Source organism: Lyngbya sp. PCC 8106, from assembly GCF_000169095.1.
Lineage (GTDB): Bacteria > Cyanobacteriota > Cyanobacteriia > Cyanobacteriales > Microcoleaceae > Capilliphycus.
The window spans coordinates 1-57,671 of sequence record NZ_AAVU01000037.1 but is presented as its reverse complement, the minus strand read 5'-3'; the positions used below and the strand labels follow the sequence as shown (position 1 = coordinate 57,671).

The window sequence follows — 57,671 nt, the reverse complement described above, 5'->3', positions numbered from 1 at the left end:
ATTCAGAAACAACAGCTCAACAATTCTTTGATGAAAAAGCCTATACTCAGCTCTTCCTTTCCACGCAATATCAAGCAATGCAGGCGGGAATTCCTTTTGATATTTTAAGTGAAAACGATGTTACTGATATTAATAATTTAGTCAATTATGACACCCTAATATTTCCTTCCTTCCGTAACGTTCCTAGCGATAAAGTTGCAGCAATAGAAGACACATTATTAGATGCTGTTTATCGATATGATATTGGCTTAATTACAGCCGGAGATTTCCTTACAAACGACCAAAATAATAATCCTCTCCCCGGAAATTCATACAGCCGGATGCGTCAACTCATAGACCTCCAAAGAGTCGGGGGTGATGGGCCTGTAAATGGCACTCTCCAAGCAACAGATATTACTCATCCAGTCATGGAAGGGTACACCGCAAATGAGACAATTCGCACTTATAACAACATATTTTTTAATAGCTATGGTGAGTATGATGACGGTCTTCCTGATAGTAATCAACCCGCAATATTAGCAGATATAGTCGCCAACGGTGTCGATAACAAAGCAGTCATTGCCACTCAAACAGGAGGCAGAAATGTTCACTTTGCCACCGAAGGATTTATGGGTGATAACAACCTCCTTTGGGAAGCACTGGAGTGGTCAGTTTTAGATGAACAACCAACTGCACGACTGAATCTGAGCCGGGATGAAGGGATATTTGTTTCCCGAAATGATATGGATCAGTCCCAGGAAACTTTTGATGTTATTGATACTAATCCTGGAATTTATGATGCACTTTTACCAATTTTAGAACAGTGGAAAAATGACTATAACTTTGTTGGTTCCTACTATATAAATGTTGGGAATAATCCTCCTGATCAACAAACAGATTGGAGTATTTCCAGCCCTTATTACCAGGAAATGCTGGCGATGGGTAACGAAATTGGTACTCACTCCTATACTCACCCAGAAGATACAAATCCCCTTACTCCTACTCAACTAGAATTTGAATTTAATCAATCTCAATTCGTGATTGAACAAAACTTAGGAATTGATGTAGTCGGTGCTGCTATTCCTGGTGCGCCCGAGGGATTTCAAGTCAGTCAAGAACTGAAGAAATATCTTGACTATGTAAGTGGAGGATATTCAGGAGTTGGTGCAGGTTATCCAGGCGCTTTTGGCTTACCATTTGAGGGAGAAGACTTTGTTTATTTAGCACCCAATATGAAGTTTGACTTCTCTTTAGTGCAGTTTGAAGGGAAAACAGCGACTCAAGCAGAAGCAATCTGGAAACAAGAATATAACGATATTGCTAATCACGCCGGGATGCCCATTTTTCACTGGCCTTGGCATGACTACGGCCCGACAAATTGGCAGACTAATCCGCCTAATGCTGCACCGGGTTACACTGAGGAAATGTTTACCAATTTAATCGCTAAAGCTTATAGCGAAGGTGCAGAATTTGTCACAGCAGCAGATTTAAGCGAGCGAATCAAAACATTTGAAAAAGCAAAAGTCTTTACAGAAAGTACAGGAAATACGATTACTGCCAAAGTAGAAGAAGCCACCAATACAAGTGTCGGTAGCTTTGGTTTAAATGTTGAAAAAGGTCAAAAGATTCAGAGCGTTAATAACTGGTATGCTTACGACCAAGACACCGTATTCTTACCAAAGAATGGTGGCGAATTTACCATTAACTTAGGGAATACTCCCCTAGATGTGACTCGGATTATTGACTTGCCAATGCGGGCGGAACTGATTTCTGTGACTGGCAATGGTCAGAATTTAAACTATACTTTTACAGGGGCGGGAACTGTCAAGCTTGATTTAAAGATTCCCCAAGGACAAGAAGTTGTGACAACGGGCGCTGATAGTACCACCCTCAATGGTGACATTTTGGAGATGGTATTTAACAACGATAGTCAGCACACAGCCAGTATTAGCTTTGCTGAAATTCCACAAGATCAACCCCCCACAGTTGCCAACCCCATTGCTAATATTACCGTAGATGAAGATGCGGCTAATCAAACTATCGATTTAACCAATGTCTTTGATGATATTGATAATGATAACAACCTGATTGTTAAAACAGTCAAAACTAACAGCAATACCGGATTAGTCACAACCAATATTAGCGGAAATACACTCACCTTAGACTATCTAGAAAATCAATTCGGTACGGCAGACATTACTGTAGAAGCCACATCCAATGGGCAAAAAGTAACAGACACATTTACTGTCAACGTTAACTCAGTTGATGATGCCCCCACTGTTGTCAATCCGATTTCTGATGTATCTGTAGCTGAAAATGCAGCGAACACGACTCTAGATTTAGGTAATGTCTTCGATGATATTGATAACGATAACGCCGATATTACAAAGACAGTATTTGCCAATAGTAATAACGGATTAGTTCAAACTAGCATTAACGGAAATATACTCACCTTAGACTATCTAGACAATCAATCCGGCACAGCAGAAATCACAGTTCGAGGTGTATCTAATGGTAAAATAGTAGATGAAACCTTTACTGTAACTGTAGACTCAGTAGACGCTCCCCCCACAGTTGCGAATCCCATTGCTAATATTACCGTAGATGAAGATGCGGCTAATCAAACTATCGATTTAACCAATGTCTTTGATGATATTGATAACGATAACAACCTGATTGTTAAAACAGTCAAAACTAACAGCAATACCGGATTAGTCACAACCAATATTAGCGGAAATACACTCACCTTAGACTATCTAGAAAATCAATTCGGTACGGCAGACATTACCGTAGAAGCCACATCCAACAACCAAAAAGTAACAGACACATTTACTGTCAACGTTAACTCAGTCGATGATGCCCCCACTATTGTCAATCCGATTTCTGATGTATCTGTAGCTGAAAATGCAGCGAACACAACTCTAGATTTAGGTAATGTCTTCGATGATATTGACAACGATAACGCCGAGATTACCAAGACCGTATTTGCTAATAGTAATAACGGATTAGTTCAAACTAGCATTAACGGAAATATACTCACCTTAGACTATCTAGACAATCAATCCGGCACAGCCGAAATTACCATTCGAGGGACATCTAATGGTCAGACTGTAGATGAAACCTTTAGTGTCACCGTAAACTCAGTAGCTCCTCCAGACCCAGTAAACAAGACCTTTGATTTCACAGGTAATAGTGGCTCAGATGGTGCAGATGGCAATATTCGCAGCTTTAATGCGGGTGATATTTCTGTCAAAACCAGTGCTTTCAGTCGCAGTGAACAAGGAAACTGGGAGCAAGCCTTTTTAGGTAGTTTCTCTGGTGGGCTGGGAGTCACCGATAGCTCAGAAGGTAACGGAAGCAATGATCTAAATCTAGTTGATAATGTGTATCAACAGAACTACGTCTTATTTGAATTCTCCGAGAAGGTTGTTGTTGATCGCGCATTCCTAGATTCTGTGGTGAACGACAGTGATATCACCTATTGGGTGGGTACAAAGAATAACCCGTTCAATAACCACAACATCTTAAATGATAACTTCTTAAACAGTCTTGACTTAAAACAAGACAATGATGTCGATAGTTCAAGTTCACGGTGGGCAGATATCAATACTGGTGAAGTAAGTGGTAATGTACTCGTCATTGCAGCTTCCACCTCCGATGTAACTCCTGAAGATCGATTCAATATCAAAAATCTAGAGGTGCAGCAGGTCGCAACTGAACCTCCAAATCCTGGCAACGTTATCAACGGTACTGGCGGCAATGATGATATCAAAGGAACTGTTAATAATGATGAAATTAATGGTCTTGGCGGTGATGACAAAATCGAAGGAAAAGAAGGCAATGACATCCTCAATGGTGGTGAAGGTAAAGACGAACTCAAAGGTGATGATGGTAATGACACCTTAAATGGTGATGCAGGTGATGACAAGTTAGATGGTCAAGATGGCAACGATACCCTCAATGGTGGTGAAGGCCAAGACGAACTCAAAGGCGGTAAACAAGATGACCTCCTCAATGGTGATGCAGGTGATGACAAGTTAGATGGTCAAGATGGCAACGATACCCTCAATGGTGGTGAAGGCCAAGACGAACTCAAAGGAAATAAAGGCGATGACCTCCTCAATGGCGATGCAGGTAACGACTCCCTCTACGGTGGTGAAGACAATGATATCCTCATCGGTGTTGACCCAAATAGTACCCAAGCCGGGTTAGGGGAAATCGATGTTCTAGTTGGTGAAAAGAACAAAGACCGCTTTGTACTTGGAGATTCAAATCAAACTTATTACAATGACGATACTTACTATTGGTTTTCATCTCGTCTGAACCAAGGATTAAATGACTATGCCCTAATTGCTGACTTTAAACGGGGTGACGACATCATTCAACTACACGGTAAAGCCTCAGATTATCGTTTAGAAACCAAGTATAGTCTTAATCGTGAGACGGGCATCGCAATTTTCCTCAATACTCCAGGTAAAGATGAATTAATTGCAATTGTTCAAGGGGAGAAAACTCTTAATCTAACTGATGATCAAGCTTTCAGTTTCGTTTAACCAACCCTGTAGAAGACATTTTTTCAGGGAACTTTGTTTGATCAATTTCCAGCAAACCAACACAAACCCAGGATAAAATTCATGCTTGCATCTACTACTCACAATCTTTTTGACCGTTCTCTCCTTGATTTACCCACAACTCCCCTATTTGGTACCGATGGCATTCGCGGAAAAGTCGGAGAAGTTTTAACTGTACCTCTTGTCCAACAAATCGGATTTTGGACTGGGAAAATCTTACAAGCTGAGAATCCTAAACAGGGGCCTGTAATTATTGGCCAGGATTCTCGCAACTCCAGCAATCTGTTAGCAAAAGCATTGTCTGCGGGTCTAACAGCTAGCGGATTAGAGGTTTGGTATCTCGGTTTATGTCCGACCCCCACCGTTGCCTATCTGACCCACATTTCCGACGCCATTGGCGGGGTGATGATTTCGGCTAGCCACAACCCCCCAGAAGATAATGGCATTAAAATATTCGCAGCAGATGGGACTAAGCTAACCACAAACTTACAAAAACAGATTGAAGCCGGAATTCGAGGATTAGGAGAATCTATAGGACTTGAATCCTATAAACCCGTCTATTGCGGACAACAACACTATCGACCCGAATTATTAGATCAATATCTTCAGTCTTTACAAGACCCCTTACTCCCCACCGTCAATTTAGCAGGTCTGCGAATCGTTTTAGATTTGGCTTGGGGTGCCGCCGTTCATCTAGCCCCCCAAGCTTTCGGTACAATGGGTGCTGAAGTGATTTGTTTGCATAATCAACCCGATGGCGATCGCATTAATGTTAATTGTGGTTCCACTCATCTCGCCCCACTTCAAGCCGCAGTTCAGGAAAATCAAGCGGATATCGGTTTTGCTTTTGATGGAGATGCTGACCGGGTGATCGCAGTAGATGCTCAAGGGCGGATGATTGATGGTGATTATATTCTCTACTTCTGGGGTCAAATGCTGCAAAAACAGCAACAGTTACCCGGCGATACCATTGTTTCCACTGTGATGGCAAATCTGGGCTTTGAAATGGCCTGGAAACAGTTAGGCGGGAAGTTACTCAGGACTTCTGTGGGCGATCAACACGTTCATGCAGAAATGATCCAGACTGGAGCGATGCTTGGGGGCGAACAGTCTGGTCATATTCTCTGTCGTCATTACGGCATTTCTGGAGATGGGTTACTAACAGCGTTACATTTAGCCGCGTTAGTCAAGCGTTCGGATTGTTCGATGAGTGAACTACGAGAGCAAAGTTTTCACACCTATCCTCAATTCTTGAAAAATGTCCGAGTAGAAGATCGTGAACGTCGTTGTAATTGGCAACAATGTGAACCCCTACAACAAGCGATCGCAACGGCACAAACAGCCATGGGAGAACAAGGGCGAATTTTAGTTCGAGCTTCTGGGACTGAACCTCTAATTCGAGTCATGGTAGAAGCGATTGACGCTGACCTCGCAAATTATTGGTCTGAAAATTTAGTCACCGCAGTTCAGCAATCTCTATAAGTATAGCGCGTAGCGCTAGGGAACAGGGAACAGGGAACAGGGAACAGGGAACAGCAGACTATGAAAGGGTTTCAGAATTTAGAAATGTCAAACACCAATTTGCGTAGTGCTATATAAGCTCAATAGATTTTGATAGAGATAGATAATGCTCTCAAAATCGACTTGATGACTGTCATAATTGACCACTCAAACCCTGCTTTTTGCAAAAACTACTTGGACAAACTATAAACCAATGGATTCTAGAATTAATCATCGACATTCTTCTTTTGAGCATCAAGAAAAAGTTTCATTTTTTAAAAATGAAGTGATTTCAAACTCAGCTATAAATAATCAGATTCAAGACTCAAACACTTTTTTAAACAAGCCTTATCCGAACCTAGAGATTGGTTTAGTTCGTGATGAAATAAGTAGCAATAAATCTTGGCAGCAGTTGTTCGTTTTATTGCTCCTTGCTGTGAGTGTAACCGCCGGAATTTATTTGGTGCGGTATCGCCTGCGAGAACCTCTAGCAACATTAAGTGAATCAGAACAAACCAGCCAAATCGAAAAAACCAAATTTACCGGGAAAATTCAGCCCGCAAAAACATTTGCGATCGCCGCAAATTATCCAGCAGTTGTAGAAGATGTTCAAGTACAAATCGGTGATCAGGTGACAGCCGGACAATCGTTGTTAGTCTTAAAAAATATCGCAGCAGAACGGGAACTCAAACAAGCCCAAAAAGAACAAAAACTACGGTTACAAGAAAGAAAAATTGCCAGACAACAACAACAAGCTTTAAGACAACAGCAAAAAATAGCTCAACAGCAGCAGGAAACTGCTTTACAGCAAAAAGATATGGCTCTGCAAGAACAACAAATGGCTCAACAGCAGCAAGTCTTAGAGTTAGAACAGAAGATAAAATACTTTGATGAAAATATTGCCCCACTTCGCACAAATGCAGCCGAAGCAGAGGCAGAACTGAAAATGGCGCAAAACCAAATGCAGCAAGTCCCATTACCTCAAAGACAAGACTCTGTTGAACGCGCTCAAGCCCTTTATCAGAGAGCAACATCTCGTTATCAGCGTTACAAAGGATTGCGACAACAAGGGGCAATTTCTCAGGATCAACTAGAACAAATAGAAGCAGAAATGAAGATTGCAGAAGCCGATTTAGAGAGTGCTAAAGCAGTCATCGTTGCGGCGGGAAGGTTTGCAGAAGTACAGACCAAACAATCTCAATTGGAACGTCAGCTTATCGTCGATCAACAGCAGCAAGAACTCACCGAAATGAAGGCAAAATTAGAACTTGCTCAGTTACAGTATCAACAACTGACTGAACAACGTCAGATGATTCAACAACAGTTAGCTGAATTGCGAGAAATACAACTGCCCTATGAATCGATAGAAACTGAACAGTCAGGAGCAGAAGAAACAGAAATATTAGAATCAGAAATTAAAACAACAGAAGTTATTCAAGCTACTCGCTCTGGAGTAATTGTTGATTTGCCCGTTGCTATAGGTAATCAAATTTTTGCCGGGACAAAAGTTGTAGACCTGGCAGAAATGGAACATCTCAATGTAGAAGTCCCTGTAAGTTCACGCTTAATTAATGCTCTATATCCCGGTCAACAGGCAACTGTCGAAATCGGCGGAGGACGTAAAACCCAGGAATTTGCAGCCACTGTTGTCAGAATTAATCCTTTACCCTCAGAAGACCTCAACCATCAAGTGATATTACAGTTTAAAAATGAAAAGAATGACTTACTTGTGGGTCAGTTGGCAACAGTCTATTTTTCTCAAGAAGAAAATTAATCATTTTTATGTCAAATCAGAAGAGTAGTGCAAGTGTCTCGCTGACGAGATAGCAGTCGGAAATTAACCGTTTTTCACAACTCAATATATAATGAATGTGGTGTGAAAAATTCATCCTCCAGATGAGCCGAAGCCGACCCTCTGTACTCTTAACCACTGAAGGTACTTATCCCTTTCACAAAGGCGGAGTAAGTACCTGGTGTCATGTATTAACCCAACAACTCCCAGAAGTCGATTTTAAACTTTTTGCCATTGTTGCCAACCCTTATCTACCCTTACGCTATGAGTTAGCAACCAATATCAAACAACTGGTCAAAGTGCCTCTATGGGGAACAGATGACCCCGTAGAATATTCTTGGCAGTCTCCTTTTTCCAACGCCATTAAAAGCAAGTTTCAAACTACAAAAAAAGTAATCGTAACTCAGTTTTTACCCCGATTTGAGCAATTTATACAAGCTATATTATTTGAAGACCTAGACATAGAAACACTAGGAAAAATACTCTTAGCAATTCATCAATATTTTTTATATTATGACTACCATAAAACAATGGTTTCTGACTCCGTATGGTCAGCCTATCAAAATTTAGCTTGTAGTCATTGGCAAATTGAGTCTGAACGAGTTGAACCTACAATTACTGAATTAGCCGAAGCAATTCGTTTACTCTATCGTTTTCTGCTTGCTATTAATATTCCGGTTCCTCAGACAGATATCACTCATTCCTCCGCAGCCGCTTTTTGTGGTCTACCCTGTGTTATTGCCAAGATACAACGAGGTACACCTTACCTACTGACCGAACATGGTATCAATATTCGCGAACAATATCTCAATCTTAACCGCAGTATTTCTTCAGTGTTTGTGCGTCGGTTTCTCTATCGGGTTATGGCAGCAGTCGTTAAACTAAACTATCATTTTGCCGACCAAATTTCACCCGTTTGTGAATATAATGCTCGTTGGGAAAAATGGTGGGGAGTACCACCTGAAAAAATAAAAGTGATTTATAATGGAGCAGATCCAGAAAAATTTCATCCAACACCTCCAGTCCAAAAAGAGCGTCCCCAAGTGATGAATATGGGTTTGATTTTCCCCCTAAAAGGTCAGTTAGATTTAATTGAAGCTGCTGCTATTGTGAGTGAAAAAATTCCTGATGTCGAGTTTCGCTTTTATGGTAAAGCCTCAGACGAGGAATATTTTGCTGAATGTTTGGAAAAGGTCGAGAAATATGGTATTGAAAAAAATATCAATTTTGCGGGTTTTACCAGTGAACCTTGGCGTGCTTATAGTGAAGCTGATGTGGTTGCCATGGCCAGTATTTCTGAAGGTTTTCCCTATGCTGTGATTGAAGCAATGTTATCTGGTGCTACGATTGTTTCTACAGATGTCGGGGGAGTTAGTGAAGCTTTGGGAGATACGGGGTTAATGGTAAAAGCCAGTCGCCCTCAAGAATTAGCAGCAGCAATTCTTAAGTTATTAGAATTACCGGAAGCTGAACGTCGCACCTTTGGTCAACGGGCTTGCGATCGCGCCCTAAAATTATTTAGTCAACAGCGTTTTTTAGATTTACATTTAGAGAGTTATTATCAGCTAATCAATCAGCCTTTTCTAGAAGTTGGAGATCAATAACCGGAAATAGAGGTGAGTAAAAGCTGCTCAGAAAAAATGATGATCAAATCAATCTAGAAACATTTTCTCAAATTAAAACTTCAATACTTTAAATCATAAAATAATGAGTGATTCAGATGAAAAGCTACAAGAATTAATCAAAGCTGTCCAAGAAATTAGTCCTCAGTTAGCAAACTCTTGGCAAGCTACTGCTATTATTGAATCCCTCGGTTATACAGATAGAATTATCAAAGCAGAATTTGGTTTTGACAATGCTCGCGATATGGGTCAGTATATTTATGAATCTTTGAGCAAGTCACCCGTTCCCCCAAAACCGCCAAAAAAAGTTAAGTTTTGGAAAAATATATTTGATGAAATTAGGACTTTTATTGACGAATTTTCTCAAAGCTTTGTTTATGCTATTCCTTTGATTCTGATGTTAATTATGGAGTATCTAGACATCGGAGAAAAAAAAGATCTATTACCTCCACAATTAGCTTCACTTTTTACAATAGTCACGGTGGCTAGTCTCACCACAACGGGTGGATTTGTACAAATGATTAGTCGCCGAGGTCGATTTTATATTGCATTAGGTGAAATCCGTCAAGCTCAAAGAGTTTCTGCTTCTCTATTGTACTTAGGAAGTATTACAACTATTTTTCTAGGTTTTTTAGGATTGTGGTTTAACTTTTATCGAAGTTTATTTGCAGATCAGTACATCGTTATTGCTATATTTTACTATGTGATTCTCAGTATTTTATGGATGCTTTTAGCTGTTCTTTCAATTCAATTACGCTGGAACGGGCCATTAGTTTTAATTGGATTAAGTGTATTTTTTGTATTTTTAAGATTGCAGCTAGGGTTAGGTACATTAGTTGCACAAATATGGGCAATGTTTGTCAGCTTATTAGTTGTGATCGCATTAGTTTTATTTTGGTTTATTAAATACAGAAATGCTGATTCAGATTCTCCCGTTAAATTACCTCGTCTCAGTGCAGTTGTGTATCTAATGTCTCCTTATTTTGGTTATGGATTAGCCTATTTTAGTTTTATTTTTGCGGATCGGATTGTTGCAGGTTTAGCCATTAATCCGGCTTCTGGGCTACTCTTTGCTATAGATTCTAATTATCAAAAAGGAATGGATCTAGCCTTGCTTAATTTCTTACTTTTAGTACCATTAGTCGAATATTTAGGATATATATTTATTCGTTACTGGTATAGCAAAGCTAAAATTTTAACTGTTGATAATCTAGTCAAATTTTCCTCCAATTTATATTATCGTTACGGGTTAGCATTGATCAGCACTGTAATATTTTTTGGGTTGTCAGTTTTCCTAACTGTGGGTATCCTTAAGCCTGATGATTGGGAAAGACAAGAAACAATTCTAGCTCTGTTAGGTTGTTTGGGGTATTTGTTCTTTGTTATTGGTTTATTTAATGGGTTAATTTTATTTAGTTTAAATCAAGGAGTTGCTGTTTGTAGAATCTTAATTATTGCTTTGATTGTTAATCTCACAGTCGGCTACATTTTTGCGAATACGCTTTCCGTTTTTTGGGCTTCTTTGGGTTTGATTTTTGGTGGATTTTGCTTTATGATTTTATCGGCTCGAAAGGTTGTTCACTCGATTAAAAAACCCGATTATGCCTATTATATCGGTGGCTATTAATCATTGATTGGGAGAAAAATTGGATACAACTTCACAGAGAATTAGAATTAGAATTAAATAGCCCTGTCCGATAAACAGGTAAAATAACAGTAATCGTTGTTCCTTGATTGAGTTGACTCTCAACCTGAATTTGACCCTGGTGATTGTCAACAATAGCTTGGGCGATCGCGAGTCCGAGTCCAGTTCCTTGATAACGACGATGACTCCGAGACGGATCAACCCGATAAAACCGATCAAAAATTTGAGGTAAGGCTTCTGGGGGAATTCCCCTTCCGGTATCTTGAACCCAAACTTGAAGTCGTTCAAATTGAAAATGGGGTTTGTCTCCAGATTCGCTTCCTTTACTCAACCAAAGACGTTTTCCCGCTCGAACCCATTGCAGTTGAACAGTGACTTTACCGCCTTCAGAACTATGCTGTACTGCATTATCGACCAAATTCGTAAATAAACGCACCAATTGATCCCAATCCCCTGTTAAGGTAAAATAATCTTCTAAACTGATCTCAGGAGTCGCCGTTTCCTCGCTAGAAGTTTCGATTTCTGGAACTTGAGGATCAATAATCTCGAGATGGAGATGAATTCCTTTTGCAGTCGCGATCGCGGTTTGTTCTTCGACCACTTCCATTAACACCGCATCGAGAGGAAGCGACACAAATTGAGATTGAACAATTCCGCTATCAGTACGGGCAAGAAACAGCAAATCATCGACTAAACGCCCTAAACGACGGGTTAAACGTTCGATCAATTGGAGGTGTTGACGTTCACTCGGATTGAGATCCGGTTCAGCTAAAGCGACTTGAACGTTCGTTTGAATCGTCGCCACAGGACTCCGCAATTCGTGAGACGCATCTGCGGTAAACTGTTTTAAACGTTGATAGGATTCACGCACCGGAGCGATCGCTAAACCGGAGAGAAACCAACCAATAGCCCCCACTGAAATCACCGCTACACTCGCCCCCAAAGTCAGATCAATCATCAATTGACGAGTGGGTTTAGTGACTTCAAACCAGGGATGACTGATGCGGAGATAACCTAAAACCTGACGACCAACTTGAATGCGATCGCTAATTTGTCGGAGTAGAATAGATTGGGTTTGACCCAGTTTAGGAATGCGAACCGTTTCCCCGTTGCGGTTAAGATGAAAAGGAAAATTCAAAGGTTCAGAGAAAGTAGACCACAATAATTCCCCGGTTGGACTAAACCATTCGATCTCAATGCGATCGTCATCTGTGGCGTTAGTGTTGTGACGAAAACTGGCTTCTATATTGACCAAAAACTGACGGTTTGCTGAAGTCGTTTCCTCTCCGGGAAAAACAGACTCAATCACCAGAGTTCGTTCGACAACTTCTAGGACATGATTAAGCGTATCATCAATTCGTTCGATCAGCGTATTCCGAAAATAGAGAAAAAAGCCACAAACGAATAATATTAACAAAACAGCAGTGACACTGGTGTACCAAATTGCCAAACGGCGACGAGTTGCTTGAAACATTTATTTTAGATGAATCTTTGGCGATCAACCGGAATTCTTGAATAAGAGTTGAGGAGGAAATTATCGTCAGTTAACGGTGGAGGGAGATATTGAACTTATCTTTCCGGATTTTGCAGAAAAAGTCATGATCAGACATAATGTTAGTGTTCAAAAAGGATCTTATCCTAAAACTCTCACGTCCAATGACTCTTAACCCTGGCGATCTAGCTCCTGAGTTTATGTTACCGGATACTGAAGGAAATTCGGTGAGTTTGAGTGATTTTCGAGGACAACCTGTGGTGTTGTATTTTTATCCTCGCGATAATACTCCTGGCTGTACAAAAGAAGCCTGTGGTTTTCGGGATCTGTATGCAGAATACCGTTCTCGGGCATATTGCGGTGTTGGGCGTGAGTACAGATGATGCTAAATCTCATGCAAAATTTGTCACCAAACATCAACTTCCTTTTCCTTTATTGTGTGACGAAGGTGGAAAAGTAGCTAGTCTTTATGGTAGTTATGGGTTAAAAAAGTTTATGGGTCGAGAGTTTATGGGAGTTTACCGTCATACATTTGTGATTGATGCAGGTGGTCAGCTTGTGAAGATTTATCGCCAAGTCAAACCTGCTGATCATGCGCCTGAAGTTCTTAAACTGTTTACCCCCCAATAGAGGTCTAAAACATTGGTAGAATCTGTTAAACGGTTATGGCAGTTCGGACAGGCGGTGTTGGGAATTATCTTCCGCCATCCAGTCACGGGCGTGAGTGTTGTCCCGATTTTACCGGATGGTCAAATTATCTTCGTTCGACGTCGTGATAGCGGTAAATGGGCTTTACCAGGAGGCATGGTAGACTGGGGCGAAGATATCCCAACGGCGATACGACGAGAACTCCTTGAAGAAACTGGACTAGAATTAGTTGAAATGGGTCGTTTAGTTGGAGTTTACTCAGCCCCAGATCGCGATCCGAGAGTTCATTCTATTTGTATTTTAGTCGAAGCACAAGTTCAAGGCTCGTTTAATATTCAGGATGAAATTGAAATTAGCGAAGTCAAAGCTTTTAGTCGGGAGTCAATTCCCAAAGATAACCTCAGCCATGACTATGCTCGTCAAATTCAAGACTACTTAGAAGGTCGCACAACATTGGCTTAAACAGATGGTCTGAGTTTGTATTCAGTTTAGTGTAGATCTAAATTGACATCAATTTGAAAGTTGGCTAAAAATAAACCAACGAGTCATACAAACTTGGCAGAAATAAGAGTTAGGAGAGACACAAGAGTAAATATAATCATCTCCGGGGTACTTTGTCCCTCTAGCCTCTCTGACTTTTTCTGTTATAAACACTCTCATACCCGCTTAAACCTGTTGTTTATTCAGCTCATAAAATAAAATTGTAACGATGTTTGAACAGATTCATCACTCGCGCATCAAACTATCTCAGGGTCAAATTTTCTGGCGTGAAGCTGGTTACTCCGACCTGAACCTCGTATTTTTACATGGAGCGTGGCAGGATGGCAGTCAATGGTTGCCTGTTTTTGAGCATTTATGTGGCGAATATCGTTGTTTTGCGCCGGATTTATTGGGATGTGGAGAATCAGAGTTTCCCAATATTCACTATTCTATCGATTTAATGGTAGAAAGTCTAGCAGAATATCTCAACTTACTGAAGTTAGAAGATGTTTGTTTAGTGGGTCATTCTTTAGGGGGATGGATAGCCGCAAGTTTTGCGTTGAAATACCCCGAACGAGTCCGACGTCTTATATTAATTTCTCCGGAAGGTGTGAAGGCAAGCGATCAAGAAGGACGTTGGCGTTGGCGTCGTTGGTTAGCTCATCCGCCTGCACCTTTACATTTTATCTTAAAACTGATTTATCCGTTTGCTGTCATAATTGGACAGGGGAAAAAAGTCAAACAAACGCTACAACAAAGACAACAAATGCTGAATTATGTCAGTGCTTCCCGACTCCTGTTTAAACGGCGATGGGCGGAGTATCGTTCAGAATTATTGGATGAACGTCTATCTAACCTCAGAGCGCCTGTACTGATTTTACAAGCAACTCACGACCAAGCGATCGCATTATCGATGAGTGAATCCTATTCTGTTCTCGCACCGATGGCTGATTTAAAATTTGTTAAACCCGGTGGTGAGAATTTACCCGCAGAACTTCCCGATGTTATCGCTCAATATATTCGAGAATTTATTGCAGGATATCTAAAAGTTGTTTAATGATATCGAGTTTACTTCTGTCCCATTAACTGATGTCTGTCGCACAAACCACTCGATTTCTTCCTAAAGCTTTTGCTTGGTAAAGAGCGGTATCTGCTATTCTGAGTACCGCTTCTAATGTCTCTCCATGTTCAGGGAAACAAGCCACACCAAAAGATGCCGTAATCGAGCCTAAAGATTGATTCTCATAGTGTAACTGTAAATGCTCAATCATATACCGAATTTGTTCAGATCGGGCTTGAGTATCACTGAGGGAAGCTTCTGGTAAAATCAATGTTAATTCTTCTCCTCCATAACGACAAGCAATATCAGAACTCCTTATACTACCTTGGAGTAACCTCGCCACTGTTTTGAGAACTTCATCTCCAGCATCATGTCCGAATTGGTCATTAAACCGTTTAAAATGGTCAATATCAATCATCACAATTCCCACAGAATAATGATTTCGTCTCGCCCGATGAATTTCTTGTTCTAAAGATTCTTCTAAATACCGACGATTAAAAAGTCCTGTCAGTGCATCTCGCATACTTTGGGCTTTAAACTTTTCTTGAAGTTTGACATTGGCTAAAGCAATTGCTAAATGTTCTACAACAGTACGAGCAAGTTGTCGCTTGGCAGGTGTGAGTTGACCTGGGGTTAATGTAGCAATATAAAGTAATCCTAATGTATTTCCTTGAGCCATCATCGGCACACACAACGACTCTGCGGGTAGAAAATCCCCTTGAGAAATATGTTGACAAAATAAATTTGGAGATTTTGCTTCTATCCAATGAACACATCCCCGTCGCAACGCCCAACATTCATCAAGTCGAAAAAAGGTTGGAATGACAAAATCTTCGCCCCAAGTCGCAACAGCTTCGACATAATGTTCTGACTCTCCCAACATAAATACACCTCCTCCACAGTCAGGAAATAAAGGTTTCAGTAAATCAGCAAGCATCTGATGGGCTTCTTGTAATGAACTAGAGGCTTGTACAAAACTATTCATCTCCCCCAGTAATACCATCTCTTGATTACGTTGTTCTAAAGCATTCATCCCATCCCTTAATTGATCATTAATTTCACGTAACTGTTGCCGGATTTTTTTACTTTCAGTAATATCAATACAAGAGCCAATATACCCTGTAAATTCTTGACTTTGATTGACTTGAGGAATTCCTGTTTCGAGCAACCAGCGACATTCTCCATCTGCACGTCTTAAACGATATTCAAGAGAAAAACATTCTCGCAGTTGAAACTTCTGCTGATAGACTTTTAAAAATTCTTCTCGATCTTCTGGGTGAATATTTTCGATCCAACCATTGCCAACTTCTTGTTCTAAGGTTCGTCCGGTAAAAGATAACCAACTTTGATTAAAAAAGTAACGCTGCGTGTCATTTCCCGAAATCCAAATTAAGACAGGAGCATGATCCGCCATCAACCGAAATTGTTCTTCACTCTCGCGTAATGCTTCTTCTATCTGTTTACGTTTGGTAATATCAGTAATCATCGCAAAAGCACCCACATATTGACCCAATGAATCAAAAATCGGTGCAGTATTAAAAGAGGTCCAGAGAATCTCTCCTGTTTGACGGCGAAACTTAAAATCATGTTGTTCTGAGATGCCTAAACGCTGACGTTCAAGATTAGCGACTGCGATTTCCCAGTTCTCATCATCAACAAATTCAAACATCGATTTTCCTAGCATTTCTTCCACACCACAACCCAACATCGTCGCCATCTGTTGATTAACAAATGTGGTTTTATTGGCGATATCAATCATCCAAACGCCCTCAATTGTGGTTTCGATTAAGCGACGGTAGCGTTCTTCACTTTCTCGTAATGCTTGTTCGATCTGTTTTTGTTCGCTAATATCTCGACTACTGACTCGTCTTCCTAACCACTGTCCATCATGACTATAAACAGATTGACATTGATGAGCAATCCAACGTATTTTTCCGGTTCGGGTTATAATCCGAAAATCGACAAAATAAGGTTGATTTTGTTGAAAATGTTCTTGCAAATATTCTAAAATCATCCCTCGATCTTCAGGATGAACAATTGCGATTAACAGTTCTGGGTTGCGGATAAATTCTTCAGGTTGATATCCAGTAATTCGTTTGCAAGACGGAGAAACATATAGGAAGTTTTTGTCGGGATCAATCCAGGATTCCCAATTATAGGTGAAATTAGCGACAGTGCGAAAACGTTCTTCACTTTGACGAATTTGTACTTCTGCTTGCTTCCGTTGGGTGATATCTCGCGCCACAGCATAAATGCGATCTTGTTCTAAAACAGGTGTTGCTGTCCACAATAACCAGCGATAAGTTCCGTCTTGACAGCGATAACGATTTTCAAATTCTAAGGTGTTCACTCCCTGTTTTAAGCGTTCGAGTTCTGCAATTGTGCGTGCGCGATCTTCTGGGTGAACAAACTCAATAAAAGCTTGGGTAATAAATTCTTCTTCTGAATAACCGAGTGTTCGTTCCCAAGCTGGATTAACTCGCACAAAATAGCCGTTAAAATTGGCAATACACAGTAAATCACAGGAAATATTAAAAAAGCAGTCTCGCTCTTGTTGAGCTTGAATTCGTTCGGTAATATCAGTTTTGATACTCACATAATGAGTCAGTCGTTCTTCTGGATCTCGCACGGGAGAAGTGGTTACTTCTGTCCAAAATAATGTTCCGTCTTCTCGGTAATTGCGGACAATTACAGAACAACTTCGTTTTTCTCGCCAAGCAGTCTCTATTTCTTGCAAACCAGCTTGATGAATGTCATCACGATACAAAAAACGATGATTTTTTCCAATCACTTCTGCGGCGCGATAGCCGGTCATTTTTTCAAAGCCAGAATTCACATAAATAATCGGATTTTTCTGTTGTGTCGGATCGCTAATTACGATTCCACTATGGCTCGATGCAATGGCTCGTTCTAAAAGTCTGAGTCTGATTTCTTTCTGCTGTCGCTCCCAAATTTCTCGTTGTAAATGTAGATTGGTTTGTTCTAAGGCTAAGGTTCGCTCTCGGACTTTGATTTCTAAATTTTCTTTTGCCATTTTTAAAGCAAGTTCGGCTTTTTGTCGTTCTGCTAATTCGTTTTGGAGTTGTGTAACTAAGGAAGCTTGTTGAATCGCGATCGCGACTTGTATGGCGAGTTGTTGTAAAAATTCAATCTCCCAATTAGACCAATATCTGGGCTTTGAACAGTTTTGAGCAATTAATAATCCCCATAATTTATTCTCCGATGGAGGAAGCGGAGATTGGGTTTTTGTGTCGGTGAGTAAAATCGGGACGACTAAATTTGCTCGCACTTCTAGTTTAGCTAGGAACTCAGCATAACATGAGATTAAATTTGCGGTTTCTAGATCTTCAAAAACATGAATTTCATTGGCTTGATAAAATTTGTCTTTTGTATTGATAAAGCAAGGATCTTGTACTTCTTTTCCTTTGAGTGACCATCTGCGTATTGCGACAGACTCCACCACCACCTCTCCCTCCCCATTCGGTTGAAAGCGGTAGAGAATGACTCGTTCATTTTGTAAAAATTGTCGCACTTCATCCACGGTTGTTTGCAAGATTTCACCGAGATTGAGAGATTTACGAATCCGTAAAGATACGGAAGATAATAAACTATCTCGTTGAGATTGTAACTGAAGTTTTGCCATATATTCTTGCAGTTGTCGTTCAAGATTTAAGCCTAAACAGTCGAGTAATTTTTCTTTTTCATTACCTAGCTTATGCACCTCCTCTTGGAGAATTGAGATAGTTTTTTGGAGTTCTTCTGTTTTATGTTCTGAGTTCATCGTATCCTCTGTTTTTCAATGACTTTTCTGTGTATTCTCTTATTCAAAGATATAAACAAAATGATAAAAAACCTTGATATTTTTAATAATTCTTTATGTTCTATAATACAAACATATTTTGAGTATGTAAATACAGGATTAAAAATTATAACCATAATAATGAAATCTTAACGGTAAAAAAAGCTCAAAAAAGTCAGGATGTTGAAGGGTGAACGCTGAAGAATGCCGATGTTAAGTTTAGTGAACGCTTAGAGATGATTGATCAATTATCCCGACGGTGACTTGGGATCCGCTAGTATCATAAAATTTAGACTTGTTGTAAAATTAGACTGAATGGTAATCGCAATTGATTTTGGTACCAGTAATACCGTTGTATCCCGTTGGAATCGGGTCACACAACAGCCTGAAACCCTGAAACTTCCCGGATTGAGCTGGATATCGACTCAAAACCCCCCTCTGATTCCGAGTTTAGTCTATGTCACCGATGCGACTACGGATCAGGTTGTTTTAGGTCAGCAAGTGCGAGATCAGGGTTATGATATCAGCAGCGATCAGCGCTTTTTTCGCAATTTTAAACGCGGAATTGGCAGCGATATTCAGGGATTTCTCCCTCAACTTGATGGTCAAGTGGTCACCTTTGAACGGGTGGGTGAGTGGTTTCTCACTCAAGTGTTAGACGCGGTTCGAGAGATTCCTTTACCTGTAGACTCTCTGGTGTTTACAGTTCCGGTTGACAGTTTTGAAGCCTACCGTCATTGGTTGGGTCAAGTGTGTCAGTCTCTCGATGTCGAACAGGTGAGAATGTTAGATGAACCCACAGCCGCCGCTTTGGGATACGGACTCGCAGAACAAGATCTGTTATTAGTGATTGACTTTGGGGGGGGAACGCTTGATTTATCTTTGGTTCGACTCAACAAGACGGTACAAAAACAACCGCTAGGATTTATTCTCAAATGGGGTCAAAAATCCTTTGCTGAATCTTCTGGACAAAAGACAAAAACAGCGCGAGTTTTAGCAAAATCAGGTCAAAATTTGGGCGGTTCAGATATTGATAATTGGTTAATGGATTATTTTTCCCAAACTCAGGAATTGGTTAAAACTCCGCTCACTGCTCGTTTAGTTGAAAGATTAAAAATTCAGCTTTCTTTACAAACCCAAGCGAGTGAAGTGTATTTTAATGATGAAACTTTAGAGAGTTATGAACTGGAAATGACTCGCAATCAATTTGAGGATATTTTAACACAACATCAGTTTTTTGAAAATCTAGATCGATCCCTGAACCAAGTGTTACAGCAAGCTCGACGTCAAGGTGTGGAAAAGAATAATATTAGCGGTGTTTTATTGGTGGGGGGAACTACAAAAATTCCGGCTGTCCAAAGTTGGATAAAACAGTATTTTGAACCTGAAAAAATTCGTTGTGATCAGCCTTTTGAAGCGATTTCTCATGGGGCTTTACAATTAAGTTTGGGGACTCAAATTGAAGATTTTCTGTATCATAGTTATGGAATTCGCTATTGGAATCGTCGGGATAATTGTCACAATTGGCATCCGATTATTAAGTCAGGTCAACCTTATCCGATGAGTGAACCTGTAGAATTGGTTTTGGGCGCTTCTTTAGAAAATCAACCGAGTATTGAGTTAGTGATCGGAGAATTGGGAGTGGAAACGGGAGGAACGGAAGTCTTTTTTGATGGCGATCGCTTAGTCACACGCACTTTAGCCGCCGGACAAACAACCATACAACCGTTAAATGATACAGAAGAAGGACGCAGTATTGCACGATTAAATCCGCCCGGATATCCGGGAAGTGATCGCATTAAAGTATTATTTCAAGTGGATGAACAGCGGTTTTTAAGACTAACTGTTGAGGACTTACTTACCTCGGAAATTTTAGTCAATAATCAAGCAGTTGTGCAGCTTAGTTAGAGGTCACTTGTTTGGAAATATTCAGTTTTAAATAGGATTTACAGGTAGGCTTAACTGGTTTGTACAAGTCGAGAAATTTTCGAGAAAAATGGTTTGGGAACCTAAAAAGAGTGTCTTAATCTTCTAAGGTTCCCAGCAAGCGTAAAATCATCTCAACATCGTTCAATTCTCCGACAATCCGGCGGATTGGTTCCGGCCAGACTTTGATCAAGGTAGGAGTTGCTGAGATTTGATCGGCTTCAGCTTGTTCGGGATGTTTCAACACATCAATAACTTTTAGAGTATAAGGGTGATTAACAGATCGTTCTAAAAGTTGATGAAGTGTCGCCAGGGTTCGTTCAGTCGCTAAACTATGACCTGAAACAAATAAACGGAGAACATATCCGGCTGTTTGCGGTGAATTAATCTCTGGAGACTGATTAAACCGTAAACTTTGCGATCGCAATGTAGAAGTTACTTTTCGTCGGTTCCCATCAAGTTGAGTATCCATTTTTTGAAATTGTACAACCAAGTCGTGATTTTCCCAAAGTTGGGGAAACTGTTGATAATAAGTCGAAATAACAAGAGGGTTACACAATTCTTCAGGTTCTCGGGTCGGTTGCCAAACTAAATTATCAAGACCAAAAACAGCATTGAGCAAAGTTTGATAACGTAGCACCGGAGGATAGGCTTCAGCAGACTGTTTAACCGTTTGAGTATTGGGATCAAGCCACTGGTCAAGAGTCGCCGTATAGCAGGGAACTAAAAAATGGGGCGTTTCTGACAGTCCCAAAATTTCCTGTAAGGCTCCGCACAAATGTAGATGCCATCGACGCCGTTTACTGGGGTCGATACAGTAAATTAAATCTCCCCCTGGAGTAAAAAGTGCAATTCCTTTAAATAGCGGGGAGTTTGTAGATTCAGTCGGTTTAGCAAAGTTCAAGGCTACCGATTAAAGAACCAAAGAAATTGGATAACTTCACAAATCAATTATATAGAAGTGTGAACTGTGACCGCTAAGTTAGGCTCAATAAAATACCTCACAATTCACACTTTACCTTAAAGTTGAGATCAAAGGCTTAAAACTTCAGACTTTTCTTAGACTTGATCCCAACGATGACTAAACGCGGCCCCGTAGCATTTGACCCATCTCATTAGGGTAGGGTGACATATCTAGACAGGTTTCTTCTGTAATTCGACCTTCTTGATAGAGAGTGTAAAGAGATTTATTCATCGTGGTCATACCTTCATAGGTATCTTTAAGCATGATTTGGTTAATTTCTTCGTACTGATCTTTAACAATGTATTCTTTGATGACATCAGTATTGATTAAGATGTCATGAAAAGCCGCCCGTTTACCATCAGTGGTTTTACAAAGTAACTGAGCAATAATAGCCACCAACGATTCGGAAATTGAGACTTTAATCGATTTCTGTTCTTCCGCCGAGAACATATCTAAAATCCGAGTTAGAGTTTTAATTGCGCTGTTGGTGTGTAAAGTTCCGGCGACTAAGTGACCTGTTGTTGAAGCTTTGAGCGCAATTTGCATGGTTTCTTTATCCCGAATTTCACCGACTAGCATCATATCGGGATCTTGACGCAAAGCTCCTTTGAGGGCGTTAAAAAACTTCAGGGTATGACGTCCGACTTCCCGGTGTTTAATCAACGCTGTTTTGCTTTCGTGAACAAATTCTACCGGATCTTCAATGGTAATAATATGATAAGGGAAAGTTTTATTCATGTAGTCAATCATCGCCGCCAGGGTCGTAGACTTCCCTGAACCCGTCGGCCCCGTGATTAACATCAGTCCCTTGTGGTAGTGGCAGATTTTTTTAAAGACTTCTGGTAGATTGAGTTGCTCCATAGTCAAAATTGTAGCTGCAATCAATCGTAATACCATTGAGGGGCCTCTTAAGGTATCAAAAGCACTAATCCGCACCCGCACAAAGCCAAAGTCAAAAGCACCATCAAAGTCTAAATTTTGTTGAAAATATCCAATTTCATCATCGCTCATACATTCCCGTAACCAACTCATAAAAGTATTTAAGTCCGTCACCGGATAGCCAGGGGAGACAATATCACCCCGTTTACGGAAGCGAGGTTCTTCATTCACCCCTAAGTGAAGGTCAGAAATGCCTTCTTCATTGGCTCGTATAACAATTTCTCTGAGGGTTGGATGTCCTTCTGTTGGGCCAGGGCCTCGCCGAGAGCCAGCCGCTCCCGAAGCAACCGGTTGAGCCAATTGAGGGGCTTCAGCAGCAGGATTCTGGGCTTGAGGGGGGGCTTGAGGAGTGGCAACTTCACTCGAAACACCGGGAGAACGACCCACTTTTGGAGGTGCAGGTGGACGAGGGACTTTCGGTGGCGGTGGAACAGGAGGACGAGATGCTTGTGTCATAATTGCACTACCTTAATAATTGATGAGAGGACTGGGGTAGAGATTTAAGTTCAGTCTAGCCTTGAATTCTTGAAGATCGCAAAGAGACTCAAGAATTGACAAACGGTTCGTGCTGTCTCCCTCGTCAAAGGGCGGAATCATCGGTAACTTGTATTTTTTTTAAGATGTAAAAGCTCAGGGTGTAGCCATACTATTAATGGGTAAAGTTGTGAATTTGTCAAATGCGAAAATTGGAGGATTCAACTGAAAAGACAGTCTCAATCCATCAGTATTCCCCAAATCAAATGACAAAATCAACTTCTTGTCGAAAAAACCTCAAGATTGAGGAAAATCAGGTTAAACCTCTAAACTGTATATTATGAATCTCGACGATCTCGCCTTTAGTTCTGCACTTAAGCAAGCCCAACTGATCCGCAGCAAACAACTCTCACCGACAGAATTAGTTGAACTTTATCTCAATCGGATTGAGTTGTTTAATCAGCAGCTCGGCTGCTACTTTACAGTCATGGCAGAGACGGCGATCGCAGAGGCGCAAACCCAAACGGAACAACTCGCCACTCTTGATCCTTTAGAACTTCCCCCCTTTTTCGGGGTTCCTATTTCTATCAAAGATCTCAATGCCGTAGCCGGAGTTCGTTGTACTTACGGTTCTCGGGTGTTGATGAACCAAGAAGCGACTTCCGATGATGCCGTTGTCACCCGCATTCGTCAAGCTGGATTTATTATTATTGGCAAAACCGCAACCTCAGAAGTGGGTTCACTGCCCTATACTGAACCCGAAGGCTTTCGGCCGGCTCGTAATCCTTGGAATTTAGACCATACTCCGGGAGGCTCGAGTGGGGGTGCTGCGGCTTCTGTGGCGGCGGGACTTTGTGCGATCGCTCACGGTTCCGATGGAGGAGGATCTTTACGTGGCCCCGCTTTTTGTTGTGGGTTAGTCGGACTCAAACCGTCTCGGGGTCGTATTTCTCATGCCCCCGTCGGTGACTATCAAAGTGGCATTTCCACGAACGGGCCAATTGCTCGGACAGTAGCAGATGCCGCCGCCTTACTGGATGTCATGTCGGGTTATGTGACTGGAGATCCCTACTGGTTGCCCGATCCAGAGATTTCATTTCTACACGCAACTCAACACCCGATCGGATCACTAAAAATTGCCTTTTCAACCAAAATTCCTCCGGTTGGTGAAGCCTCAGAAGCTTGTCAAGATGCGGTTAAAGATACCGTGCAGCTTTTAGAAGACATGGGACATCAAGTAGAACGGGGTTGTCCAGATTTTACCGATTTGATTGAACCGTTTAAAGCCGTTTGGCAAGCGGGTGTAGCGGCATCCGGTATTCCCAAGGACTTACTGACCCCGATGAACCAATGGTTACTCGAACAAACCGGATCAGCCGGAGATTATTTACGGGCGGTGAGTCAAATGCAAGGGGTTGCTCGTCGAATCGTTGCCTTTTTTGATCAGTTTGATATTTTACTTCTTCCGACCTATATGCACTCAGCGATTCGTGTGGGAGAATATGAACATCTATCTCCGGAAGAAACCATCGAAGAGATCATCAAATGGATTGCTCCTTGTCCGCCTTTTAATGCGACAGGACAGCCAGCGATCGCCATTCCGACAGGTTTGAGTGCTGAAGGATTACCGATTGGGGTGCAGTTAATTGGTAAACCTGCTGATGAAATTACTTTGATTGCCATCGCTGCTCAACTCGAAGCCGCTAAACCCTGGAATCATCGTCCGACAGCAATGAGCAGTTAATAGAATTGAGATGTTGAGAAGTTCAAATCTCAGGGTTCAAAGCCTGGGGTTGGGTTTAGACCCACAGGATTTATTTAGGGTGACATTGATAACTGATCACTAAAAAGGCTGTTAAGCTAGATTGTCAGCTTTTCGCTGCACAATAAGATAGACAAGGAGTTTAGTTAATCCTTGTTATTTGTATTAGAACTCAACGACAAACGTGAAATTCCTCGTGTTTCCTCGTTCGGAACCATCAAATCCTCAGCCTCCCCAACAACCAGGTACAGGTTTAGGGACGTTTGGTGGTGTTTATACGCCCTCAATTTTAACGATTCTGGGCGTGATCATGTACTTACGATTTGGGTGGGTTGTCGGACAGGTCGGCTTAGGTGGAACGTTGGTTATTGTTACGCTTTCCACCTCTATTACCTTTTTGACCTCTCTATCCATTTGTGCCATTTCCACGGATCGAGTCGTCCGTACTGGCGGGGCTTACTATATGATTAGTCGCTCCTTGGGGATCGAATCAGGGGGGGCAGTTGGCATTCCGCTTTATTTTGCTCAAGCTATTTCAGTGGCGTTGTACACGATTGGTTTTGCTGAAAGTCTGAAAATTACCTTTCCGCAGTTAGATGTCAGGGTTGTGGCGTTAATTACCACAATTCTAGTGACAATTGTGGCGGTCAAGTCCGCAGAACTCGCCATTAAAGCTCAGTATTTCATTATGGCCGCGATCGTCTTATCGCTGATTTGTTTTATTGGCGGAGCGATTTTACTCCCCGAACCTTTAGCCGTCACAGACATTGAGTTAGAAGTTGCCCGTAGCACGGTTAAAGTTGGGTTTTGGCAGGTTTTTGCGGTCTTCTTTCCGGCGGTAACGGGGATTATGGCGGGGGTGAATATGTCGGGAGATTTACGAGATCCGACAAAATCTATCCCGGTTGGCACCTTGGCGGCTGTGATTACGGGTTACATCATTTATATGCTGATTCCCCTGTTTTTAGTGAAAGGTGCAGGAACAGAGTTGCTATTGGCTGATCCGCTGGTTATGAAACGTATTGCTATCTGGGGGCCTTCGGTTTTATTAGGCGTTTGGGGAGCAACATTATCCAGTGCTTTAGGGAGTATTTTAGGAGCGCCTCGGGTATTGCAAGCCTTAGCCCGAGATGGAATTTTGCCCCCTTGGTTGCGCTTTCTCGGCACCGGAAGCGGAGAACAAGATGAGCCTCGCATCGCAACAGCAGTAACTTTGGGTTTTGTGTTGCTCGCTGTCGCAGTGGGAGATTTAAACCTAATTGCTCCGGTTCTCAGTATGTTCTTTCTCACGACTTATCTAGTCTTAAACTTAGCCGCAGGATTGGAAAGTTTCCTGAGAAGTCCTTCATTTCGTCCGTCTTTCAAAGTTCATTGGATTTTTTCACTCTTGGGTGTAGTCGGCTGCTTAGGCGTGATGTTTTTGATCGATGCTGTGGCGACTGTCATGGCTGCGATTATTGTCTTCAGTATCTACATCTGGTTGGAACGGCGAGAACTCGAAGCGGCTTGGGGTGATGTGCGCCAAGGGATTTGGATGGCGTTGGTGAGAATGGGCATCCTGCAACTGAGTTACACGCCGGATACCAAAAATTGGCGTCCTCATATTTTAACCTTCTCTGGCGCTCCGACTAAACGATGGCATTTAGTAGAACTGGCTTCTACTTTTACTCACAACCGCAGTTTATTTACCCTTTGTACTGTTTTACCCAGTGGTTCTCGTGATCCCGTTCAGTGTGGTGAAATGGAAGCGACACTGCGCGAATATTTGGATAAACGCGGGATTCAAGGCTTGGTACGGGTGATTACGGCGTCTGATCCGTTTGTGGGCGCTCAACAGTTAATTGATTCTTATGGGATTGGCCCACTGATTCCCAATACGGTGCTGTTAGGAGATAGTCAATCTTCTAAACGTCGGGATTCTTATTGTCAGATGATTGCGGAACTCAATAAGCGAGAACGTAGTGTAATTATTTTTCGCTCAACGGAATCTGAGTTTAAACGGCGTAAAAAGATTGATGTCTGGTGGGGAGGTTTGAATGCCAATGGTGGCTTGATGTTAATTTTGTCTTATCTGTTACGAACCAGTATTGATTGGCGGGGAGCCGAGATCCATTTAAAGTTAGTCGTCGGAAATGAAACGGCGGCTCAGGCGGCTCGTTTGAATTTAGCAGAAGTTGTTGAACAGTTACGCATTGGAGCAACACCAAATGTGATTGTTTCTGAGGGAAAACCGTTCCCAGAAATTTTGCATGAATCTTCATCCAATGCAGATTTAGTTTTCTTGGGTATGGCTCAACCGTCTCCCGAGTTGAATTATAGTGAATATTATGAAGGTTTGCAAAAAATGGCTGAAGGTTTACCTCCGACAATTTTTGTTTTAGCTGCTCCGAATTTTGCGTTTGCTGAAATTTTACAAGAAACAACTCCCACCAAACAGTGAACCTGACAATCCGAGCGGGAATTTATACCGTTTCTATTGAGAATCCGACGCTTGAGAGGAGATTTTTTCTCTCCAATTTCGTCGGATTTTATTTAGGGATTTACGGGTTTAGAGGTGAAAATTTTGATTGATTCGACTAGGTGAGTTTGAGTAAACCCATTTGTAGTCGCTCTCGCAATTTCTGGATTTTATGATTTTCTTCGTGGCTAATTGAAGGCTGGATGCGACTTAAGTTGTGCAGTAGTTTTTGATCATTTAGAGTCAGTTGCCCTGTGGCAATGATCTGATCGATGACTTGGCCAATTGTTAGAGGGTTGAAAGCAGACATAGCTTGAGAATTCATAACTCAATATCATCTGAATTAGGGTTTGTTTTTTCTGTAGAGAGGCACAACAAAACTTAAATTTTTTCTATTCTGTATTTTCTGCTACCCTGTCCGATTATACCTGTTATAGAACGTGATAATTTTAAGTTTAGTTTTGCCTTCTACTCAGCTTACTTTTAGATTAAATCTATTGTCTATGTTCTGTCAGTAAGGATTAAGTGATGTATCGGAAAACTGTCTAGAGAGAAAAGTTAGGGAAAAGTGAGGTTTTTGTTAGGTTTTTGTTAGATCTTCTGCACATTATCTAGATATCTCTAATGAGATTCCACAACAAATAGGTAATTCTTACAGTGATCATCTGGGGATTTGATGGCTTCTCTTAGAGAGACATTTAATCTGCTGACTAATCACTCAAAACTATTTATTTTGCTGAAAATCTTCATCTAAGATCGAGGATAAACTAAACTTTTTATTTTGCCATCAGTCCAGGTTTTTTGAATAAAAAAATCAAATTTTTGCGGACGGTGATTTAAACCTTGATATCAATTTTGATGACTTTTAAATCAGATCAGATCGAATTGAATGAGGACTGAAACTTACTGCCAAAATCAAAATCTTTGACAACTGCCTCAAAAACTTTAAATATTTTTAACTTCTATTTAAGCAAGATAAATCACGTCGAGATTCTAGATCTCAACTAGAAAACAATCATCATTAACTCAGTCATTCTCCAGCCCAACCCCGGCAGAGTGTAGCAATTTAAACATATTGAGGTCAGTAAGTTTGATACAAATCAATCAGCTAAAACTTTGAGATCATCTAGATATACCATTTTGTCTGATTGTCTCGATCCGGACAATCTCTTGTCAGGGTGAGTAAAGTAAAATCAGAAAAAGAGAAAACAGATGCGAGAAAGCGTGAGCGCGAATGAAAGTTGAGGAAGCCTTAGCCATTTTAGAGAGAACTTTACCCCCAGGTTCGTTAAATACAGTAAAAACGCTTGTCTTTCGCCATTCCTGGGAAGGTAAAGGCTATGCAGACATTGCCGAAGATGCAGGTTATGATCCAGACTATATCAAAGGGGTGGCAGCAGGGTTGTGGCATTCACTCTCGGAAGTATTTGGCCAAAAAGTGACCAAGAAAAATTTCCGCTCTCTCCTCATTCAACGATATAGCAGTTCTCAAGCCCCGACTCCGACGGCTTCATTCTCACGAACTTCTAATCCCGTCAGTAGCAATAGTTCTTTCTCAGCAGCCCCCCAACTGCTCGAAAACCCTTCATCCCTGCTTGAAAAGCGTTGGGACTGGGGAGAAGCCCCGGATGTGTCGATTTTTTATGGGCGGAAGACTGAATTGGCTCAACTTCAAGAGTACATTCAAGCTGAACCTCAGTCCCTAGAAGTCGGGGAATCAACCCAGCGGACGACTTCCTCCGTGCGACTACTGGCGGTGATGGGAATGGGTGGCATCGGTAAGAGTGCATTAGTTGTGAAACTGGTCGAACAGCTGAAAAATGAGTTTGATGTGGTCATTTGGCGATCGCTGCGGTACGCCCCGGCACCTAAAGTCATTTTAACTCAGCTTCTGTCTTTTATTGCTCCCGATACTTCTGACACGACTACAAATTTATCACCGACTTTAACGGCTTCTACGGGTTCAAATTCTCTCAGTGAAATTGGAGAATTGATCCGCTTATGTCGAACTTATCGCTGTTTAATTGTTTTAGATAATGTAGAAACAATTTTACATGAAGGCACAACCGGACGCTATCGCCCTGGATGTGAAGGCTATGGTGAACTCTTTCGAGCGATGGGAGAAACTGTTCATCAAAGTTGTTTACTACTAACGACACGGGAAAAACCCCCCGAAATTGCGGCATTAGAAGGCACTGGACAGGCGGTGCGTTCGTTTTTATTGGAAGGTTCACCGGATGCGGCGATCACATTGCTAGAATCGGTCTACGGTTCGCCGGAACAAAAACTATGTTTGTGTGAACTTTATGGTTATAGTCCACTCGCTTTAAAGATTGTTTCTACAGCGATTCAAGATTTATTTGAAGGGGAAATTGCTCAATTTTTAGAACATCGTTCTGTTATTTTCAACGGCATTCGCCGACTGCTTGATCCCCAATTTCAACGGTTATCGCCACTGGAAATGACGATTATGTTTTGGTTGGCTATTGATCACGGACAGACAACGGTTAAACGGTTGCATCGAGATTTAATTCCGCCTGTATCTCAAGCTAGTATTTTGCAGGCGTTGGAAGCTTTGACTTGGCGATCGCTGGTCAAAAGAGAAGGACGAAAAAAGCAAGCTGATCCGAACAGTGAAGACCAAAATACAAGCAAAAAAAAGAGAGAAGAAAACTATTACACTATCGAACCAATGGTGATGGAATATCTCACCCATTGTCTGACCGAACAAATTGTGAGTGAGTTGACCAGTGGAGAGATCAAGCAATTTGTGACGCATACTTTGACTAAAACAACCGGAAATCGAGTTGTGCGAGAACATCAACGGGCTTCGATTTTAGAACCCATTGCCAGAGCGTTACAAATGACGTTTAGTTCTTCGAGAGCTTTATTAGAGCAACTTCAAAATATTTTAGATCGACTGCGAGAAATGGAAAAGCAGGGGTCTGGATATGGTGTCGGCAATTGGTTAAACCTCTGTGTTAGATTGCAAATTGACTTGAGTGGTTATGATTTTTCTCACTTAACGGTTTGGCACGCGGACTTAAAACAGGTGAATTTGCATCGGGTGAATTTTGCCTATGCAAATCTTTCCCATTCTGTTTTTACGACGAATATTGGTGAAATTACCGCGATCGCTTTTAGTCATGATAATGCTTATTTAGCCACCGGGAATATTTGGGGAGAAGTACGGTTGTGGTCTTTGCAATCTGAAAATCAACAACAGTTGATGAGTCCATCTCATCGGGCGGAGGTGACAGCAGTGATGTGGAGTAATGATGGACAAACTCTAGCGAGTAGTAGTAAGGATGGCACAATTCGATTATGGGATATACAAACGGGTCATTGTCGTCAGGTGTGGTCAGGACATCATGGCGGTGTGAATGGGATTGTGTGGAGTCATCGGGGACAGATGTTGGCGACTTGTGGCGAAGATGGGATGATTCGTCTCTGGGATGTTCGCCGAGGTCGGGTTTATCGGGAGATGGAAGCAAAAAGTCGGGTGGCTGCGATTACTTTTAGTTCAAATGGTATTCTGGCAAGTGGCAATGAAGACTCGACGATTCAGTTGTGGGATGTCAATACAGGAGAGTGTTTGAGAACCTGTATCGGACATCAAGAACGAGTCAATTGTGTGATGTTTGTTCCCGTTCATTCTCCCTGGGAAGGGTTAGAAGTGGGAACAGCTTTGGGTGGGGAAACTTCTTCTTTCGCCACAGACTGGCTGGCGGTCGATGAAGGTCAGACTTCGGACTTGACGGCTAAACGACCTGATATTGCACCGATTTTGATCAGTGGTAGTGATGATTGTACGCTGAAGCTTTGGGATGTCAGCAATCAAACTTGTTTGCAAACTTGGCGGGGACATACCCATCGGATTGAGTCGATTACCAATAGTCCCGATGAACCGATTTTAGCAACAGGTAGTAATGATGGTACGGTGAAGTTGTGGAACCGACACACGGGAGAGTGTTTGAGAACGTTACACCACACGCCTGACCCCATTCGGGCTTTAGCTTTTAGTACCGATGGTAAGATTTTGGCGATTGGAACTTGTGAAGGGACAATTCAGTTTTGGAATACCCAAATTGCCCAGTATCAGGAGACGTTGAGGGCTTTGGGTGCTTATGAACAGATGAATGTTACAGGGGTCACGGGTTTAACGACGGATCAGATCAGTCGGATTGTGGCTTTGGGGGCTTTGATGTGAAGGCAGAAAGCAGAAACCTGGCTAGACTATTGAAAGTTAGTTGCAATAAATTGAAAGCTCTGTTACTCTAGAGTTGAGGTGAAAAGTTAGGTCAGTGTGAGGTCTTGGAGTCGGTCTGGTTCTGAATAAGTTGGACTGGCTTTAAAGGCTTAATTGCTTAATTAATGACAAAAACTCTTAATAAAGAGGAGCGATACACTAGATTAAACAACCTCTCTGTTGGTGAAGCGAAAAAAAGCTGACTCGAAGTGCAATGATTCACAATGCTGTTGTGATCGCTTATAACTCAGACAAAGTGTTCACTAGAGACGGGAATTAACCCCCCGACTCTTTTTTTTATCCTTTTTTTCTTCGGGGAATGAGAAATAGATGGGGTGATGGAAAGCCTAACTTTATCCCGGTTTGAACACCTGAAACAACCTCCTAGAAAGAGTTGAAGCCCAAAAATACTTTATTTTCGAGAAATTATTGAAAAAGACTTGCAATAAGCTTGCAGATCTGTTAATTTAGAATTGAAGATAATTCTACAACTCAATCAAGACTCAGATCAACAACTCGGGGAAATTTTTCAAGTTAATTGAAAATTATTCTTATTAGTATGGAATTATGACCTTTTTAACAAGGCTTCCCGCTTTGTTTAAGTTTTTCAACAATTGAATATCAAAATAGTCTGTTACTGAACTTATCCATTTATTCTATTGGAGTCAATCTCATGTCTAATTTTGCAAATGTTTTGTGGCTAAATACCAGTCCAAGTTTACGACACTTTGACCAAAAATTAGTCAATCAACTCTCTGAAACAATGGGATTAGCTTATTGGGAATATCGTCAAAGTTTAGATGAACCCAGTTGTCTAGAAACCGCACTAACATTAGTCCATGACTATCTCAAATCCAACGATCAACCCATTCATTTAATTGGTCATAGTACAGGCGGATTATTAGCATTAATGTACGCCAACAGACATCCCTCACGAGTCAAATCATTAACCCTATTATCCGTCGGAGTTCATCCCACCGTTGACTGGAAAGCCCATTATTATGTGCAGTTTCAATTATTACCTTGTAGCCGTCAAGTCCTACTCAAACAAACAGTTGAAACCTTATTTGGATATCAGAAACCAACAACTCAACAGCGTTTGATGTTAATGCTAGATAGAGACTTAAAAGAATCCCTCTCCGTTCATTCCCTACTCAAACGAATGAGTTTATCTCCTATTCCTGCTTCAGTTCCTTTAATGGTTTGTGGAAGCGAAGATGACGTGATTGTTGATAGTCAAGAACTACAAGGTTGGAGAAGTTTACTCAAACCCGGAGATCGAGTGATTCAAGTTCCTCAAGGAGGTCATTTTTTCCATCACTTTTATCCTCAGTTAGTCTACGATAAAATTTTGAACTTTTGGTCAGAAATAGAGTGGTTTTCTAGTCAAGGTGAAGTCAGAACTCCATTATCAACAAGAAGCTAAATTATTCATCATCTCACCATCATTGTTTAATTTTGAGGTCATCATCGAAATGAGTCAAGTGGTTATATTGAGTGTAATTTTCCATCCTGTTCGCTTGCTTTTTTCAATCATAGCTTTGGGATTAACTGCGATATTTTTTTGGAGTCTAAAACGTGCTTTTCGAGAAGGTATTATTCATCTCAAACGCTTACATAGTATTCCTTGTAGTCGCTGTACATACTTTACTGGAGATTATCGCCTCAAATGTACAGTTCATCCCAAAATCGCCCTAACAGAAGAAGCATTAGAATGTGGAGATTATGAATCTTGTGGAGACAAAACATTACGCTTACAAGCCGTTTATTCCTCCTCTTGTGATGCTGTTAATATTGTGCGTGATTTTCAGCGTCCTTGCAGATAAGTACCTTCTCAAAGTCACTCGATATATTCTGGCGACTAACTAGGACTTTCTAACATTACCTAATTTCCTAAAACTCATTCTCAATCCTTAACACTTCCTTGTCTAAGATGATCATTTCAAGGAAGTTTTTGCTGTTTATAAAGCGGGTTTAAACTTAACTAAAAGTTGATTTTAAAAAAAGTTTGATTAACCCTCTTATTTCATTCTAAGTTTAATTTTTTCATGGCTATCGACTTCGGTAAATGGGGGGATGAATGCGGATAAACGATCAGGCTTAGAAGGAGTATTTTTTTGTTCCCCTGTCTGGAATTTCTTTTCATTTCTACATACAAACTATAAAAAAAGGTTAAAATTTTCAATATGACAAGACAAAATATAGAAAATAGAGTAAATTAAACCTTTCACATCTAACTATTAAAAATCAGATTAAAGAAAATGAGTATTAATAGCCAAACGACAAGTTTAGTTTTTGTTGACTCTCAGGTTGACAACTATCAAAGCTTAATAGAACAAACCGCACCCAACACAGAAGTTATAATTCTGGACTCCTCCCAAAATGGTATCGAACAAATTACCCAAACATTAGCCGGACGAACTGATATTAAAAGCGTTCAAATTGTTTCTCACGGCAGCGATGGACAGTTAAATTTGGGCGCAACAGCGTTAAGTTCCGAAAATATTAATAGCTACACTTCACAGTTGAGTCAGTGGGGAAGTGCGTTAACAGAAAATGGCGATATATTACTTTTAGGCTGTAACGTTGCTGCGTCCGATATAGGGAAAAATTTTATACAACAGTTGAGTCAGATAACAGGGTTAGACGTCGCTTCCTCAGAGGATTTAACCGGAAATGCAAATCTTGGCGGAGACTGGGTATTAGAATATGCAACCGGGTTAATTAATGCGCCTCTCGCCCTACAAATTGAAGCGATGGAGGCTTATAATAATGTATTAGCAGACTTTACAGTTAGCACAGCCGCAGACCTAACGAATGCCCTAAATCAAGCCCGGAATAACTTTCAAGCTGATGAAATTACTATAACAGGTAATATTAACGGATTTACTAACTCCTTTGCGATTGATATTCAAGATGGTGAATCCCTTTCTATTATCGGCAATGGTAACACAATTGATGCAGGAAATAACACACAAATTTTTCGCATTGTTAACGGAACAATTGTTCTATCTGACCTCACTATTGAGAATGGTCGCGCTAGAGGAGGCGATGGTTTAACAGGCGGTGGCGGAGGTTTGGGCGCTGGTGGTGCGTTGTATATCGACGGCGGAAACGTCACAGTTGAGAATGTTGAGTTTAGCAATAACCAAGCCATAGGGGGAAGTTCACCTAATGGTGCGGGACGGGGAGGGGATGACGAGAAAAGTGGTGAAGCAGGGGGAAATGGAGGCGGCTTAAATGGTCGTCAAGATGAGACTGGTGATTTTGCTGTTGGAACTGGGGGTACTGGAGGAGGAACAGAAAATAACGGTAGCCCAGGAGGTGAGGGTCAATTTGGCGCTGGCGGCGGTGGCGGTGGCGGTGGCGGTGGCGGAACTACAGCCCCAGATGAAGCAGGTAATGGCGGTAATGGAGGTAACGGCGGCTTCGGAGGCGGTGGCGGTGGCGGTGGTGGCGGTGGTGAAGATATAGACATTATTGGTGGTGACGAAAATGGTAGCGGTGGTGCTGGCGGAACAGAAGGAGAATTTGGCGGAAATGGTGATGCCGGTGTTGGGGGCGGTGGTAGCAGAAACGGGGGTCGAGGAGGCGGCGGCGCTGGTTTAGGCGGGGCAATTTTTGTTAACTCCGGTGCTTCTTTAAACCTAATTAACACAAACTTTGAAAATAATCGTGCAGAGGAAGGAACGGGGGCGAATAATGGTGAAGGTCGAGGTGGGGGAATTTTTGTTAGAAATGGTGCAACTGTTAGCGCTGTCGGTACAACTTACAATGGAAATTTTGCCTCAACAGCCGATAATAATGTATTCGGAAATATTGGTAATCTTACCCTTCCTACACTGCAAGTTTTTAACTTAACCAACCCTGTTGAACCGGATACAGATGGAGCTTTTCGCCTGACGCTCAATCAAACTTTTGCTAATGATGTAGAAGTTAATTCTAACATAGCTGGAACCGCAACAGAGGGAACAGATTATACTATTGCTGAAAGTGTTACAATTCCTGCGGGTGAAACTCAAGTAGAAATTCCGGTTACAATTTTAGATGATACTCGTTTTGACCCCAATGAAACAATTGTTTTAACTCTCGAACCCGGAAATCCTAATTTTTATACCATTGGGTTTTCTAATACTGCAACACTCACCATTGATGATAACGAACCGGAAGTGAGTGTCACGGCTGGAAACAATCCAACAGAAGAAAATGAAGTTGCGGAAGCGTTTAATATTGCGTTAACTGAACCCGCTCCTGCTGGCGGACTTGCGGTTGAATATACGCTCGCAGGAACCGCTTCTTTAGATGATTATACCGCCACGTTAAACGGTGAAGAAATTCCTTCTGGTTCTTTTATTATTCCCGAAGGAGAAACGACTGCTGAAATTAATATTGAACCCGTTGATGATTCTTTAATTGAAGGGGAAGAAACCCTAGAAATTAGTCTAATTGAACCTGATGATCTAGAAAATTATGCGGTTCAAGATGATGCAGCCACAGCAACATTAGCAATTATTGATAACGAAAAACTCCCTATTGTTAAACTTGGAACAATTGGTAATCCTTCGGAAGATGGGCCGAATTCGGGAAGTTTTAGCATCTTTTTAGCCGACCCAGACACGGGGGAACTGTTAGAAAATCCGCCTTTAGGAAGTGATGGAGAAGCTTTAGAATTAGAGGTGTTTTATGAGGTTAGCGGAACGGCAAATAACGGATCGGATTATTCTTCTATTTTATCATCTTCGATTACTATTCCCGCTGAAAAAACCAGCCAAGCTATCCCGGTAGAAACCTTAGATGATCTGATTGACGAGGGGAATGAAACCGTTATAATTACCCTTTCCGATGAAAAACCAGAGGGTGCAATTTATACGATTGATACCAATCCTGCAACTCTAACGATTACTGATAATGATACTGTTGGAATTAGCATTTCTGAAATTAATGGTGATACAAATGAACGGGGAGGAGAAGCAAGTTTTACCGTTAAACTTGATAGCGAACCCGAACAACCTGTTACTTTCAATTTCACCAGTTCAGATACAACCGAAGGAGAACTTTTAACCCCTTCTATTACTTTTGATTCTAGGAACTGGAATCAATTTCAAACAGTGACAGTAATGGGGGTTGATGATAGCGAAAGAGATGGCGATCGCAATTTTACCATTCAAACTGATATTAGCACTGAGGACGTTCAATATAGCGAGTTAGACGTTGCAGAAATCGCGGTTAAAAATATCGATGATGAAACCGAAAATGTTTTAATTACACAGTCAAATGGAAGTACAGAAGTTAGCGAAGATGGAATAACAGATAGCTTTGAAGTTGTATTAACAGGTTTTCCTATTGATGATGTTGTCGTTAATATTACGCCAGACTCTCAAGTTGATATCGGGAATGGAATTGGACAACCCATCGCCTTGAATTTTACGCCAGAAAATGCAAGTACACCGCAAATTGTAACAGTAGAAGCGGTTGATGATGACGTTGTAGAAGGCGAACATCTCAGCAATATTAGCTATATTGCAAACAGTAATGACCCGCTTTATGCAGGTTTGGGAGGGGAAATTAATGTTGATATTGCAGACAATGATAATCCCACCGTTAGCCTAGAAGCTGTTGGAAATGGTAGCGAACAAAGTATCATTCCCGGTGTATTTCAACTATCTTTAGATCATCCCGCATCCAGTCAAGGATTAACCGTTAATTATACTGTTTCCGGGGTAGCAACTGCGGGAACAGATTATACTATTGTGGGTTTAGATACGGTTGAAAAATCCGGTTCTGTTTATATTGCACCCGGAGAAACCGGAGTTAACATCAACGTTACCCCAATTCAAGATTTATTCACAGAAATAGGCGGAGAAACTGTTACCATTGAGTTAGAAACGGGAACCGGATATAACATCGGAACGGTTGACCCTCAGAGTGTAATTATCACCGATGATGATGTACCGGGTGTGCGAGTTCTAGAAACCGGAAACGGTACCGAAGTTGTCGAACAAAACGCCACACCTGTAGACACAAATAAAACAGATCGTTATCAAATTTCTCTGACGAGTTCACCCGGAGAAAGCGAAACCGTTACCATTACTCCCAACTTTAATAATACTAACTTACAACTGCTTGATTCCGGTCAAAATCCGATTACTGAAATTACCTTTGATCAGACAAACTGGAACCAATCACAAGTTATTACTGTTGTTGGTTTGGATGATAGCCAAGCGGGAACACCCGAACAAATTATTACCCACAGTTCGAGTAGTAGCGATGCAAATTCTCCCTACAATAACGGTCTAGAAATCGATGGAAAACCCCTCCCAGAAGTTACCGTAGAAATTAGCGAACCAACTTTTGATTCCGGGGAAATTGCAGACGGTTTAGAACTTATATTAGAACGCATCGCCGAAAGTTTGCGGGAGATGTTTCAAGATACAAACCTCCCGATTATTGGTTCCCTCAGCGGTTCTGAACCGACGTTTATCGAGACGTTAAAAAATAATATTGTTAACGCCATTAAAAGCACCGCAAACCTCACTCAAAATAAGTTAGAAAACTTACTCAAAGAGAAATTAGAGACAATTTTCCCCGATGTTGAGGTGATTTCATCTTCCCTCCCCGAAGAAATTGCTTTTGATATTGATTTGGGTAATCGTTATGAAACCACAGCAAATTTATCCAAAGATTTTGGTTTACCCGCATTGGGGTTAGAAATTGAAGGAAAAGCCGAAGCCAATTTTGACTATAATTTGGGGTTAAAATTTGGCTATCATCAAGAGTTTGGCTTTTTTGTTGACACCGAAGAAACCCAAATTACAGCCGATGCGTTTGTGGGTTTTGATGATAATTTTAACACCAAAGCAACGCTAGGTTTCCTAGAATTAAATGTAGAAAATGGGGCGGAAGATACAGAAAATGGCGAAACCAAAAACACCCAAGCCCAACTTAATGCCAAGTTTGCATTAGAAGATATTGACCTCGATTCAGAGGGGAATTTAATTGAAGATTCCGGCGATGGAAACCGCCTAACTTTGACGGAATTAAAAGGCTTTAATACACTGCGAAATAACAATCAAGCCAGTCTAGAAAATCTGTTTGAACTCGATATCGAAGCCGATGCACAAGTGGGGTTAAACGCCAAGACAAGCATCTCCGGTAACGCTGCAATTCCCGCTTTTAATTTGGAGTTAGTCGGAGAATTTGATGCGTTAAAAGTAGACGGATTTCAGTTTACTCCTCCCCAAACCCCTGAAATTAGTTTCCAAAATGTTGAGATTGATTTGGGTACTTTTGTCAGTAACTTCTTTAAACCTATTGTCAAACAAGTTGATCAAGTTTTAGACCCCTTCCGACCCCTGGTTGATGTTTTGGTTCAAGATACAAAATTACTCTCAAAAATTGGCTTAGATGGATTTTTCGATAAAAAATTACCCACTCCCGATGGTGGCGATGGCGAAGTTGCAACTATCGAACTTGCTGATGTGATTTTGCGAACTTTGGGTAACGAACTTCCCCCGAGTATTTTTAAGTTTTTAGAGACTTTTGTTAAAGTTAGCAACTTTATCGAACAGATTAATAGTTTACCCGCAGGAGAAAATATTGCTATTCCGTTGGGTGATTTTAGTTTGCCAAAATTGCAGGATTTAAGCAATTTAAGTCTGAGTGAAGTTGAGAATATTGCCCAAAATACAGCCAGCCTCAAAGACAATCTTGACCAAATCTTACAAACGGCAACCGACACCGCTAAACGGGAAGCCGCAGAATTTATCAATGAATTTACCGGGGGTCTAAATTTACCCGAGATTGATGATATTCTCAATATCAAACAAAACTTTAATCTACTTAAAAATGAATTAGATAATATCTTACAAACCACAACCGATAATGCTAAACAGCAAGCGGTTGAATATCTCCAGAATTTAATCGAAGATACTTCTTTACCCAACCTCGAAGATGTTCCCGAAATTCAGGAAAATATCAACGTTATCGAAGCTGAATTAAATAATATCTTACAAACTACCTCTGATAATGCTAAAAAGCTAGCGGTTGAATTAATTCAAAGTTTAACCGGAGATATTAATTTACCCAGTTTACAAGATATTCTCAACCTTCAACAAAACGTTGATGTTCTCAAAGACGAACTCGAAAATCTCTTACAAAACACAACAGATACCGCCGAACAACAAGCAATAGAATTTCTAACGGACTTCGCAGAACGCTTACCGTTATCGGAATTTGCTGATTTTAGCAATATTGATTTAAACGATATTGAACAACAAGTTACCAACTTACAAACTGAACTGGATAAGATTATCCAAAACCCCGGTAATTCTAGTCAGAAATCGGTGACAGAATTTACTAAGACTGTCACCTTTGGGGATGGTAGCGACGAACCGCTTTTTGACTTTCCTATTCTTAAAAATCCCACCAATGCGATCGCGTTATTCTTGGGTCAAGATGTCTCTTTATTTACCTTTGATGTTCCCGAAGTTGCCTTTGATGTTAGTGTGCAGAAAACTTTCCCCGTTTACGGCCCAATTCGCGGTTTATTAGAAGGAAAATTTGGTGTTTCTGCTGATTTTGCGATTGGAATGGATACCTTTGGTTTGCGTCAGTGGGGAGCAAAAGATTTTGCTTTTGATCAAGCTTACCGGGTTTTAGATGGGTTTTATATTAGCGATCGCGAAAACCCAGATGGTACGGGTGATGACGTTGCAGAAGTGAAACTGAATGCAACTATTGCGGCGGGAGCGGGTATAGATATTGTTGCGGCTTCGGGTTATCTAAAAGGCGGAATTGAAGGGTTATTTAACCTTGATTTAGTTGATAGTGGCGAAGCGAATGGAACCGATGATGGTCGCATTCATGCTATCTCTGAAATTGTACCCCGTTTTGATGATTTGTTGAGTTTATTGGGAGAGGTTAACGCTTTTCTGGGTGCGGAAGTTAAAATATTTGGGGGAACCGTTTATGATAAACATTTCGCTACATTTCCCCTCGCCGAGTTCAAAATTGGGAATAGTAGTATTGGCAAAGTTCAGGATGGTTATATTCTGGGAGGAACTGTATTTTTAGATGCCAATTTTAACGGCATTCAAGACTACGCAGACCTCAATAATAACGGCGTTCGTGACTTTGAAGATGTCAATAATAACGGTATTCGAGATACCTTTTCCGCTCCCGATCTCGACACCGGAGAAACCGTTCAACTTCTCGAACCCTTCAGCGAACCGTTTAGCGAACCTAGCACCTTTACCAATGCCGATGGTAGCTACAATCTCAATATTTTCGATGAATTTGACACCAACGGAAACGGCGTTATTGATGCCGATGAAGGTCGAATTATTGTTGTTAACGGGGTTGATACTTCCACGTTCCTAAATCAAATTGTTCCGCTTACAACCACACCCACAGCAACCATTGCTTCCCCTCTAACTTTAATCGCTTCTCAACAGTTAACCCCCGACTTTGAAGCGGCGAAAATAGAAGTTAAAAATGCTTTCAGTCTCCCCGCAGAATTAGACCTTTTTGCAGATATTCCCATCGATGTAGAAATGGTCGTTTTAGCGTTACAAGTTCAACTGCAAAACCTGGTTATTGCAGCCACTCGGAAAATTTCCCAAACGCCGTTTATCGGTTTAGAAATTGATTCAGCAGAAGTCAAAAATCAAGCGGGTTTACTTTATCTCGACAGCAACAATAACGGTCAATTTGACACGGAAGAACCCCAAGTTATCAATACATCGGTTAACGGTGGCGTTCGTTTTCTTGACCTCAATAGTAACGAAGAATTCGACGAAGGCGAACCGTCTTCACCCCTAACAACAGCAGCCATTGCCAAAGAAGTCTTTCAACCCGTTGCTACTCTGATCGAAAACGGAGAAACACCAGACTTAACTGATGAAACGGTTGTTCAAACTTTAGTTGAAAATGCTATTTCTAGTTTAACACAAATAGACCAAAATATAAATCTTGATGCTGATATTTTAACAACACTCGTTGCAGAAATTATCAATCAAAATCAAAGCATTGATAGCATTTTAACGAATACTTCTAGCTTTTTGGATGCGGACACCGCACGTCAACAAATGATTCGCTCTTGGGTATTCTTTGATGCTAACTATAACGGCGTTCAAGATGCTAACGAACCCTTTGTTTATCAACAAGCAGACGGCACCAATGACCTAGAAATTCCCGTCGAACAATTTGATACCAATACCAACGGAAGACTAGACCCCAACGAAGGAGAAATTGTCGAAGTTTCTGCTTTTGAACCCGTAGAATTAGCAACAGGTTTCTCGCAACTTGTTAACAATCCTTTTGAAACTTTAGTTCGTTTACTCGCCGAACCTGTTAACCCCGAAGCCTCACAAACTCTAGTTAAAACCGCTTTAAATCTTCCAAATATTAATCTCTATGAATTTGACGCACTCAAAGAAATCTCCGAAGGAAATACAGACGGTTTAACCGTATTTACAAAACAAGCTCAAATTTATAACACCCTAGTTCAATTGGGTCAGTTTTTCAGCACTTCAGAAGGCAATATTAACGAAGCAACCAATCGCATTTTAGACAAAATCCTCGAACAAATTAATCAACCCAATGGCACCCTAAATGTTAGCGATGCGACTCAAATTCAAACCCTAATTATCAGTATAAACCCGGATATTGAAGCCAATGTAGCCGCAGGTGTCGCTAATATTATCGCCGAGGGAAATATCCGTATTGATGATATTGTTGCTAACGACAATCTAAGTTTAGTTGAAAAAGCAACAGAAATCGCTAAAATTCAGCAAGTCGTTCAAGGAGAAACCGCCAGCGATCTGCAACAAGTGGGAGCCGGAACGTTATCCATTGAACAGGCAATTTCCAACCATACAGGTGAAGCTTTAACGACTCAAATTCAAGCCGCTACTGCTGAAGACCCCACATTCCAACTCGATCTTAATAATACGAATCCCGTCGCCGAAGCTGACGAAAATATCACCACACTTGAAGATACTGCAATTACAATTAATGTACTAGAAAATGATCAAGATAATGATATCAATGACACTCTCACTATCACCGCAGCAAACAGTCTAGAAATAAGTGATGAGGGAGAAATTACAGCAATTCTTCCTGAAGCTACAACTCAAGGTGGAACCGTAGAAATTAGTCAAGATGGTCAAACGATTACCTACACACCTGCTCTTAATTATTTTGGTGAAGATAGTTTCTTGTATCTCATTACTGATAGTAAAGGCAGTGTTGCTAATGCAGAAGTTAAGCTAACTGTTGAGTCTGTTAATGATACTCCTGAACTCCTTGAAGAAATTCCCGATCAATTTAATCTTCAACAAAATCAAGCCTTTAATTTAGATGTTTCTGGTTATTTCAGTGATCCTGATAACGATGTTTTAACTTATTCGGCGATCGCACTTCCCAACGGCTTGAATATTAATCCGACAACGGGTATAATTAGCGGTATTATTAACATTAATTCTGTTACTCCTCTTGCGATCGCAGTTTCAGCGACAGATCCCAGTAACGCCAGTGTTAGCGATCAGTTTGACTTAAGCAGTACACCGACTCCTGAACCTCAACCAACTCCCGAACCTCAACCAACTCCCGAACCTCAACCAACTCCCGAACCTCAACCGAGTCCAACTCCGATACAAACTCCGACTACATCAGAACCCATAGCCGAACCTCGTTCAGATAGCAATAATGATGGGGTATTTGATATTTTCGATCCGAGTAATTTAATTCCAACGATCGCTTTTCCTGACTTACAACCGCCTAACCTCAATATCTCCACCTCCTCGGAACCCACCGATAACGTCGATGCGATCATTGCAAGTACAACCGAGACGGGTATTGTCTTCGGGTTACAAGGAGGAGATTATATTCAAGGAACAGAAAATAATGACGAAATTAATGGTAACGAAGATAACGACTTCATTGACGCCAAAGATGGAAATGATACAATTCTAGGGGGTAAAAATGATGATCAAATTCGCAGTGGATCGGGAAATGATTGGACTTTCGGGAACTTAGGAAATGATATCCTCTCTGGCGATCGCGATCATGACTGGATCAATGGTAACGAAGACGAAGATCTCATCGATGGCGCCGGGGGAGAGGATGAAATTTATGGCGGAAAAAATGACGACCAAGTGCGGGGAGGCGCTCAAGATGATACCATGTTTGGTAATCTCGGGGCAGACTTAATCGAAGGAAACGAGGATAACGATATTCTCTTTGGCAACCAGGATAATGATACAATTTCTGGGAACTCCGAGCAAGATTTCATCTACGGGGGTCAGGGAAATGATTTACTTGACGGAAACTCGGGTGATGATGTTTTGTTTGGAGACAACGGCGACGATACCCTCGATGGCGGAGAAGGCGACGATCAACTCACAGGGGGAAATGGAAACGATCTATTAGTCGGGGCTATTGGCGCTGACACCCTCGTAGGTGGAGACGGAAACGATCGCTTTGTTCTTGTTGTCGGATATGGTGTTGATCTGATTACTGATTTTGTGGACGGTGAGGATGTTATTGTTCTTGATGGCGGCTTAACCTTCGAGCAACTAACCTTAACTTCCATTGAGAATTCTACCGTGATAGAAGTAAATGGAACCCCGCAGGCTATCCTCAACAATATTGAAGCGAGTTTACTGACCCCTGAAGACTTCACCGTTTTCGGGTGATGAGACGTTAGCGTTCGCCAACGGGGAAAAACAGCACTTAGCTCAATTGGGTAATTATTGGGTAAAAGGTTAGTAGCTCAACTTGAGTTAAAACTTGAAACACCTTCAGGCTCAGGTTTTAGATGTTATGGGCGGAGAGAGACTCGAACTCTCACGACTTTCATCGCCACATTTTGAGTGTGGTGCGTCTACCAATTTCGCCACCCGCCCTTTTGGGTAACTTTGTTATTATACACCCTTAAGTTCCCTTTCAACAAGTCTTGATAATCTGGACTGCTAGACCAGCGATCAATTTCTCGCACCCGCAGTACCGGGAGAGGGTGAGTCAGTTGGGAAGATTGAGCTTCTTTGAGCAAACTACCGAGTTCATCTTGACTCATCTGATCATAGGCAGAAGCTTGAGCCAAAAACGCATCCAGATTCAATTGAGAAGCCAAAGTCGGAGAACCACCCGACAACTTCATCAATACCGACATCACCGTTCTCGGGTCTTGGGTTGCCAAAAGAGCGGCGCGATCGCAAGTGAATTCTGCACAACGCAACCATTCTAAAATCTGAGACTGTAAAGTTTGAGTCAGAACCGCACCCCAAGGGGATAACTGTCCTGCGGCTAAAACCAGCAAATTAGCCAACGTTAGGTAAACTCCATGTTCACACTTAAGATGACCCAATTCGTGAGCAATAACCGCTTGAATTTCTTCCGGGGTCAACAGTTCAATTAAAGACGTATGGATAACAATAAAAGGCTTTTCACCCCGCATCGCAAACGTATAAGCATTGGGAACCGGATTTTGGCGAATATAGAGTTGAGGCGGTTCCAAATCCAACGTGTGACAAGCATTCAACAGCAGTTGATGAAGATGGGGAAGTTGCTGTTCGCCAACCAAAACACTAGAAGTAATATTTTCCAAATAAAAAAACCGTTCACCCAAAGAACCGAGAAACTGACGCACAAAGACATCTAGACCTGGAATTTGCTTGAGGGAACTCGTCGCTTGTTGGTCGAGGGGATGACGAAAATGGTCAGCTTTTAAGCCCAGTAAAGGCAGTGTAGAAAGAGTCATAGGAATCAATCGGTGCAATCTCAAGATAATGACGGAACGCGAAAGTCAGTTGAGTTGAAAAACTCGTAACCAATTTCTAGTTTAAGCCGAATTTGATTACTTATCGATCAACTTCCCTAACCCCTCTCCCTAAAATACCCCGTTTTATGATAACTTTTTCCAATCAATTACAGATTAATAGTTTTAAAATTCAAAAACTTGTTAAGAATGATTACATTTTTATCGCTAAATCTTCTCAAGAATTTGACAGCAGAATCGGGGTTCTGGTAGAGTGAACAAAATGAAAGTTACAGGCTTGTTCTATCTTATTGCCAAAATAAACCTGATAAACCCCATAATATCGTCGCTTTTAGGGGAGTTTAAGGGAAAAATGCAAGTTGACGATGCACGAGTTTTACCCTCTATCTCTACAGGTCTGAGGTTGGGGCATTGACAAAAATCACATTTTGTGCAGGGTTTTCGGTGAAAAAATCGGCTTTTTTTGGGGGGGGTTGACAACGCCTGACTGATGGCTTAAACTGGTCTGTAGGGGTTAACTCGTGCATACACTTGATTTTTTGTTCAACATCTGCCCCAAAAAAAGCAAAAATCCCCAAACCATCAGGCAGGGGAATCAAAACAACAGCGAAGAGAATTAGACCTTTTCAGGTTCAACAGAAGGCTCAATCCGCACAATATTCGCACCCAATTTTTTCAACTTCTCCTCAAACTTCTCATAACCGCGATCAAGGTGTTGTAAGCCTTGAATTGTACTCGTTCCTTCTGCGGCTAAAGCAGCTAAGACCAAAGCCGCCGTTGCTCGTAGATCCGAACCAATCACCGGAGCGCCCGATAACATCGGTACCCCCCGTACAATCGCTGTATTTCCCTTAACCCGAATATCTGCCCCCATCCGATTGAGTTCAGGAACATGATGCAAACGGTTTTCAAAAACAGTTTCTGTAATCAAACTATTGCCTTCACACAGCGTCAGTAAAGCCATAAAAGGAGCTTGTAAATCCGTCGGAAAACCAGGATAAGGGAGAGTTTCAATATCAGTTGCCAGGTGCTGTTCTCCAGGAGAGACGCGGATGCCGTTAGGCCCTTCGGGAGTAATTTGAACCCCAATTTTCCGTAGTTTGGAAATCGCCGCCGTAATGTGGTCAGGAATCACAGGAGAAAGAAGAATCGATGAGCGAGTAATCGCCCCAGCAATCAACAAAGTTCCCGCTTCAATCCGATCAGGAATAATCGTGTAATCGACATCATGGAGACGGGGAACACCAGAAATCACTAACGTTTTGGAGCCAGCCCCACTAATACGCGCCCCCATCGCCCGACAGAAGTTGGCTAAATCAACCACCTCGGGTTCTTGAGCCGCATTTTCAATAATGCTTTCCCCATCGGCCAGAGTCGCAGCCATCATCAGGGTTTCAGTCGCCCCAACACTAGGATAATCAAGATAAATTTTCGCGCCCTTCAAGCGACCATTTCCCGGAACTGCCGCATGAACCACCCCATGTTCGATATGAACATCAGCGCCCATTGCACGGAGTCCCTGAACGTGAAGATTAACAGGTCTTGCACCAATGGCACACCCCCCCGGTAACGGCACTTTAGCCACGCCTAAACGCGCCAGTAGAGGCCCAATCACAAAGAAACTGGCTCGCAACTGGCTGACCAATTCATAGGGAGCTTGAGAAGTAGAAATCTGAGCCGCATTGATATCAATGATATCGCCCTGTTGCTCAAATTTCACTCCAACAGAGGCGAGAAGCTGCCCCATCCGAGCGACATCAACCAGAGACGGAACGTTGCGAATGCGACAATCAGAGGGACAAAGTAATGCACCCGCCAAAATCACCAGAGCCGCGTTTTTTGCTCCACTGATTTTAACGTGTCCTTGCAGTTGAGAGCGCCCTGACACCTGCAAGACAGGTTGGTTCGGATCGGACGCAGATGTGACTTTCGATGAGCTGAGAGCGAGTTTAATGGGTCTACCCTCCAATAATTTAAACGGTAAGTTGACAATCTTTAATTTTTGTTCTGATTCTACAGGAAAGCTGTCAGATGTCTAGGGGTCATGGCCCAAAGATTTTGATTGTTCCTGTAATCGATAACCAGTTCTCCAGATCAACTCTACAATCTAACCATGACAAACCGTTCAGGTAGCGCACGATGGAAATTGGTATTCCCAAAGAAACAAAAGATCAAGAATTTCGAGTCGGTTTAAGTCCGAGTAGTGTTCGAGTCTGTACTGAAAGAGGTCATCGGATATTTGTTCAAACCGCCGCCGGAGTGGGAGCAGGCTTTACCGATGAGGATTATCAAAATGCAGGTGCAGAAGTCGTTTCCACCGCCGAAGACGTTTGGAACCGTGAACTGGTAGTCAAGGTGAAAGAACCGCTCCCCTCAGAATACCCCTTGATTCAAAAAGGTCAACTTTTATTTACCTATCTTCACCTGGCGGCTGACCGTATCCTGACAGAAAACCTCATCGGTAGCGGGGTTTGTGCGATCGCCTATGAAACGGTAGAACTGACCGATGGGAAACTGCCTTTACTGACTCCAATGAGTATTATTGCCGGTCGTTTATCCGTGCAGTTTGGCGCCCGCTTCCTTGAGCGTCAACAAGGGGGTCGCGGTGTCCTTCTCGGTGGAGTTCCGGGTGTAAAACCCGGTAAAGTTGTGATTCTCGGGGGTGGTGTTGTCGGAACGGAAGCGGCACGAATTGCAGTGGGAATGGGTGCTCAAGTTCAGATTTTGGATATTAGTGTTGAGCGTTTGAGTTATTTAGAAACGCTGTTTGGATCGAGAGTAGAACTTCTCTACAGCAGTCCCTCTCAAATTGAGAAAATGGTTCCTGATGCTGATCTGCTGATCGGTGCCGTCTTGGTTTTAGGACGACGCGCTCCGACTCTTGTTCCCCGTTCTTTAGTCGCTCAGATGCGTCCTCGTTCTGTGATCATTGATGTCGCAGTTGATCAGGGGGGATGTGTGGAAACTCTACATCCGACATCTCATACTCATCCGACTTATACTGAAGAAGGTGTTGTTCATTATGGTGTGCCTAATATGCCCGGAGCGGTTCCGTGGACAGCAACACAGGCATTAAATAATAGCACTCTATCTTATGTTCTCCAATTAGCTGATCATGGCATCAAAGCTCTAACGATCAATCCGGCTTTAGCCAAAGGATTAAATGTCGAAAATCATCAATTAGTACACCCCGCTGTCCGAGATGTATTTCCTGATCTGATTTAACTTTCCGTCTGAGTCTCCTTTTGGTTAACAAAGCGATCACCCTAGTTCTAAAGTTTTTCTCGTGAGAACTCCATAGGGCTTGTAAACTGGGCGATCGCTTAGATACAATAAAACTACACGGTCAGGGTGCGACACACGCATTTATTGTTGGAATCATCTTTTTGTCATAGCAGTAAATTCTCGAGTCACCTCATTAAAATAGTCAGCCCATGATCGAAGAAACCTCTATTATCTATACCGCTAAAACTCAGCGTTCTTCGCAACTTCACCATGAAGTTATTATTTTAGATCTCGCAACTGAAGAATACTACGGCTCTCAATCAGTCGGAGCCACAATTTGGAGAATGTTACTCTCTCAACCCCGTACCATTAAGGAAATTCGGGAGGCGATTTTATCTCGATATCAGGTTGATCCTCGTCAGTGCGATCGCGATTTAATGGATTTTATCTTACAATTACAAGCCAATGGATTGATCCAACTTCATCCTTCTCCTTCTCGGATTTCCCTCTTGATCTATCGGGTGAGTCGCAAGGTGGAAAAATTATTCAGCACTATCCTCGACAATGAGAAAGGCTGGGGAAGCCAATATCGGAAATTCTCCGCTCAAGCGGGAGCGACGATGATGTCCAAACTCCCCTACCAAACCCCGGTGCTAACCTATTGTGGTTCCAATCATCCTTCCCTTTATGGGTGAGGAAGATATCTAATATTATTTTTGAGAGATTTTATTTGAGTCGAATAAACACCGTCGCCTTAGCCACTCCCTCTACTGCTCCGGCACTGCTAATCGTTAGCGATCGCAAGTGATCAAAGAACGGTTTTGCAGATAACTCTAACAATCTTAACAAGGGAATTTGCTGGTTGAGAAATCCCACGCTGGCTTCCCAATCTAGAAAGAAATAGCCATCTGAAGCCGTTGGTATTTGTTGAAAGGCTATTTTAAATTCTGGATCATTGAGTAAAGTTTTCTGGGAAACCAGGCTCAAAGCTTGATCCATTGCTTCTACAGACGTGGTAAAGATCTCATACTCCCCGACAGTCGCATGAACTCCTTTGGGTTTGGCTTGTAACACTTGGGGATTGACATTTGGGGTTGTGGGTAAGGGAACCGGATTTAACGTTGTCCAAGCGCTGAGGGTGCGTTCTCCTAGTTCAAAGCTTCCTAAACTATATCCCTCCTCTACGGCGAGTTCATCTAAATGTTTGATCGCGTCAATAGCTTGAGGGGAAAATCGTTCTGCGACAAAAATCCAATCGGGTTTTTGTTTTTGCTTTTCAGGAGTTGGCGGAATCATCGCTAGAGCATATTCTCCTGTCACCCAATTAAAGATATCTTGGGGTAAATCTAACCTCCAAATGTCTTTAATCACACGAATTGGCTGATTGACTAAATTTTCCAGTCCAGAATTTCCGGCTAAGGTGACAGAAAGTTGTTCCCAAAGATGATTGAGATCCGTTCCAGCGATCGCAAAACCACTTTTTCCGATAATATATTGCCAAGCTTGTATAGGTTCAGAAAGTGCAGGTTCTACTGATTTTCCGTCTTTGTCTTCTCCCTTGACTAAAGCGGTATGCGCTAATAATCCTTGAGGACTCAAACCCAGAGACAAGGTTAAATTGGGCTGAGAAGGGAGATTAACAATAGGATTTTCCAACTCCAACCCCCAACGCCCTAAATTCAAAAATACCAAGCCCACTCGACTTTCAGGAAGTTGTTCTAAGGCTTGTTGATAGGCTAGAGATTGACTCAAACTTAAACTCGCCGCTTGGACATTATTAATCGCTTCTCGTAAAATCTTTGGGGAATTTGCCACTAATACAAAACGATTAAAAATTGCTGTACTTAAAGGACGAGATCCATTTTGATCCGGTTGGCTATAGGTGAGTTTAACGCCTTTGTAGGGTTCTGAAACTACATCAACTCCCCCTGACTGTTGTTGCTGCCAAAACTGAGCTAAAGTTGTCGTGGCGAGTTTGACATCGGTAGCAGATAACGCAAATAAATAGCCCGGTTGTTCGCCATTTTTGAGGTTGCGATCAATATCGGTGGTCATCAACGCTACAGTCGTTTCATTGCCTAACCAGGGTTTAATATCACGATTGTAGTTAAGATGGGTATTCGCGAGGAGAGTTTTTTTGATGCGGTTAAATTCAGCGTGCGATCGCGGACGGTCTTGAGGTCGAGTCAGAACCTGTTCAAAAGCTTCAATGCGATCAGGATTCACCAGCAATGATACCATCACCGGAACCGTTTTAGGAACAAAAATAGCCGCCGTGGGTGTTGTTGTTACTCCCCCGGTTACAGCCACAAGTGGACTTTGACCTAATAATTTATAAAATATAGCGATACTCAGTAGCAGGATCAGGACTGAACTGACTGCTAAAATTGTCAAAAACGAACGAAGCTTCATAAAGAGGATTTGAAAATTAGGGCATTGAATCAGGAGACTCCCCTGAGAAACCGATGATGCACCCCTATTCGGCTTAAAAGGCTGAATTTCGGGGTATCGTTGAGGATGAGACAGTTTACAGTTTACAGTGACCCGTTTACAGTGACCAGTATTTACAGTTTACCAAAAAAAGCGGGTCAAAAGCCCCGTCGTTCACGACGGATTATGTTCGTGCTATGATGGGTTATCGTCAGCGACGACGACAAATTATGCTCGTATATGAAATGAAGCTGCAAGGAACATATTGCCAGTACCGAAGCTTGGATGAAGCCATTCGGACAGGTCTATTTGTTCGCAACAGCGTTATCAGAGCATGGTTAGATGGTCAAGTTAAAAGTCGCAACGATGCCTACAAGCACTGCAAACTGTTGTCAGACAACCCAGAATTTCCCTGGGCATCAAAGTTAAACTCAATGGCACGACAAGCACACGCAGAAAGAGCTTGGGCATCAATTGAAAGATTTTATCGGAATTGCAAGCAGAAAATACCAGGCTCCAAAGGATTCCCAAAGTTTAAAAAGTATCAAGTTAGAGCGTCTGTTGAATACAAAACATCAGGATGGAAACTTTCGGAAGATAGGCGTTATTTAACGTTTACCGACAAGTTTCAAGCGGGTACGTTTAAGCTTTGGGGAAGCCGAAACCTGCACTATTATCAGCTCAAACAAATCAAACGAGTGAGGGTAATTAGAAGACATGACGGGTATTATGCTCAATTTCTGATAGATTATGAACGAGAGGAGAAAAAAGAACTCACAGGAAAACAAACAGGATTAGATGTAGGTTTAAACTATTTCTACACAGATTGTTCTGGTAATCAAATAGATAATCCCCGATTTTTGAGAAAGGATGAACGCAAGCTGAAAAAGCTGCAACGTCGGTTATCTCGAACTCAAAAAGGCAGTCAAAATCGCCAAAAAGCCAGAAACAAATTAGGTAGAGCGCATCTCAAGGTTTCACGCAGACGCAACGACTGGGTTTGTAAATTAGCCCAACACGTCATACAGTCTAACGACTTGGTAGCGGTTGAAAACCTACGGATTCGCAACATGGTTAAAAATCATCATCTAGCCAAATCAATTAGCGATGCAGCTTGGTACAGATTTCGAGAATGGTTGGAGTATATGGCGCGAATTTATGGGGTTCCAGTTATTGCTGTTGAACCCGCATATACTTCCCAAAGCTGTTCAAATTGTGGTGAGAAAGTTGTAAAAACTCTCAGTACGAGAACCCATGAATGCCCTCACTGTGGATATATTGCTGACCGGGATAAAAATGCCGCCAGAAATATATTGAAATCTGCATTAAAACAGCTATCAAATACCGCCGGGCAGGTGGTAATTAACGCCTCTGAAGAGAATGCCCTCTGCTCTGTTGGGGAAACTCAACCTAGTAAGTCAGCTCGTGGAAAGAGGAAGCCCAGACAGTGATGTTTGGAATCTCCGTTGTTTACGACGGAGAGGATGTCAACGTATTCACTTCTGCCAATTGCCACATAACCTCTTGCCTTTTACCTGTTCGCTGTTTCCAGTTCACTGTAGAGCCTGGCGACTGTTATGATTGGAGCGGTGCGGTTACATTTTAGAATTAACAGACTCCCATCAACCGACCTATGCTCATCAAGAAGTCTTCCCAGCCCCTGCGTTGGCAGCGAACCCGATATTCTCCTCTGACTCGACAAATTGATGTCTTTACTGCTGCTGGGAAATATCTTTTCTTCCTGTGGTGGGATCGGACTATCATCAATAATAGCTCTCCACAAAAGCGGAAACGCGCTCAATGGTTAGTGAAAACCATGCTCGATCTCGGCCCGACTTTTATTAAAATTGGCCAAGCTTTATCGACTCGGGCAGATATTTTACCGATAGAATATGTAGAAGAATTAGAAAAGTTACAAGACAAAGTTCCTCCTTTTTCGACAGCGGAAGCGATTGCTATTATTGAGTCAGAATTAGGTAATTCGTTGTTTAGTTTATATCGAGATTTTAATGAACGTCCTTTAGCAGCAGCCAGTCTTGGACAAGTTCATAAAGCTCGACTGCATACTGGAGAAGATGTGGTTGTCAAAGTTCAACGTCCGGGTTTAAAGCAATTATTTGACCTTGATGTGGAAGCCGTTCGGAAAATTGTTAATATTTGTTATCGATTTTTTGATTGGGCTAAAATATATGATATTGAATCTATTTATAATGAATTTTTTATTATCCTTTATCAAGAAATTGATTATATTAAGGAAGGGAAAAATGCAGATCGATTTCGAGAAAACTTCAAAAACTTTCCCGACATTGTGGTTCCTAAAATTTATTGGGAATATTCTAGTCATAAAATCTTAACAATGGAATATTTACCCGGAATCAAAATAGACAACCGGAAACAAATTGAAGCTTGTGGACTTGATACAAAACGAATTAATCAAATTGGAATTTGTTGCTATCTAAAACAAATTTTGCAGGATGGTTTCTTTCAGGCTGATCCCCATCCCGGTAATATTGCGATCAATCAACAAGGTAATCTGATTTTTTATGATTTTGGGATGATGGCTGAGATTAAATCCCTGGAAAAAGGCGAAATGATTCGGACATTTTTTGCAGTCATGAGAAAAGATACAGATGTGGTTCTCGATAGTTTGATTAAAATTGGTTTAATTGATCCGGTTCCCGATATGACACCTATCCGAAAACTGATTCGCTTCTTATTAGAAGAATTCACCGAAAAACCGATTGATTTTCAAGCCTTTAATCAACTCAAAGAAGAAGTTTATATCATGTTTGAACAACAACCTTTTCGGCTTCCGGCTGAAATGACATTTATTTTAAAATCTCTCACCACATTAGATGGAATTGCTCGGGCTTTAGATCCTAAATATAATCTAGTCGTCTGTGCAAGCCCTTTTGTCAAAAGTTTAACCACACTTCCAGGTCAAACTAATTCTATCGGAGAATTGGCTCGACAAGCTAGAGAATTTGTTAAATTCAAACTAAAACAACCGAGTAAATCTGAACAGTTAATTCAACGCATTGAACAACGCATCGAAGAAGGAGAATTGCGCGTTAGAGTCCGATCTATAGAAGGTGAACGTGCTTTGAGACGAGTCAATTTAGCTCTGAAAAGCTTGATTCATGCCTGTTGGACTGGATTTGCCGGATTGTGTGGAATTGCCCTGTTAATCGGCAATTATCACGGTTGGGCTGTGGCGATTTTAAGCTTGTCGGGATTCGGTTTATTTTTGTTTTTGCGATCGCTAATGAATCTTTCTATTCGAGAACGACTTGATCGCATGGCAGAATAAGAACAGTCACCCGTTCAGAATTACCTCTTGGCTTTTGACTTCGTGATTTATCTTTTGCAAAAAAACCATTATGAATACAAACACAGTCTCTCGAATTAAATTTATCAAACAACCGACTTCTCCCGCTTGGCTTGAACAAGCGTTAGCAAATTTAGACACAATTTTACTGGATCATTCACACTGCGAACGTAAAGCCGCAGGAGTAGCTTTAAATTTGATGTTTCGCTATCCTTCCAGTACAAAATTAGTCCGAACTTTAACCGCAATTGCTCAAGAAGAACTGCAACATTTTGAACAAGTCAATCAATGGTTAGAACGGCGCGGAATTCCCTTAGCCCGCTTAGATGCACCACCCTATGGTTCAGAACTCAATAAACAAATTCGCCGTAACGAACCGCAAAGAATGCTTGATTTTTTATTAGTTTATAGCTTGATAGAAGCTCGCAGTCACGAACGTTTAGGCTTATTAGGAACGCATTGTCCTGATGTAGAACTAGCTAAGTTTTATCGAGGGTTAATGGCATCAGAAGCGCGACATTATGGATATTATTGGATTTTAGCGACAACATACTTTGAAACAGAAGTTGTGAATGAACGCTTAGAAGAACTATCAGAAATAGAGAGCAATATTCTCTCAAATCCGTTTCCAAAACCAAGAATTCATAGTTAAGTTTGAGAGTCAAAAAAATTAACATGAAAACTGAATATAAACAGTTTATCATTCGGTCTTGGCAAAAGAGCGATCGCGAAATTGCTTTCAACTTAATTGCATCCATTTTAAGTGAATATGGGTTAGGATGTGAACCGACAGGTGCCGATCAAGATGTTTACCATGTTGAGCAGTTTTATCAGCAAACCGGGGGTGAATTTTGGGTCATAGAACATCAGAATCAAATTGTGGGAACTGCTGCTTATTATCCAATCAAACGAGGTCAAAATGCAGTTGAAATTCGTAAAATGTATTTACTCCCAACAGTACGGGGACAAGGCTTAGGGAAATTTTTATTGACTCATTTAGAGGAGACAATAAAAGCAAAAGGGTTTCAAGAAGCTTGGATAGAAACAGCAAGTGTTTTAACAGTAGCCATTCAACTCTATGAAAGTCATGGCTACCAACCCACAACAGGAGTCGAAACTGAACGCTGCGATCGCGTTTACAAAAAAGTGCTTTCTGTGGAATAATAGATAATACTAATCTAGAACAGATTAAGGCGTGTAAGCTGGGGGAACTTGTACATTCAGTTCTTCGCGCCATTGTTCAATTGGTTTTTCCCAATGTTGCTCCCATTTTTGAGCAAGAAAGGGTTTAGCCTGAGAACCCATGCGATATCCAACTGCAATTCTATCTAGTAGATATCCAAGTTCTTCTGGGCTGTCAAATAACGTTCGGACTAACCCACCCGCAATGAGTAAAGCCGATAAAGGACTACGAGTTTGAGCGAGTTCAAAAGCTTTCAGCCCAACTTCAGAAGCAACATCCGTCCCTAACCCAGTAATAATATGCCAAATATCATGAGTTTGTCGGCGTCGTAAAAACAGATAACTGGTATCGTCTTCTACTTTGATATCTCGGTAAAAATGAGGGTCAAAACCGGAAGCTTTCAAGTGTGACGCATAACGATAACCCAAAGAATTTTGAGGATAGTTTAACAAAGCATCCAGATCCGGATCACCAACTAAATAACGTTCAGTGAGTAGGGGTTTAATTTCGGGTTGTGACTTGATAAATTCAATCGAGAGTCGAGTTGCTTTCTTATAGCGCAAGCCATCCTCTAACTCATAAACAGAAGTGGTATTGCTAGGGTTAGTAATTAGAGAAAGCGCTCCTTTCAGCGTCGTTAGAGATCGAACGAGTGTAGCTTGTACGTCTTTAAAGTGCATAGTTTTCTAATTTTAAAGGCATCAACTGATAGAGTGATTTTCCGCTGATTAGACCGAACAATACGTCTGAGACAAACTTCAAAAAAATTAAAAAAGTTGGGCGATTTTGGGATTACTTATTCCCCGTCGGTGAAGTTGATGAGTGAATGTTTTACACCGATTGGGTTTGCAGAAAGATTGCAATTTTTGTTCACTCAAGAGAGCGTAATCCCTTTGAAATCAAAGCAAAACGATATCAATTAACCTTCTAATAAATTACTGTGAATCAGTCGAGCTGTCATTTCTGCTCTAGAATTAACATCAAGTTTTTTAAATACTCGACGTATATGAGTCGCGACCGTCCAAGGACTAATTCCCAGTTCTTTTCCAATACATTTATTGGGTAGACCTTGAGCCACTAAACGAGCAATTGACTGTTCACGAGGACTCAGATTAACTGGATTGTAATCTTGAGGACGTGAACGAACTAAATAGTAGCGAACTCCATCAACATCTGATGTTAATACAATCTCATCAACAGATTCTTCAGTTCGTTGAAAAATTGGAAAGGCAATAGACTCATCGACTTGCGTTACAGCTTTTTTCAGCATTTCTTGAATCGTCATAACTATTTCCCCTGAGGACAAAAACAGATACACTACGTTAGGTTGGATTTGAATTTACCGACCTTGAATGAAAGCTAATCGTATTGATGGATGAGCTAGAGTGAGTAGAATCCCATAAAAAACGATTAGTCAGTAGGTATTGTAGATACTCCCTAAAGTAAACCACTGATTGATATCATGGGGCTTGACCCCATCTACCTTTATATATGTATCTTGGTATATCAGTTATGCAGTTTTGAAAATCTGCACATCACTCCAGGAGTTACCCAGTCAGCATTTCATCGAATTTTTATCGGAATTTGATTCCGTTAGGTTGAGTGATCTTGAAACTTCTATGATCATTTTCCTCTGACTCCACCATGACCAATAGGCGCAAGCCTGAAGTTCATCCTATATTTAGGGTGGATGAAACGGTACTACAGATTGTGGAGACTGTAAAGTCGTCATAGAGGAGGTGTACAAGATGCACAGAACAAAGACCTTTGAGCGTTAATTAAATTAATTTGATTTGAGATAAATTTGAAGCTGATGAAATATCTGAATAATGAAAAAATACCACTGTAGCCGCTTGGTTTACTCAACAAATTGTTAATTTATCCAACCCGTAGCGTTCATAAAAAGATGTTATTTAGAGTTGACACACCAATAGAATTAATACTATAATTAGCTCGTCTATTGCCAATCTAACCCGGTGCAAAAACCTATCGTTAATGAAATCTTGTTGGGCGATTGTAGGGAAGTGATGAAATCACTGCCCACTAATTATATATCTGCGAGTATAACAGATCCACCTTATAACTATGAATTCATCGGTCATAAATGGAATAATCCAGAAATTCAGAGGCGACTTGATAAAATTAATACGAAAGAGAGTAAAACACTCGTCAAAAATATTCCTTATGGAAGCGGTTTAGCTGGTGGTGTTAGAAACAAGAGGTGGTATGAGCGAAACCGCGAGAATATTTTAGATTATGAAAAGTGGTGTTTTGAATGGGGACAGGAATTATTCCGCATCTGCAAACCGGGCGCAACAGTTCTAGTATTTAATAGCACTCGTACTGTTGCACATATACAAGTCGCACT

General features: G+C 41.4%; 31 protein-coding genes, 1 tRNA gene and 1 pseudogene (1 of these 33 running past the window's edge). 22 read left to right on the top strand and 11 right to left on the bottom strand.

The window, feature by feature from the left end; all coding sequences use genetic code 11:
* The 5 genes from L8106_RS29890 to L8106_RS21340 form a co-directional block, all read left to right on the top strand.
* On the top strand, window positions 1-4,532 hold the 3' portion of the coding sequence (locus L8106_RS29890; RefSeq protein ID WP_009786535.1) for a polysaccharide deacetylase family protein. It extends 1,042 nt beyond the left edge of the window; only the last 4,532 of its 5,574 coding nucleotides appear in the window; the start codon falls outside the window, past its left edge; it ends in the stop codon at window positions 4,530-4,532.
* 81 nt (window positions 4,533-4,613) lie between these two features.
* Window positions 4,614-6,032, top strand: a complete 1,419-nt coding sequence (gene glmM / locus L8106_RS21355; protein ID WP_009786534.1) for a phosphoglucosamine mutase — start codon at window positions 4,614-4,616, stop codon at window positions 6,030-6,032.
* Between the two features lie 232 nt (window positions 6,033-6,264).
* A complete protein-coding gene (locus L8106_RS21350) occupies window positions 6,265-7,824 on the top strand; it encodes an HlyD family secretion protein (RefSeq protein ID WP_156803782.1) in 1,560 nt (519 codons plus the stop codon).
* Between the two features lie 122 nt (window positions 7,825-7,946).
* Window positions 7,947-9,446 carry a GT4 family glycosyltransferase PelF gene (gene pelF, locus L8106_RS21345; protein ID WP_039896889.1) on the top strand — a complete coding sequence of 500 codons (1,500 nt, stop codon included), beginning with the start codon at window positions 7,947-7,949 and terminating at the stop codon, window positions 9,444-9,446.
* 103 nt (window positions 9,447-9,549) lie between these two features.
* Window positions 9,550-11,091 carry a hypothetical protein gene (locus L8106_RS21340; protein WP_009786531.1) on the top strand — a complete coding sequence of 514 codons (1,542 nt, stop codon included), beginning with the start codon at window positions 9,550-9,552 and terminating at the stop codon, window positions 11,089-11,091.
* 31 nt (window positions 11,092-11,122) lie between these two features.
* On the opposite strand, the gene L8106_RS21335 is transcribed toward L8106_RS21340, so the two are convergent.
* Window positions 11,123-12,583 (bottom strand): cell wall metabolism sensor histidine kinase WalK, encoded by a 1,461-nt coding sequence (locus tag L8106_RS21335; RefSeq protein ID WP_009786530.1) that lies wholly within the window; start codon window positions 12,581-12,583, stop codon window positions 11,123-11,125.
* Window positions 12,584-12,765: 182 nt separating this feature from the next.
* Here L8106_RS21335 and bcp point away from each other — a divergent pair.
* The 3 genes and pseudogenes from bcp (at window position 12,766) to L8106_RS21320 (ending at window position 14,786) form a co-directional block, all read left to right on the top strand.
* Window positions 12,766-13,231 (top strand): annotated as a pseudogene (bcp, locus tag L8106_RS21330) (thioredoxin-dependent thiol peroxidase).
* A 12-nt stretch (window positions 13,232-13,243) separates the two neighbouring features.
* On the top strand, window positions 13,244-13,711 hold the full coding sequence (locus L8106_RS21325; RefSeq protein ID WP_009786527.1) for an NUDIX hydrolase: 468 nt from the start codon (window positions 13,244-13,246) through the stop codon (window positions 13,709-13,711).
* A gap of 247 nt (window positions 13,712-13,958) precedes the next feature.
* Complete coding sequence (locus L8106_RS21320; protein ID WP_009786526.1) at window positions 13,959-14,786, top strand: alpha/beta fold hydrolase; 828 nt, start codon at window positions 13,959-13,961, stop codon at window positions 14,784-14,786.
* Window positions 14,787-14,811: 25 nt separating this feature from the next.
* On the opposite strand, the gene L8106_RS21315 is transcribed toward L8106_RS21320, so the two are convergent.
* The gene (locus L8106_RS21315) at window positions 14,812-18,570 is read right to left on the bottom strand and encodes a PAS domain S-box protein (protein WP_009786525.1); all 3,759 of its coding nucleotides are present in this window, start codon (window positions 18,568-18,570) and stop codon (window positions 14,812-14,814) included.
* Window positions 18,571-18,903: 333 nt separating this feature from the next.
* Here L8106_RS21315 and L8106_RS21310 point away from each other — a divergent pair, with 333 nt between their 5' ends.
* Window positions 18,904-20,496 carry an Hsp70 family protein gene (locus L8106_RS21310; protein WP_009786524.1) on the top strand — a complete coding sequence of 531 codons (1,593 nt, stop codon included), beginning with the start codon at window positions 18,904-18,906 and terminating at the stop codon, window positions 20,494-20,496.
* A 115-nt stretch (window positions 20,497-20,611) separates the two neighbouring features.
* On the opposite strand, the gene L8106_RS21305 is transcribed toward L8106_RS21310, so the two are convergent.
* Window positions 20,612-21,418: a circadian clock KaiB family protein gene (locus tag L8106_RS21305; RefSeq protein WP_009786523.1), complete on the bottom strand. Its 807-nt coding sequence runs from the start codon at window positions 21,416-21,418 to the stop codon at window positions 20,612-20,614.
* A 177-nt stretch (window positions 21,419-21,595) separates the two neighbouring features.
* On the bottom strand, window positions 21,596-22,873 hold the full coding sequence (locus L8106_RS21300; RefSeq protein WP_009786522.1) for a type IV pilus twitching motility protein PilT: 1,278 nt from the start codon (window positions 22,871-22,873) through the stop codon (window positions 21,596-21,598).
* Window positions 22,874-23,231: 358 nt separating this feature from the next.
* Between L8106_RS21300 and L8106_RS21295 the strand changes: the two genes are divergently transcribed.
* On the top strand, window positions 23,232-24,635 hold the full coding sequence (locus tag L8106_RS21295) for an amidase (protein WP_009786521.1): 1,404 nt from the start codon (window positions 23,232-23,234) through the stop codon (window positions 24,633-24,635).
* Between the two features lie 202 nt (window positions 24,636-24,837).
* Complete coding sequence (locus L8106_RS21290) at window positions 24,838-27,093, top strand: Na-K-Cl cotransporter (protein ID WP_039896886.1); 2,256 nt, start codon at window positions 24,838-24,840, stop codon at window positions 27,091-27,093.
* A 136-nt stretch (window positions 27,094-27,229) separates the two neighbouring features.
* Here L8106_RS21290 and L8106_RS21285 read toward each other — a convergent pair whose 3' ends face one another.
* The gene (locus L8106_RS21285; protein WP_009786519.1) at window positions 27,230-27,436 is read right to left on the bottom strand and encodes a hypothetical protein; all 207 of its coding nucleotides are present in this window, start codon (window positions 27,434-27,436) and stop codon (window positions 27,230-27,232) included.
* 909 nt (window positions 27,437-28,345) lie between these two features.
* On the opposite strand from L8106_RS21285, the gene L8106_RS21280 reads away from it, so the two are divergent.
* The 4 genes from L8106_RS21280 to L8106_RS21265 all read left to right on the top strand — a co-directional run bounded on the left by L8106_RS21280 (window position 28,346) and on the right by L8106_RS21265 (window position 44,055).
* Complete coding sequence (locus L8106_RS21280) at window positions 28,346-31,321, top strand: NB-ARC domain-containing protein (protein ID WP_009786518.1); 2,976 nt, start codon at window positions 28,346-28,348, stop codon at window positions 31,319-31,321.
* A 712-nt stretch (window positions 31,322-32,033) separates the two neighbouring features.
* Window positions 32,034-32,786, top strand: a complete 753-nt coding sequence (locus tag L8106_RS21275; RefSeq protein WP_009786517.1) for an alpha/beta fold hydrolase — start codon at window positions 32,034-32,036, stop codon at window positions 32,784-32,786.
* Between the two features lie 49 nt (window positions 32,787-32,835).
* The gene (locus L8106_RS21270) at window positions 32,836-33,186 is read left to right on the top strand and encodes a hypothetical protein (protein ID WP_009786516.1); all 351 of its coding nucleotides are present in this window, start codon (window positions 32,836-32,838) and stop codon (window positions 33,184-33,186) included.
* A gap of 435 nt (window positions 33,187-33,621) precedes the next feature.
* Window positions 33,622-44,055, top strand: coding sequence for a DUF4347 domain-containing protein (locus L8106_RS21265; RefSeq protein WP_009786515.1), 10,434 nt, complete (start codon window positions 33,622-33,624; stop codon window positions 44,053-44,055).
* 128 nt (window positions 44,056-44,183) lie between these two features.
* Here the strand turns inward: L8106_RS21265 and L8106_RS21260 are convergent.
* The 3 genes from L8106_RS21260 to murA all read right to left on the bottom strand — a co-directional run bounded on the left by L8106_RS21260 (window position 44,184) and on the right by murA (window position 47,106).
* Window positions 44,184-44,265, bottom strand: a tRNA-Leu gene (locus L8106_RS21260).
* Window positions 44,244-45,119, bottom strand: a complete 876-nt coding sequence (locus L8106_RS30905; protein WP_009786514.1) for a M48 family metallopeptidase — start codon at window positions 45,117-45,119, stop codon at window positions 44,244-44,246. The genes L8106_RS21260 and L8106_RS30905 overlap by 22 nt, the downstream gene beginning before the upstream one ends.
* Before the next feature lie 634 nt (window positions 45,120-45,753).
* On the bottom strand, window positions 45,754-47,106 hold the full coding sequence (gene murA / locus L8106_RS21245; RefSeq protein ID WP_009786512.1) for a UDP-N-acetylglucosamine 1-carboxyvinyltransferase: 1,353 nt from the start codon (window positions 47,104-47,106) through the stop codon (window positions 45,754-45,756).
* A 170-nt stretch (window positions 47,107-47,276) separates the two neighbouring features.
* On the opposite strand from murA, the gene ald reads away from it, so the two are divergent.
* On the top strand, window positions 47,277-48,362 hold the full coding sequence (gene ald / locus L8106_RS21240) for an alanine dehydrogenase (RefSeq protein WP_009786511.1): 1,086 nt from the start codon (window positions 47,277-47,279) through the stop codon (window positions 48,360-48,362).
* Between the two features lie 209 nt (window positions 48,363-48,571).
* Window positions 48,572-49,057 (top strand): PqqD family protein, encoded by a 486-nt coding sequence (locus tag L8106_RS30900; RefSeq protein WP_009786510.1) that lies wholly within the window; start codon window positions 48,572-48,574, stop codon window positions 49,055-49,057.
* Window positions 49,058-49,088: 31 nt separating this feature from the next.
* Here the strand turns inward: L8106_RS30900 and L8106_RS21230 are convergent, their stop codons facing one another.
* Window positions 49,089-50,774 carry a DUF3352 domain-containing protein gene (locus tag L8106_RS21230; protein ID WP_009786509.1) on the bottom strand — a complete coding sequence of 562 codons (1,686 nt, stop codon included), beginning with the start codon at window positions 50,772-50,774 and terminating at the stop codon, window positions 49,089-49,091.
* 248 nt (window positions 50,775-51,022) lie between these two features.
* Between L8106_RS21230 and L8106_RS21225 the strand changes: the two genes are divergently transcribed.
* The 4 genes from L8106_RS21225 to L8106_RS21210 all read left to right on the top strand — a co-directional run bounded on the left by L8106_RS21225 (window position 51,023) and on the right by L8106_RS21210 (window position 55,284).
* Window positions 51,023-52,243, top strand: a complete 1,221-nt coding sequence (locus tag L8106_RS21225) for an RNA-guided endonuclease TnpB family protein (protein ID WP_039896898.1) — start codon at window positions 51,023-51,025, stop codon at window positions 52,241-52,243.
* A gap of 182 nt (window positions 52,244-52,425) precedes the next feature.
* Window positions 52,426-54,102, top strand: a complete 1,677-nt coding sequence (locus L8106_RS21220; protein WP_009786507.1) for an AarF/ABC1/UbiB kinase family protein — start codon at window positions 52,426-52,428, stop codon at window positions 54,100-54,102.
* A gap of 70 nt (window positions 54,103-54,172) precedes the next feature.
* Window positions 54,173-54,772, top strand: coding sequence for a tRNA-(ms[2]io[6]A)-hydroxylase (locus tag L8106_RS21215; protein ID WP_009786506.1), 600 nt, complete (start codon window positions 54,173-54,175; stop codon window positions 54,770-54,772).
* A gap of 23 nt (window positions 54,773-54,795) precedes the next feature.
* The gene (locus tag L8106_RS21210; RefSeq protein WP_009786505.1) at window positions 54,796-55,284 is read left to right on the top strand and encodes a GNAT family N-acetyltransferase; all 489 of its coding nucleotides are present in this window, start codon (window positions 54,796-54,798) and stop codon (window positions 55,282-55,284) included.
* A gap of 24 nt (window positions 55,285-55,308) precedes the next feature.
* Here L8106_RS21210 and L8106_RS21205 read toward each other — a convergent pair whose 3' ends face one another.
* Window positions 55,309-55,983, bottom strand: a complete 675-nt coding sequence (locus tag L8106_RS21205; protein WP_009786504.1) for a Coq4 family protein — start codon at window positions 55,981-55,983, stop codon at window positions 55,309-55,311.
* A gap of 239 nt (window positions 55,984-56,222) precedes the next feature.
* Window positions 56,223-56,588 carry a response regulator transcription factor gene (locus L8106_RS21200; protein WP_009786503.1) on the bottom strand — a complete coding sequence of 122 codons (366 nt, stop codon included), beginning with the start codon at window positions 56,586-56,588 and terminating at the stop codon, window positions 56,223-56,225.
* 691 nt (window positions 56,589-57,279) lie between these two features.
* Here L8106_RS21200 and L8106_RS21195 point away from each other — a divergent pair.
* The coding region (locus L8106_RS21195) for a DNA methyltransferase (protein WP_039896897.1) at window positions 57,280-57,671 on the top strand (392 nt) is incomplete at its 3' end.

Coding starts and splice junctions, on each gene's coding strand:
- L8106_RS21285 (WP_009786519.1), bottom strand. CDS start 27,436: ATGAATTCTCAAGCTATGTCTGCTTTCAACCCTCTAACAATTGGCCAA.
- L8106_RS21200 (WP_009786503.1), bottom strand. CDS start 56,588: ATGACGATTCAAGAAATGCTGAAAAAAGCTGTAACGCAAGTCGATGAG.
- L8106_RS21340 (WP_009786531.1), top strand. CDS start 9,550: ATGAGTGATTCAGATGAAAAGCTACAAGAATTAATCAAAGCTGTCCAA.
- ald (WP_009786511.1), top strand. CDS start 47,277: ATGGAAATTGGTATTCCCAAAGAAACAAAAGATCAAGAATTTCGAGTC.
- L8106_RS21335 (WP_009786530.1), bottom strand. CDS start 12,583: ATGTTTCAAGCAACTCGTCGCCGTTTGGCAATTTGGTACACCAGTGTC.
- L8106_RS30900 (WP_009786510.1), top strand. CDS start 48,572: ATGATCGAAGAAACCTCTATTATCTATACCGCTAAAACTCAGCGTTCT.
- L8106_RS21315 (WP_009786525.1), bottom strand. CDS start 18,570: ATGAACTCAGAACATAAAACAGAAGAACTCCAAAAAACTATCTCAATT.
- L8106_RS21270 (WP_009786516.1), top strand. CDS start 32,836: ATGAGTCAAGTGGTTATATTGAGTGTAATTTTCCATCCTGTTCGCTTG.
- L8106_RS21205 (WP_009786504.1), bottom strand. CDS start 55,983: ATGCACTTTAAAGACGTACAAGCTACACTCGTTCGATCTCTAACGACG.
- L8106_RS21350 (WP_156803782.1), top strand. CDS start 6,265: ATGGATTCTAGAATTAATCATCGACATTCTTCTTTTGAGCATCAAGAA.
- L8106_RS21275 (WP_009786517.1), top strand. CDS start 32,034: ATGTCTAATTTTGCAAATGTTTTGTGGCTAAATACCAGTCCAAGTTTA.
- L8106_RS21280 (WP_009786518.1), top strand. CDS start 28,346: ATGAAAGTTGAGGAAGCCTTAGCCATTTTAGAGAGAACTTTACCCCCA.
- L8106_RS21300 (WP_009786522.1), bottom strand. CDS start 22,873: ATGACACAAGCATCTCGTCCTCCTGTTCCACCGCCACCGAAAGTCCCT.
- L8106_RS21320 (WP_009786526.1), top strand. CDS start 13,959: ATGTTTGAACAGATTCATCACTCGCGCATCAAACTATCTCAGGGTCAA.
- L8106_RS21295 (WP_009786521.1), top strand. CDS start 23,232: ATGAATCTCGACGATCTCGCCTTTAGTTCTGCACTTAAGCAAGCCCAA.
- glmM (WP_009786534.1), top strand. CDS start 4,614: ATGCTTGCATCTACTACTCACAATCTTTTTGACCGTTCTCTCCTTGAT.
- pelF (WP_039896889.1), top strand. CDS start 7,947: ATGAGCCGAAGCCGACCCTCTGTACTCTTAACCACTGAAGGTACTTAT.
- L8106_RS21225 (WP_039896898.1), top strand. CDS start 51,023: ATGCTCGTATATGAAATGAAGCTGCAAGGAACATATTGCCAGTACCGA.
- L8106_RS21210 (WP_009786505.1), top strand. CDS start 54,796: ATGAAAACTGAATATAAACAGTTTATCATTCGGTCTTGGCAAAAGAGC.
- L8106_RS21230 (WP_009786509.1), bottom strand. CDS start 50,774: ATGAAGCTTCGTTCGTTTTTGACAATTTTAGCAGTCAGTTCAGTCCTG.
- L8106_RS21220 (WP_009786507.1), top strand. CDS start 52,426: ATGCTCATCAAGAAGTCTTCCCAGCCCCTGCGTTGGCAGCGAACCCGA.
- L8106_RS21265 (WP_009786515.1), top strand. CDS start 33,622: ATGAGTATTAATAGCCAAACGACAAGTTTAGTTTTTGTTGACTCTCAG.
- L8106_RS21310 (WP_009786524.1), top strand. CDS start 18,904: ATGGTAATCGCAATTGATTTTGGTACCAGTAATACCGTTGTATCCCGT.
- L8106_RS30905 (WP_009786514.1), bottom strand. CDS start 45,119: ATGACTCTTTCTACACTGCCTTTACTGGGCTTAAAAGCTGACCATTTT.
- L8106_RS21215 (WP_009786506.1), top strand. CDS start 54,173: ATGAATACAAACACAGTCTCTCGAATTAAATTTATCAAACAACCGACT.